Source organism: Streptococcus sp. VT 162 (assembly GCA_000688775.2).
GTDB lineage: Bacteria > Bacillota > Bacilli > Lactobacillales > Streptococcaceae > Streptococcus.
Map to the genome: position 1 here is coordinate 1,960,831 of CP007628.2, position 57,671 is coordinate 2,018,501.

Sequence of the window (57,671 nt, forward strand, 5' to 3'; positions counted from 1 at the left end):
ATACATATGCAGCTTCAAGAGTTTCACCTGAAGGCATTGTCAAAGCAAGAGCTTCTTCGTTGTTAGCTGGTTTTCCTTCAGCGATTACTTTAGCTGTTGCGTTTACCAAGTCAACGAATTGAGCGTTTTTCGCAACGAAGTCAGTTTCGGCATTTACTTCAACTACTGCTGCAACGTTACCGTTAACAAATACACCAGTCAAACCTTCAGCTGCAACACGGTCAGCTTTCTTAGCTGCCTTCGCCATACCTTTTTCACGAAGCAATTCAATCGCTTTTTCGATGTCACCGTCTGTTTCTACAAGCGCTTTTTTAGCGTCCATAACACCGGCACCAGATTTTTCACGCAACTCTTTTACAAGTTTAGCTGTAATTTCTGCCATTTTGATTCTCCTATATTTTTTAAAAATAGGAGAGCTGGGCTAGGCCCCGCCCTCCTAGGTAATTACTATTTATATGAATTAAGCGTTGTCGCCTTCTACAACTTCAACGATTTCTTCGATTGAGTCAGCTTGAGCTTCTGAAGCTGCAAATTCTGCTTCAACTGCTGCTGCGTCTTCACCTTGACGTCCTTCGATGATAGCGTCAGCCAATTTAGCTGTGATCAATTTAACAGCGCGGATAGCGTCATCGTTAGCTGGGATGATTACATCGATATCGTCTGGGTCAGTATTTGTGTCAACCATCGCTACAACTGGGATACCCAATTTTTTAGCTTCTTTAACAGCGATTTGTTCTTTATGTGGGTCAACTACGTACATTACATCAGGGATACGAGGCATGTCTTCGATACCACCCAAGAATTTTTCAAGACGTGCACGTTGTTTATTAAGAAGTGCAACTTCTTTCTTAGGAAGAACGTCGAAGATTCCTTCTTCTTCCATACGTTTGATTTCTTTCAAACGAGCAATACGTTTTTGGATAGTTCCCCAGTTAGTAAGAGTTCCACCCAACCAACGGTGGTTGATGTAGTATTGACCTGAACGTTCTGCTTCTTCTTTAACAGCGTCAGCAGCTTGTTTTTTAGTACCAACAAACAATACAACTGCATCGTTAGCTGCTGCATCACGCATAAAGTCGTAAGCTTGGTCAGCGTATTTTACAGTTTGTTGCAAGTCGATAACGTGGATTCCGTTACGCTCAGTGAAGATGTACTTAGCCATCTTAGGGTTCCAGCGACGAGTTTGGTGACCAAAGTGTACACCAGCCTCAAGAAGTTGTTTCATTGAAATTACTGCCATGAGTATTTCTCCTTTTTGTTTTTTCCTCTCCTTGATTTCAACTTGCAAAACGACCCGAGGGCAACAGTTTCACAATTCATCAAGAATGAGTATTATCGTTTACACGACAAGTTTCATTCTACCACATTTTATCAATATTTTCAAGTGTTTTTGCTAATTTTTGGTCTAACTAAAAACTAAAAAAAGAAAAGAGACTCAAATCGAGCCTCTTTATTTGGTTCATTAGTTTGGATAGATGTATGTTACGTAACCTTCAGAAGTTGTAGTTGGGTTGAACCATCCACGTTTGTTTCCGATTGTACGATCTCCACCGTAGTTTGATTCTGATACTTGGATACGAGATGATGATGAAACTGCTGTAACAACCGCTACGTGTCCATAACCACCATCATTCCAACATGCAATCGCACCAACTTGTGGAGTTGATCCTGTACGGAATCCTGCTGCAGCTGCACTTGTTGCCCACTGAGCTCCGTTACCCCAGTAGTCTCCAGCCCAAGGTGCCAATGTTTTAGCTCCCCAAGTACATTCACCAGTTGGGTAACTTGATGCATTTGAGCTATATGTTGGACGTTGTCTAGCAGGAGTTGGAGCAGGTGCTGGAGTGTAGCTTGAATCCTCATCATCAGATGTTGATGTTGATGTCGCTTGTACTTGAGCAGAGAAGCTTGTATTTCCTGAAGCAACTACTGATTGTTGTTGGCTTGCTTGACGAGCTTTGTAAGCTGCTTCTGCTTCAGCCGCTGCTTTTGCTTCTGCTTCTGCAGTTGCTTTTTGTTCTAGTAAAGTAGCTTTTTCGCCTTCTGCAGTAGCTTTCTCAGCAGCAAGGTTCAACTCAGCAACTTTCAACTCAGCTTGCTTTGTTGTCAATGTTTGTGCATCGTCAGCAAGAGTTTGTTGGTTGGCAATTACGGTATTGATAGCTTCGTTATTCGCAACTTGTTTTTCAGCAATTGATTTTTTATCAGCCTTTTGTTGTTCCAACATTTTGTTGTTAGCTGATACAATCTCGCTCATAGCTGCAACACGTGAAATAGCCTCAGTAATTGATTTTGAGTTTACAATTGTGTTGATGTAGCTAGTTGCAGCACCGTTTGTTTGTGCGCTACGTGCTTGTTTTTCCAAAGATTCATTACGAGCAACAATGTTCTTAGAGAGCTCTGTAATTTCTCCTTCAAGTTTTTTAGATTCAGCTTGTAGAGTTTCGTTCTCAGCTTCCAAGTTCGTTTGTTGAGTTTGGATAGCTGTAACTTGCGTTTGGATTTCATCTACTTGTTTTTGAGCTTCTTTTTGTTGAGCTGTCAAATTACTAATCTTACTATCTTGAGCAGCAATCTTTTCATCAGTTGTTTCAGCGTGGACAGTTGTCAATACTGCCGCTTGAGACACTAATACTGTACTTAATAAAAGTGACGCTAAGATTTTTTTCTTCATATTGTGTAGATACTCCTTCTATTTAAGACATTACTAGTATACCAAAAAAAGACATAATAAATATTACGCCTTTGTTACATTTTTATTTCTTTCTTATAGATAACATTTTTCAAAAATATATTGGAAAATAAGCATCCATAAAAAGTTTAAAATCATTGATGGGACAAGACTGTAGACGATGAAAACTGGCATCGATTCTACTGTCAATCCCATAGCAAGGGCAAGAAGATAACTCCCCATATCAAATAGGAAACTCATCACAACTATTGTTAACATTCTTGTCCAACGGTTTAGCAAAATTACACTATTAAATTTATGGAGCGAAGCACCTATCAAGATAAATAGAAGTGTTGCAATTCCTATCAAGTGGAAAAAATAGATATCGTACACCAAACCCACTATACCGCAATAAGCTAGATAGAGATATTCTGAAACCTCAATTGTCTCAAACAAGAGAAATAAAAACAGAAAATGACTTGCTAAATGAAAGTGAGGGAAGAAGGATCCCGCTAATTGTCCAATATGTGCATCAATTAGTACAACAAAAGGGAGTAAAAAGAAAATACCAATTTGTTTTAACAGTCTCATTGCTAATTCCCCACTAACTCAACCACATGAAGATTTTTGGTGTCAGCACTTAACTTTACTGTTACCTCCTTTGTTAGATAATCACTGCTGTGTGTTGTAGCAACAACCTCTCCAACAGGGATATCCTTAACATTAAAGTTTCCGAGCCCCCCTGTAGTCACCTTGTCTCCCGCGCTAATGTCGCTGTTGCTGTTTAATTGACTAATTTTAAGCAGTTCAGATTCCTTATCATAACCAACGATAATCCCGTAAATTTCAGTAGAGCCATGCAGGATTTTAACAGAAATTTTGTCTGAATTTTCGGTGTTTGTCAATAGGTTGATCGTTGTTGAATGATCCTCCACCTTTGAAACACTACCAATCAAACCCCCGTTTGCAATGGCCAACATATTTTCAGAAGCTCCTTTTGAACTTCCCACATCAATTGTTAACTCTTGTTTCCAAGATACTGGAGCCCGCATAATCACATCTGCTGAAATGGTTTTTGTAGCCTGCAATTTTGACTTCATATCCAGCAACTGACGTAATTGTTCATTTTCATTTTTTAAACTTTCTGATTGATTAGACTCCACCTCTAGTTGATAAAGCTGTTTTTTTAGACTTTCGTTTTCATTGTAAGTCTGCGTCAAATGTCCCAAATCTGATTTAAAAGTATCAAACCACTGAAAGGGTTTTTGAACAATTCTATCTACTAAAGAAATCCCATCTCCTAGTTTCGTCACAATAGCGCTTGAATAGGTTGTCACTAATAGAACAGAAACTGCCAGAACTGTGACAAAAACGATGATTAGATATTTTGATTTTTTAAAACGGTTCATATTCCTACCTTTATACTAAAAACCTGCTACTGTGAGCTTCTTACCAATCCTACAAACCTGCTAAGATTTTAAGAAAAATAAGAAACATCCCAGTACCAAAATCACAAGAATTGCCAGTGTATCCTTTTGACTCCATCTCAACTGTCTATACTGGCTTCTACCCTTTCCTCCCTGATAACCACGCGCTTCCATGGCTATTGCCAATGAATCTGCACGCTTTAAGCTCGTCGCAAAAAGAGGAATTAAAATTGGAATCATAGCCTTTACTTTTTGAACGATGCTACCTTCGCCAAAGTCAACTCCACGAGCTTTTTGAGCATTCATAATTCTCGTCGTGTCATCCATCAAGGTTGGAACAAAACGCAAACTCATTGATAACATGAGACCAATTTCATGAACGGGAACTTTCACGCGTTTCAGCGGTGCTAAAAGAGCTTCAACTGCAGCTGCCAGACTCAAAGGCATGGTCGTTAAGGTTAGCAAGGTTGAAAAGAAAATAATCAACACAAAACGACAGAAAATGATTCCTGCTTGTTGCAAAGCATAATCCGTTATTCTTATAAAAGAAAACTCAAATAGGACATTTCCACTTGAAATGAAAAAGAGCTGAAAAAGAGTCGTAAAAGCAATCAAGAAGAACATGGATTTTAATCCCTGAACGAAAAATGAGAGGGAAACGCCTGACAAAGCGATAAATATACCTGTCGCTATAAACAAAATGAGATTGGTGAGGGGATTATTAGCCCAAAATACAATCAAAATCAACAGGATCATGGCAAGCAATTTACTACGTGGATCCAAGCGATGAATAATGGAATCCCCCGGTATATAACGCCCTAAAATCATACTATCCATTTAGTGACTCCTTAAACTCCTCTATCTTGATTGGCAATTTTTTAAAAGCTACACCTCTATCTGCCAAACGTTTACAAAAGGCTGTTATTTTAGGCACACCTAACTGCACCTTTTCCATAGAGGCTACATCTTGGAAAACTTCGCTCGGTTTACCACTTTTGACCAAACGCCCCTTTTCCATAACATAGACCTGATCAGCATATGCAGCTACGTCATCCATCAAATGTGTTACCAGGACGATTGTCATTCCAGCAAGGTGAAGTTTTTTAAACAGGGTCATCAGTTCTTTTCTGCCCAGAGGATCTAGTCCAGCTGTAGGCTCATCCAAAACCAAGACAGTTGGCTCCATGGCTAGCATACCTGCTATAGCCACACGTCTCATCTGACCACCCGAAAGTTCAAAAGGACTGCGCTCAAAGAGTGACTCATCGATGCCTACCAAGGCTAACTTTTCACGCGCAATTTTCTTGGCCTCTTCCTCAGAAACTCCAAAATTTTGCGGTCCAAATGCAACATCTTTCAAAACAGTCTCTTCGAAAATCTGATTTTCAGCAAATTGAAACACTAGACCAACTTGCTTTCGAATCTGACGAATTTCTTTATTGGTTGATGTAGGGGTAATGACGGTATCGAAAACTCGAACAGAACCCTTACTTGGTACCAATAGGCCATTTAAAAGCTGTAAAATCGTTGATTTCCCACTGCCTGTGTGCCCTACTAAAGCTGTATAGGAACCATCCTCAATCGTCAAAGAAACATCAGTCAAGGCTGATGAAGATAGGGGAGTTCCCTCTTGATAGGTAAAGCTCACATTTTCTAGAGTAATTCCCATAACTTGTCCTCTAGCTCTCCTTCTGTCAAATAGCCATCCGGCAACTGATAACCAGTCTCTCTCAAAGATTCTCTCAATTGATTAGTAAAAGGCTCATCCAACCCTATCTGGTCAAGATCATCCCGAGAAAAAAGTTCTCTTGGGCTGCTGGTTGACTCCACTTGGCCTTTTTTCATGACCAAGACACGGTCACTCATCGCAACTTCTTCCAAGTCATGTGTAATGGAGACGACTGTCATCTGGTTGTCTTTTCGAATCTCTTGAACTGTCTGAATCAGTTCTCGTCGTCCCTCGGGGTCCAACATACTTGTAGCCTCATCTAGAATTAAAATAGCTGGCCTCAGGGCAACAACTCCTGCAATGGCCACACGTTGTTTTTGGCCACCAGATAAACGAGCTGGTTCTCTCTTCTTAAAGTCCAGCATCCCTACCAACTCCAAAGAATCAGCCACTCTCTTCTTCATTTCTTCACGAGGAAGTCCCTGATTTTCTAAACCAAAGGCGACATCATCTTCAACAGTTGCCCCCACAAATTGGTTATCTGGATTTTGAAAAACCATACCAATTTGACGGCGTAAGTCCCAAACGTTCTCAGAGGACAGCAATTGCCCATCTATCCAGATTTCCCCAGACTCTGCTTCAAGCAAGCCATCAATCAAACGGATAGTTGTCGATTTCCCACTCCCATTATGACCTACAATCGAAAGCCATTCTCCCCGTTTCAAGTGAAACGAGACATTATTAACGTCATAATGTTCCTGGTCTTCTTTGTAACGAAAAGACAGATTTTTTACTTCAATAATCGATTTCATTTCGAACCAAATGTCCCTTTGAATACATGAGCGCTACCCTTGAAATAATCATAACCAGAGTAGATAGTGAAAAACAAAGCGATATAAAGCAACAGCTGACCAATTAAATTCCAATGTAAGAGCAAAAAGATAATGGCAAACATCTGACTAAAGGTCTTGATTTTCCCTGGCATCGCTGCTGCTAGAACTGTCCCTCCCGTCTCAACAAGCAACAAACGCAAGCCTGTCACCGCAAGTTCACGACAGATGATAATAGCAACAACCCAAGCTGGAGCCATACCCAACTCAATCAACATGATAAAAGCTGACATAACCAACAACTTATCCGCCATCGGATCCGCAAACTTTCCAAAGTTGCTGACTACATTCCATTTACGAGCAAGGTAGCCATCAAGATAATCCGTTATACTAGCAACTGCAAAGATGATCGCTGCCAGCAAATGACTGCCTTGTGAATGGCCCAAAGTCAAAATAAGAATAAAGAGAGGTATAAAGAGAATTCTACCAATAGTTAATACATTAGGAATTTGTTCTTTTTTCATTGATTTTTCCTTAATCTGTAGTAAATGTAAGTGTTACAGTTCCAGTCTGAGTTGTCAGCTTCGAAGTATCAATCGTTTGATTGTCCACAGTCACAGTAACTCCCTTCACTACACCTAAAGTAATGGTAACGGGATTCTTAGTTGAAACTGTTGTTTTTGCATTCTTATTGTCTGCGGACAGTGTCACACCACCCTCCAGCTCACTTCCTGAAACACTAACCCAACTAGCTTCATCTGAAACTGCCAGTTGAACAGTAGCCGTTTCCTTACTCGTTTTATAGCGAGCCACAATGCGGTTTCCTTCACCTGACACTGTAATAGTTGATTCCGTAGTAGACGACGAACTAGACGTCTGACTACTAGAAGATGAACTAGATGAGGTTGTGGAACTAGTCGAGTTCACAATGCTATAATTAGCTGAAGAAGGACTTGGCTGAGTTTGGATGTAGTTCCAAACATAGTAAGTAACAAAAATTAAAATTGACAAAGCAAATAGGACGAAATAAAACAAGGGGAGATAAGACGTTTTTTTCTTATTTGATCGTCTGCGACCAGACAAGTCTTCTTCATCAACATCTACCTCTTCATAGGTGATCATACTGCCTGAATCGTAGGCATCCAAAACAATTCCTTCATCTAACTCTACTGCCCAGGCATATTTTCTTAAAAAAGAACGAGCGTAGAAGGTGCTAGGAAGTAAATCAAAATCATCTGCCTCCATGGCTTCTAGAAAATGCAACTGAATTTCAGTTTTTTCCTGCAATTCTTCCAGACTCAATCCCTGGTTAATTCTAGCTAAACGTAGAACCTCGCCAATTGTTTTTTTTCTCATACGTACCATTCCTTCTTTCTAGTATTAGTCATCTTTTAAGCTGGAAAGATTGTAAAATCAACTAGATCACCATCATCAATCAAACGATGCCCAGCTTCTAGAACATCCTCCAAAGTAATTTCCTGTAAAATTTTCGGAAAATCAAAAATTGTTTCTCCGCGATCCATCGGATCGTATTGAGTGGCAATAAACTCCAAGGAGTTCATACTGCTGAAAAACTCCCCAAACATCTCACTCTTAACAAGATCTAAATGTTCCTCTGTAATATCCGTATCACTACTAAACTGACGAATCGCTTTCCGAAATTGATGCGACAGAGAAACAGGCTCTTTGGTATCCATCGTCAATATCACAAAATGAAAGCGACTGTTGACTTCAACCTCAAGTGACAATGACGCGTCTAACTTCCCAGACTCATATAACCTTTGAAAACGATCAGAAGTCCAACCAAACATCATCGTAAATAGTAATTTCAATAAAATATTGTAACGATAAGACTCAGCTTCTGTTATTTGCCCATTACCTCTAATCGCAACAGCAAGTTTGGGTGAAGAAACTTCCATCCGAAGGCTATCTGTTTTCTTCACAGGCTGCAAAAGGAGTTGCTCTTTTGAAACCATAAACTGGTTTGAAACTTCCTTTCCCTTTTTCGAAAAGTATTCCTCAACAACTCTTACATCAATATTTCCAACTAAAAACAGTGACATATTGACAGGTTTGTAAAACTCTGTAAAGTTCTCTTTTAAATTTGAAACTTGAATCTCAGAAATTGATTTTTCACTTCCAACAATGTCTATTGCTAAAGGAGTATCAGGATAAAGGTTGGCTAATGTTGCAAAAAACAAGCGTGAGTCTGGATCATCTTGGTACATTTCTCGTTCTTGCTGGATAATATCCTGTTCCCTCAAAATAGACTCTTCTGTAAAATGAACACCTCCGACTAACTCATCTAGCAAATCTAAATTCTCTAATAGATGGTCAATTGTTGAAAAAAGATAGCTGGTCTTAGTAAAGCTTGTAAAGGCATTACTGTCCGCACCTAATCGAGTAAAAGCAGCCATTATATCCTCCGAATTTTCTCTTTCAAACAATTTATGTTCAAGAAAATGTGCAATTCCTGCTGGATGATGACGTAAACCTTTTCCCAAGCTTGTATAAGTTGCATCTACAGAACCAAATTGAACTGTTACAATCCCATAAACCTCATTGAAATCTTGCTTAGGGAGTAAAGAAACTGTCAACCCATTTGACAATTTTGTTTTGTAGACTGTTTCCTTTACAGCAGGATAGTATTTTTCTTCAAAAGTAACCTTTGTCATTCTACTCCTTCCATAAAGTAAATCGCTTGTAACTTCAAACTATTGGCAGCTTTACATACAGCTTCTTTATCAACACTCTCTAATTTTGCCACCAATCGATCAATGTCAAAGCTTGATTTCCCCAATAGAGCATTCAAATAGACTCTTTCAACTAGGGCCTGTTGATTATCTTGAGCCATCAACAAAGATCGTCGAATCATCTCCTTGGTTTGTTCAAGCTCAAAATCTGTAAAGTTGCCCTTTTTCAAATCTAGCAACTGATGATTCATCAATTTTCTAGCCTGATTTCGATTTTCTCTATCAATACCCGCATACATCCTTAACAGACCACTAAACAAATCCAATTGACTAGAGACTGTATAGGCTATTCCAGCATTTTCACGAACATTTGTAAAAAGTTTCGAATGTGCAAATTCACCCAACAAACCATTCATAACAAGCATGGGCAAATGCTCATCATCACCATATTTTACAGGAGAATGATAGCCTAATTCCAAAATAGATTGCCCAACATTCCTCTGAAACATTCCTTCTCGTAGAACATTCAAATAAGATTGATGGTACTGGATAGTGACGCCGTTCTCTCTAGCTGTAAAGGGTAATGACTTCAGTGATTCTGTAATTTCTACTTCATTAAAATCACCTAAGAAAAAGAAATCAATACGATCATTTTTCAGAGTATTTTGAAAGCACATGTAGCCACTTTCCGGAGACTCATTTAAAATGCTATTTCGTAAATCACTGTATCTCAATTGAAGACGCTCATCATGGAAGAACAAGCTATCCAACTCCTTATGAGCAAAATAAAATGAATCATCCATATCAGTAGCTAGACTAGCCAATAACTGTTTTCTTTCAATTTCAAATAAAGCTGGCTCAAAAGCACCATCTTGAGCTAAGGGAGCAAATAAAGTCTGTCTCACCAATTCCAAAATTCGAGAAGTCAAGACATTCTTTTTGCTTAAAAAATCATCCCTCACATAAGTAAATGTTAAGTCAAGAATATGTGCCTGTCCCCTACGATAAGCACTTGTGGAAATATCTGTTCCATATAAACTTGCCAAGTATCTGCGAAATGCTTGTGATGTGGGATAAGCTTGATTTGCCGTCTCCAACATACTAGCACTTAACATGCGTCCTGCTATTGTCTCAAGAGATAAGGGAGCAGTAAAACGAATAGTGATTTTATTTGTTTTAAACTTTTTGGATTGAACAAAATGTGCTGAAATTCCAGGCACTAATTCCATACCTTACCTCCTTACATATAGAGTTCTATTATACCACGAAAATCAAAATTTTTCTTGTTCTCTTTATAGCTTTAAAGAGTAAAACCGTTTTCATTTCAACTAACTTTCCTTCAGCTATTTCAAGGAAAATATGGTATAATACCAAAGATTGAGGTGAATTATGGAATACAAATTATTTGAAGAATTTATTACGCTCCAAGCCCTCCTAAAAGAACTTGGAATTATACAAAGCGGTGGTGCTATCAAATCCTTTTTAATGGATCATCAAGTTTACTTTAATGGTGAGTTAGAAAGTAGACGTGGGAAAAAAATTCGTGTTGGAGATACGATTGACATTCCTGATTTAAAGATTGACATCACCTTGACACAACCAAGTTTAAAAGAGCAAGAAGAGTATCAAGCAGATAAGATTGAGAAAGAGCGAATTGCTAAACTTGTCAAAGAGATGAATAAAGGTGTCAAGAAAGAAAAACAAAAAACTTCTTCATCACCTAAAACCAAACAAGTTCCACGTTTTCCAGGAAGATAACCATGTGGCTCCAACATTTAACAATTAAAACCTTTCGAAACTACAAAGAGGCAAAAATTGATTTCAATCCAAAATTAAATGTCTTTCTAGGTCAAAATGCACAAGGAAAAACCAATATTCTAGAGGCAATCTATTTCTTAGCCTTGACACGTAGTCATCGGACTCGTACAGATAAAAATCTCATTCATTTTGATAACGAGCAACTCCATCTTTCTGGCTTGCTACAGAAAAAAACAAGCTCTATCCCTCTAGAAATTGATTTAACACCAAAAGGGCGTGTGACTAAGGTCAATCACTTAAAACAAGCGCGCCTATCAGACTACATTGGACATATGAATGTTGTCCTCTTCGCGCCTGAAGATCTCCAGCTAATTAAGGGAGCACCTTCTGTCCGTCGAAAGTTTATAGACATCGAACTGGGACAAATTAAACCAATCTACTTGTCAGACTTGTCAAACTATAACCATATACTCAAGCAGAGAAATACTTACCTAAAATCCAGCCAAAAGATTGATGAAACATTTCTGTCAGTCTTAGATGATCAGTTAATAGATTATGGTTGTCGTGTTATAAAGCATCGGATAAAATTCATTAAAGACTTAGAGAAATTTGGCCAAAAAAAACACTTAGAAATTTCAAATAAATTAGAAGAACTGTCAATATCTTATCAATCATCTGTCAACTTCACTAATGAAGAACAGCTAACAAGTTCCTTTAAAATTGCTTTAGATAAAAGCAGATCCAGAGATTTATTTAAAAAGAATACTGGAGTTGGCCCTCATCGAGATGATATTTCTTTTTATATCAATGGTATGGATGCTAGTTTTGGAAGCCAAGGTCAACATCGTAGCCTTGTTCTTTCTATAAAACTGGCGGAAATTGAGCTAATGGAAAGTATTACCAATGAGTCTCCGATACTACTGCTTGATGATGTTATGAGCGAACTTGACAATACACGGCAACTAAAATTACTAGAAACCATTTCTCAATCTATCCAAACCTTTATTACAACAACAAGTTTAGACCACTTACAAAACTTGCCAGAAAACCTTAGTATTTTCAACATTCAAAATGGTAAAATTTCTGTAAATCAACATTGACAACTTTGTAAACAAAAAGGACTCCTGAAAATCAGGAGTTCTTTTTTACTACTTACATAGAGTAGTTTGGTGCCTCATTAGTGATTTGTACATCATGAGGATGGCTTTCTTTTAGACCAGCTCCAGACATTTCAATAAATTGAGCGTTGTCATGTAATTCTTTAAGGTTAGCTGCACCACAGTAACCCATACCAGAGCGAATACCACCAATCATTTGGAAGACAATATCAGCTGCTGCTCCTTTATAGGCAACACGACCTTCAATTCCTTCTGGAACAAGTTTGTTTGCTTCATTAACAGAACCTTGGAAGTAACGGTCACTTGAACCTTTCTTCATTGCAGCGATTGATCCCATACCACGGTAAGTCTTAAACTTACGTCCTTGGAAGATTTCCGTTTCACCTGGCGCTTCGTCTGTTCCAGCAAACATTGATCCAAGCATAACTGCATTACCACCTGCAGCAAGGGCTTTTACAATATCTCCAGAGTACTTGATTCCACCATCAGCAATGATTGTTTTACCATATTCACGCGCAACTGCTGCTGCATCATAGATTGCTGTCACTTGTGGGACACCAACCCCTGCAATCACACGAGTGGTACAGATAGAACCTGGTCCAATACCAACTTTGACAACATCTACACCTGCTTCGTAAAGAGCACGCGCTCCCTCAGCAGTAGCAATATTTCCAGCAATCAAAGTACGATCTGGGAAGTGAGCACGAATCTCAGCAATTTTACGCAAGACACCTGCAGAATGACCATGTGCAGTATCAATAACAATTGCATCCGCTCCTGCTTCAAAAAGGGCTTCGGCACGTTCAAATGTATCTGAAGTAACACCTACCGCACCGGCAACTAGAAGACGACCAAACTCATCTTTAGCAGCATTTGGAAACTCAATCACTTTTTCAATATCTTTAATAGTAATCAAGCCAGAAAGACGACCTTCTTCATCAACCAAAGGAAGTTTTTCAATACGGTGTTCTTGAAGAATGCTTTCAGCTGTTGCAAGGTCTGTACCAACAGGAGCAGTAACAAGATTTTCACTGGTCATATGGTTTGAGATTGGCTGATTGTAATCTGAAATAAAGCGAAGATCTCGGTTTGTTAGAATACCAACCAATTTACGATTTTCAAGTGTCTCCACAACTGGAACACCACTGATACGGTAACGTCCCATCAGTTCATCTGCTTCAGCAATCGTGTGTTCTGGAGTCAAAAAGAATGGATCAATAATAACACCATTTTCAGAACGTTTTACCTTGCGAACTTCATCTGCCTGTTGCGCAATAGACATGTTTTTATGGATTACTCCAAGACCACCTGCACGAGCAATGGCAATAGCCATTTGACTTTCTGTGACTGTATCCATGGCGGCTGTTATAATTGGGATATTTAAAGTCAGATTATCTGCCAATTTTGTTGTTAAATCTGCATCATTAGGCAACACATGACTTTCTGCTGGAATGAGCAATACATCATCAAAGGTAAAACCTTTTTTTAAAAATTTAGTATCCCAATTAGACATTCAAGTTTCCTCTTTTCTTTCTTTTTGAGCTTGACTCTTTTTGTATTGTATCTATCATACCATTCTATGAAAATTTGTCAATTATATTTATGGTAGAAATCATAAAAAAACTATCCCTGTGATCCTATGGAAGAGATAGTTTTACGATTCATATTTTATCTATTATTTAAAATAATTTAGTCCCATTGCTCCCTTAACTTCAGATAGAGTTTGCCCCGCAACCTCACGCGCTTTCTCACTACCTTTTTGAAGCATATTGTACACTTCTCCCATATCCTTAGCAAATTCGATACGGCGCTCACGAATAGGACCAAGTTCGCGTTCTAATATTTCAAGTAGATAACGTTTCGTCTTCACATCACCAAGACCACCACGTTGATAATGTTCTTTCATATCCGCAATTTCTTGAGCATCTTCTGGACGACCAAACACATCTAGATAATGGAAAACCATGTTTCCTTCAATCTTACCTGGATCCTCCACTCGAATATGATCCGAATCAGTATACATGCTCATGACTTTTTTACGCAACGTATCCGCATCATCTGCTAGATAAATACCATTATTAAGGGATTTAGACATTTTAGCATTTCCATCTAGACCTGGCAAACGCCCTGCTCTCTCATTTTCTGGATAAATACCTTCCGGCTCCACCAAGACCTCACAATTATAAGCATGATTAAAGGAACGAACAATCTCACGAGTTTGCTCAATCATTGGTTTCTGATCTGTCCCAACAGGAACATAATTAGCCTTGAAGGCAGTAATATCTGCTGCTTGCGCAATCGGATAAACCAGAAATCCTGTCGGAATACTTTCTCCAAACCCTTTCTGAGCGATCTCTGTTTTCACTGTAGGATTGCGCTCTAAACGTGCTAGTGACACCAAATTCATATAGTACATAGACAGTTCAGCTAACTCTGGAATCTGACTTTGAATAAAGATGGTTGATTTACTTGGATCTAATCCAACTGCTAGGTAATCTAAGGCAACATTCCCAATCGATTCTACAATCGTTTGAGGATCTTTGGCGTGATCTGTCAATGCTTGTTGGTCCGCCAAAAAAACAAACATCTCATACTTGTCTTCTTCCTGCAGTAATACTCTATTTTTAAGACTCCCAACATAATGTCCAATATGCAGTTTTCCTGTTGGGCGATCTCCTGTTAAAATAATGGGTTTCGTCATTTTTTTCTCCTTCGAAATGGTCTCTTCAATTATAGCATTTTTTTGTTAAAATAACAGAAAATTATTTAAATCAAACGACTAACTCTTTGTAAATAAACCTGTAAATTTAATTGACATAAAATTGACAAACAAAAATTTGAATATTTCTCTCTTTTCTAGTAGAATAAATATATTACATATTATAGGAGAAAAACATTGCTTACAGTATCTGATGTTTCACTACGTTTTAGTGATCGCAAACTTTTTGATGATGTCAATATCAAATTTACAGAAGGAAATACATACGGATTGATTGGTGCTAATGGTGCTGGAAAGTCTACATTCTTAAAAATCTTAGCTGGTGATATCGAGCCAACAACTGGTCACATCTCTCTTGGTCCAGATGAACGTCTCTCTGTTCTCCGTCAAAATCATTTTGACTATGAAGATGAACGAGTTATTGATGTTGTCATTATGGGAAATGAAAAACTTTACAACATCATGAAAGAAAAAGATGCCATTTACATGAAGGAAGATTTTTCCGATGAAGATGGTGTTCGTGCAGCCGAACTCGAAGGTGAATTTGCTGAACTTGGAGGTTGGGAAGCAGAAAGTGAAGCGTCTCAACTACTTCAAAACCTAAACATTCCAGAAGAATTGCACTATCAAAACATGAGTGAATTGGCCAATGGTGAAAAAGTGAAGGTTCTCCTTGCTAAAGCCTTATTTGGTAAACCTGATGTTCTTCTTTTGGACGAGCCAACCAATGGTTTAGATATCCAATCGATTACTTGGCTAGAAGACTTCTTGATTGATTTTGATAACACCGTTATCGTAGTATCCCACGACCGTCACTTCTTAAACAAAGTGTGTACTCATATGGCCGACCTTGACTTTGGGAAAATCAAACTCTATGTCGGAAACTATGACTTCTGGAAAGAATCTTCTGAGCTCGCTGCTAAATTACTAGCAGACCGTAATGCCAAGGCAGAAGAAAAAATTAAGCAATTACAAGAATTCGTTGCTCGATTCTCTGCCAATGCTTCTAAGTCAAGACAGGCAACGTCTCGTAAAAAAATGCTTGACAAGATTGAATTAGAAGAGATTGTGCCATCTAGTCGTAAATATCCATTTATCAACTTTAAAGCAGAACGTGAGATTGGCAATGATCTCTTGACAGTAGAAAATCTAACTGTAAAGATTGATGGTGAAACCATCCTAGACAATATTAGTTTCATCTTGCGTCCAGGTGATAAGACAGCTCTTATTGGACAAAATGACATCCAAACAACTGCATTAATTCGTGCAATTATGGGTGACATTGACTATGAAGGAACTGTCAAGTGGGGAGTTACTACTAGCCGTTCTTACTTGCCAAAAGACAACTCGGCTGATTTTGCAGGAGGAGAGTCAATCCTTGACTGGTTGCGTCAATTTGCAAGTAAAGAAGAAGATGACAATACCTTCCTACGTGGTTTCCTTGGTCGTATGCTCTTCTCTGGTGATGAGGTTAACAAACCTGTAAACGTCTTGTCAGGGGGAGAAAAAGTACGTGTCATGCTTTCAAAACTCATGCTCTTGAAATCAAATGTCCTTGTACTTGATGATCCAACAAATCACTTGGACTTGGAATCTATCTCAAGCTTGAACGATGGATTGAAAAACTTTAAAGAATCAATCATCTTTGCCAGTCATGACCACGAGTTTATCCAAACTTTGGCAAACCATATCATTGTTTTGTCTAAGAATGGCGTCATTGATCGTATTGATGAAACCTATGATGAATTCCTAGAAAATGCAGAAGTACAAGCAAAAGTTAAAGAACTTTGGAAAGACTAAAAGACTTCAAAACTCAGTTGGGGTAACCAACTGAGTTTTCTATCATTCTATGAGGTAACATGAAATCATTTTTTAAAACATATTGGACCTATTTTGTTTCTTTTATCATTCCTGTAGTAATTATGACCGGAGTATACCTAACTCAAGGTATCTACTGGAATAGCGATACATCTCCACTATTAGGAGACGGTTTCCATCAATACGTTATTTTTGATGTGGCTTTACGAAATATTTTACATGGAAATGGTAGTTTGTTTTACACCTTTACAAGTGGCCTCGGACTGAATTTCTATGCTCTATCTAGTTATTACTTGGGTAGTTTTCTCTCACCTCTGGTTTACTTTTTTAATCTGTCGAATATGCCAGATGCTGTTTATCTGACCACTCTCTTAAAATTTGGATTGATTGGTCTGTCAACCTTCTTTAGTTTGACTAGATTATTTAAAGATATCCCAAAATTTTTAAAACTTGCCTTATCTACTTCCTATGCTCTAATGAGCTTTACCATTAGTCAGTTAGAGATAAAAACCTGGCTAGATGTTTTTATCTTGATTCCTTTAATTATAACTGGTTTATACCTACTTATAACACAAAAGAAGCGCCTACTATACTTTACAAGTTTGTCAATCTTATTTATTCAAAATTATTATTTTGGGTATATGACAGCATTGTTTCTTATTTTCTGGTATCTCTGCCAAATTTCTTGGGACTTTAAAACTCGAAAATCATCTTTTCTTGATTTTGTTGTTACCTCCTTTTTAGCTGGAATGGCTAGTTTGATTATGACTCTTCCTACACTGTTTGATTTACAAACTCATGGAGAGAAGTTGACTGCCATCACAAAATTAAAGACAGATAGTAGCTGGTATTTGGATATTTTTGCAAAACAATTCATTGGATCTTTTGATACAACTAAATATGGATCTATACCAATGATTTTTGTTGGATTGCTTCCTTTTATTTTGACTATTCTATTTTTCACAATAAAATCCATAAGGTTTCACGTGAAACTTGCCTATGCAATTTTCTTTACTTTTTTAATAACAAGCTTTTACATAGAAGCACTTGATTTATTTTGGCAAGGGATGCATACCCCAAATATGTTTTTGCATCGCTATGCTTGGATTTTTTCCACTCTGTTAATTTATACTGCAGCAGAAGTCTTAAATCGTCTGAAAGAACTGAAGCTATGGAATCTATTTATCTCACTTTCTCTTGTACTAACAGGATTTTTGGCTACTGTCTATTTTAAATCACACTATTCTTTTTTAACTGATTTGAATATCCTGCTCACTCTTGAATTTCTACTAGTTTATGCTCTTTTACTTCTTGCAGTCATTAGAAAATTTATCTCTATAAATCTATTTGCAATTCTTTTGTCTTTATTTATAACAGTTGAGATAAGCTTAAATGCTTCATCTCAAATGGAAGGAATAGCTAAAGAATGGGCCTTTGCTTCTCGTAATGCCTATAATAGAGATATCACCGCTATGGAATCCATTCTAAACCAAATTGACAATCCATTTACACGTACTGAAAAACTACAAATTCAGACGGGAAATGACAGTATGAAATTTAACTACAATGGAATCTCTCAATTTTCGTCTGTACGAAATCGTTCAGCTAGCACTAGTTTGGATAAACTGGGATTCAAATCCTCTGGAACCAACCTCAATCTCCGTTATGCAAATAATAGTCTTTTAGCAGATAGTTTATTTGGAATCCAGTACAATATTTCTGAAACTTCACTTGATAAGTATGGCTTTCAAGAGATTTATCAAAAGGATCATTTAACCTTATATAAAAATCAACTCTCTTTACCCATTGCCTTTACCACTCAATCTATTTACACCGATGTAAACTTTAATAATCACACTCTAGATAATCAGGCTTTATTTATAAACCAGCTTGCTAATCTCAACTTAGATTACTTCTCCCAAATAGCATATGATAAAACAGATACTTCAGATGGTTTAACGAGCATCACAGGTTCTGTGAATGAAGATGCAAAGATTGATTATCAAATTGAGGTTCCTCAAAATAGTCAAGTCTATCTCTCTTTTTCAAATCTTCATTTTACGAATGATAAACAAAAGAAAGTTGACATCATTGTCAACGGTGAAAAAAAGACTTTTACAACTGACAATGCATTTAATTTCTTTAATTTAGGTTATACTGAAGAACAAAAAACTTTCAATATCAGTATTAGTTTTCCTGGAAATTCTCAAGTATCATTTGAATCACCGACCTTCTATCGTTTAGATACTCAGGCTCTTACTGAAGCAATCCAAAAAATTAAAGAACAACCTGTAGAAGTATCCACCTCTAAAAATAAAGTCTTTGCTACATATGAAGTAAAACAAGATACCTCTATTTTCTTCACTATTCCTTATGACAAAGGTTGGTCTGCATACCAAGATGGGAAAAAACTTGAAATCAAGCAGGCTCAGACTGGTTTTATGAAAGTTGATGTTCCAAAAGGAAAAGGCACCATTACACTTTCCTTTATCCCCAATGGTTTTGTTATTGGAGCAGCCTGCTCACTAACTGCCCTTCTTCTTTTTGGGATCTATAATCACAGACGAAATTTATCTAAGACAGAAAAAGATTGACCAATTCCTTGGTCAATCTTTTTAATCTTCTTCCATTTTCTTAGGTTGATAAGCTAGCATACCTAAAGCAGTAAAGAAAGCTAGAGTTATAATAAGGAAAATCACTTGATGATGAATATTTCCTGTCATAGAGATTGTTTGTCGTAAACCTGATACAGAGTAACTCATTGGTAACCAAGGATTGACACCTTTGAAGAAATCATTTGTCAAAGCAAGTGGATAGGTCCCTGCACTTGATGCTAACTGTAATAAAAGTAAAATAAGAGAGAAGAAAGCTCCTATACGGCTATTCCAAGTTGTTAAAGCTGTCACCATAGACATGAAAGCTAAACTTGTGATTATAATTAGAATCAAGGTCCTCATCTCATGGTTCGCAGTCAATCCAATAAGATGGACACCTCCATAAACTAAAACACCTGCTAAGACAGCTATAATCCCATTTATTTCAGAGCGAGACTTCAACCAAGCCCAACGACTCTCTGGATGACGTCCAGAAGGCAACTTAGCAAAAATCATATTGGTAGATATAGCAGCAACAAAAAGAGCAACTGATATCATATAAGGAGCCATAGCAATCCCATTTACAGGGACTTGGTCATTATCTGTTTTTGCGAGAACTAGAGGTTCAGATAATGTTTCTGCATTTTTAGATTCTGTCGAAGCTGATTTAAGTTGATTGTTAGCATTGCCTAATCCTTGTCCTAATGAATCAACTCCTGTCTGTAAATCTTCAAGACTAGAGGTTAAGGTTGTTCCACCAGCTGATAGTTTTCCAGCACCATCTGCTATCTTCATAGCGCCACTTCCTAGTTGGGATGCTGCAGAAAGTAACTGTGTTGATTTGTCTGTTAATTGACCAGAGCCAAATTGTAATTTAGTAATACCTGCTATCAGCTCTGGACTCTTATTATTCAATTGAGCAGAACCAGATGACAAACTTTCTATACCTGATACTAATTCTGGAGCTTTTCCAGCTAACGCATCTACTCCAGCTGTCAAGGTTGATGTATTTTCTGTCAACTTACTTGATCCAGAAACTAATTGATCCAGACTAGTTGTTAAACTTGCATTCTTTTCACTTAGTTGATTAGCACCTATAGAAATAGTATCCAATCCTTTAGTGTAGTTTACAACTCCTTTTTCAATTGACTGACTTCCAGGAACTAACTTATTATTTACAGAAGTTTGTAATGTTGTAAATCCATTTGACAAGGTTGTCAAGGAGCTAGATGCTGCAGGTAAGAGTTGATTTGCTTTCGTCTGCACATCAGATAGATTAGAGACTTGTTGTTCTGAATTCTCTATACTTTCTTTTAATCCCCCTACTGTCGTTAAAATTGTTTTTGCTGACTCAATAGTAGAATTAGAATTTTTAGAAATAGCTTCTGTCAATTCTTTCTTTTGTTCCTCTGTAAGAGATTGATAAGTAGCTGTTGATTGAAGGTTTGCAAGAGTTTTCTCTTGTTCTGTCTGACTTTTGGTCACAATATCCTGAGCAAGAGTTGTTAGATTTGGCAAAGCTTCTGACAATGTACTTTTCAGTTGAGTATTATCTGATATTGTAAGAGCTTGTAGTGTTTTATTTAGTTCTCCTAAGCTTGTTGCCAATTGCGCTATTTCTTCATTTTGTTGAGATGAGGACTCTAATTGGCTTGAAATTTCTTTAATACCAGTATTTAATTGCTCCATTCCATCTCTTAGTGTATCTGATTGATTGGATAATTGACTTGTTCCGTTAGAAAGTTCTTTCACACTACTTGTATAAGCATTTACACCAACTGAAAATTGATTGAGACCTGTATCCAATTGTGAAACCCCACTTGTGTAGGACTTTATACCTGTATTTAGCTGATTTACACCTGTCACCAACTCAGGAGTTTTTGAAGCTAATTGACCAAGTCCAGTGTCAACTTGTGAGACAGCATTTGTATAACTTTGTAAACCACTATTAAAAGTTCCTAAACCAATATGTAATTGCTCTATAGCAGACACATAGCTAGATAAGCCTTTTGTAAATTGATCCGCTCCATTTGAAAAAGTTACAGTTGAATTAGCTAGAGTATTAAGATTTGTCGTCAATGTTTGACTTCCCGTCACCAACTGATCGGCTCCATTAGCCAATTGTTCACTTCCTTCAGCTGCCTTATTTATTCCAGACTTCAAATCATTCATTTTTTGAAATAAAGCCTTAGTGTACGTTTCAGTAACATTAGTAGAGACGGTTTGTTTTAATTGTGTCATTGCAGAATCACTCATCTTACTTGCAATAAAGCTATGCCCACTTGACGTCTGATAATCAATCTGCATCTGTTCAGGATGATTTGTTAGGATAGAAGTAGCTTTTTCAGATAAGTCACTTGGTAAAGTCACTACCATGTAGTAGTCACCATCTTCTAGCCCTTTTTCCCCTTCCTCTTCATTAACAAAGTGAAAATCTAAAGCCTTATTTTCTTTTAAATTAGACACCATGTCTTCACCAATTGTCATTGTCTGTCCATTATAAGAAGCTTCCTTATCTTTATTGACAACTGCCACAGGTAACTCCGATACTTGACCATATGGATCCCACATGGACGATAAAAATATAATGTTGTATAAAGCTGGAATGAGAGAAATCCCTATCATTACAATGATAAAGGTCGGTTTTTTAAATATTGCTTTCCATTCTTTAAACATGTTTCCTCCTTTTTTACACATATTGTCTAAAATTTTGATATAATAGATTATACATCAAAAAATCTAAATTACAAGGTGAAAAATATTTTTTTAGACATATAGTCTATTTTTGTTTACAAGGAGGAATTATGAAAGAAAGTAACAAACGTTTAAAAACAAAACGAATTATCGAAAATGCTATGGTTCAATTATTGATGGACCAGCCCTTTGATCAAATTTCTACTGTCAAGTTAGCAGAAAAAGCCGGAATTAGTCGTTCCAGCTTTTACACTCACTACAAGGATAAGTATGATATGATTGAACTCTACCAAAGTAAGCTATTTCATACCTTTGAGTATATTTTCCAAAAACATGCTCATCACAAAAGAGATGCTATTTTAGAAGTATTTGAATATTTAGAGTCTGAGCCACTCTTGGCTGCACTCTTATCTGAAAATGGGACAAAAGAAATCCAAAATTTCTTGAGAAATAAGCTTCACATTATGCTTAGCACCGACCTTCAGAAACGCTTTATGAAATTACAACTCACTCCAATAGAATTAGAATACAGCAGTATTTATCTAACAAATGCCCTATTTGGTGTTTGCCAGACTTGGATTGCTCACGGAAAAAAAGAAAGTCCGCAAGAAATGACAGACTTCCTTATGAAAATGTTAGGTGATGTTAACTAAAAAAGAACACCAATGGTGTTCTTTTTTTATCTTACTCCGCCAGTAGGACTCGAACCTACGACATCATGATTATGAAATCCTAAACTTTTCTTTTTCATAATAATCTCCCTAATGAAGCCACCCAATCAGGTGGCTTTTTTGTTTGAAAAAACTCCTTAGAAAAGACTAAGGAGAAAGAATCATGTTTTCTTTTTAAGTTGTTGATTTCGATACTGTCTAGGTGTTAAATGATAGTGTTGCTTAAATTGACGGTTGAAGTTTGAAAGGTTGGTGAAACCGACTTGGCTTGCAATTTCTTGAATGCTGAGGTTGGTTTGGACGAGTTTCTCACAGGATTTCTCAAGACGTAACTGGAGCAGGTAGTCCATACAACTGGCTCCAGTATGTTGCTTGAAAATACTCATAAAGTGATTTTTACTATATCCAAATGTTGCAGCTAGTTGCTCGATATGAATGGGTTCTGAGTAATGCTGTTCAAGGTAGCAAATCACTTCTTTTAGTTTTTGGTATTTTTGGTAGGTATCATCTGTATAGTGTCGATTGACATATCGATACTTAAAGAGAAGATGAAGCAATTCGTATAGTTTAGATTTTATGAGTAGGTCGTAGTATATGCCTTTTTCTTCAAGGATAGAAAAGAGGGAAAGAAGGCAGGATTGAATTTGATCATAGGCCTTATCGCCTGGTGATATTTGAGGAGTGAGGCAAAAGTGACCAGAGTGGAGGGGTTGGATATAGCGTTGGCTAAAGCTGTCAATTTGACTTCTACCAAGATAATCTAGATGAATCCGAAAGCTGGTAGAAAATAGTTCTTGATCTTTGTGAGAATAGATAGCATGGAGAGAGGTCGGTTGGATAAGAAAAATATCTCCTTCACGACTTTCAAAGTGTTCTGAGTTGATATGAACGATAGCAGAACCCTTTGTAACGTAAATAATCTCTAGCTCAGGATGACAATGATAGATTGTGTCAGGAGACGTTTTGGATAGGATTTGTTTTTCAAAATCATATGGGAAGTCAGATGGGTTATCTCGTAAGAAACGTGAACGGTCTGCCATGGTAAATCCTCCCAATATTCTATTACTACTTTTATTATACCAAAAAAACTTCCTTATCTAGGAAGTTTTCGAGTTTTAAGCTTTCTTTTTCATATAAAAAATAGTAAGCATAAGTCCAATGAAGGCCAAAGCGATAGCAACATAAAAAGCTACACTATAATTTCCATTATTAGCCATTGCCATTTGAACTGCGACTTTTGGAGCGAAAAATGCTGCTAAAGAATATCCAGTGAAGACGATACCGTAGTTGACTCCTTGATTTACAGGACCGTAATTTTCCATGACGATAGATGGGAAGACCCCCATAACACCACCAAAGCAGATACCAAGTCCTATAATTCCTAAGGTAAACCCAAATTGACCAGGAACGATTGTTAGGGAGAATAAAGCTAGGACAATGACAGAATAGATAATCAATAAGGTCTTTGAACGACCGATTTTATCAGAAAGGGATCCCCATATAAAACGACCACTAGAGTTTGCGATTGAATAAAGAGAGACATAGAGAGCTGCAGTGCCTGCAGAGAGTCCAAACATTGATTGACCGATTGGTGATGCTTGAGAGGCAATCATCAAACCAGAAAAGGCACCAACAAAGAACATGCTAATGATAATGTAAAACAGAGGACTTTGTAGCATTTGTTTCCAGTTTTTATTAGTAGGTCCTTGCTTAGTTTGTACTGGAGCTTTCCAGCCTGCTGGTTGGTAGCCACTTGGAGCTGCCTTGATAAAGAAAATGGCACAGATGATAACAACAATATAGACTAGCCCAATTGTACGAAAAGCAAAGAAGGCATCTTGTTGTTGAATGAGATTGCTTGCGACTGGAGAAGCGATGACTGCGGCAAATCCCATTCCGCCTGTCAGAATTCCAGAGGCTAAGCCACGTTTATCAGGGAAGAGGCGAAGTGAATTGGAGAGGGCACCTGAATAGGCAAAACCTTGACCAAGCCCGGCCATTAATCCATAGGTCAAATAAAGCATGGCTGGTGAATTGGCATAGCCGGTTAAGTAAAATCCGCTAGCAAATAGGAGAGCGCCGAGGGCGATGGTCCATTTTACATAACCTTTGTCAACTAAATAACCTCCAAGAATCATGGGGATAGGGCCGATTGCAGAGTTGATAGCAAATGCTAACATAATATCAGACATGGACCAGCCTGTTGAACTGCTAAGTGGTCCGGCAAAAACAGAAAAGGAATAGACGGCACCTGTGCAAAGAAGAATGGCTGTAGACGCGACTAAAATCCTCCAACGATTGAATGTCTCTTTCATAAAAACATCCTCCTTAAATGTATATTTTTTCACCAAGACTATATCATAGTTAAGGAAGTCGGTCAATAGTTTAAGAAGATATTTTGTTAATTTTTTCACGAACTTGTACTAAAGTACGATAATCTGATAGAATAACACGGTCTTTATTATCAAGGATTTACAAGATTTTCTAAAGTAGTATAATGAAAGTAGATTAAATAAATGAAAGGGGTACCAAGATGAAACTAGTTGCTATCGTTGGAACCAATTCAGATCGCTCAACCAATCGGAAACTCTTGAAATTTATGCAAAAGCACTTTTCGGATAAAGCTGACATTGAGGTATTGGAAATCAAACAATTGCCAGCATTTAACGAACCTGAGGACAAGCAAGCGCCAGCTGAAGTTCAAGCTTTTTCAGAAAAAATTCTTGCCGCAGATGGTGTGATTATTTCAACACCTGAGTACGACCACACGATACCAGCACCTTTGGCCTCTGCTTTGGAGTGGATTGCTTATACCAGTCGTGCCTTAATCAATAAACCAACTATGATTGTAGGTGCTTCTCTCGGTTTGCTAGGAACATCTAGAGCGCAGGCACATTTACGTCAGATTTTAGATGCGCCGGAGCTTAAAGCGAGAGTTATGCCTGGTACGGAGTTCTTTCTAGGTCATTCTGAGCAAGTACTGGATGATGAGTGTCATTTGAACAATCCTGAAAAGGTTGCAGAACTGGAAGAACATTTTTCAGAGTTTCAAAATTTTGTTGAACTAACAAAGGCTTTGGTCAAACCAGAAGATACAAATCGTAAGAAATCTTTCATTTGGGAAGAATGGTTGAAAGCATGAGTATTTCAAGAAAGGAGAACAATCTATGAAATTAGTAGCTATTGTTGGGACTAATGCAAAAAAATCCTATAATCGCAACCTCTTGCAATTTATAAAAAGACATTTTGCTCAGAAAGCGGATATTGAGATTTTAGAGATAACAGATGTACCAATGTTCAATGAAACAGATGATCAAACAGATACACCTATTATTCAGAAGTTTAATCAAGCTATTTCAGAAGCTGATGGTGTCATTATCTCGACACCCGAGCACAATCATACGATTCCATCAAGTTTGAATAGCTTGCTCGAGTGGTTGTCTTTTAACATTCATCCACTAGACGGAAAGCCGACCATGATTGTCGGAGCTTCCTACGATATTCAAGGTTCTTCGCGTGCCCAACTTCATCTTCGTCAGATTCTGGATGCTCCTGGGGTAAATGCAACAGTTATGCCAGGTAGTGAGTTTTTACTTGGTCGAGCGCATCGAGCATTTGATGATAATGGAGATTTGATTGATGAGCGAACCGTTGATTTCCTAGATAGTTGTTTTTATCGCTTCCTTCGCTTTGTATCTGTTGCAAACCAACTAAACCTTCCTGAAGAAGTCCGCTTTGAACCGGGGACTTACCATGTTACAACTGAAGGCCATAATGGGAAATTACCGATGGATGTCACGGTTTCTGAGGACCGTATTGAAAAAATTGAAATCGATTCTTCTGGAGAATCTTCAGGAATCGCAGATGTCGTCTTTACCCGTATCCCAGCGGAAATCATTGAGGGACAGACCTTAAACGTTGATGCGGTGTCAGGAGCTTCTGTGACTTCAAATGGTGTCTTGGACGGAGTTGCGCGTGCAGTCAAACAAGCCGGTGCAAATCCAGATGTTTTACGGAAACGTTCAAAAGCACTATCTGCTCTAGATAAAGAAGATAAAACCTATCAGGCAGACGTTGTCGTCGTCGGAGGTGGAGGAGCTGGTTTAGCTGCAGCTGCTGTAGTCTTACAAGCTGGTAAGAAGCCGATTATTGTTGAGAAATTCCCAGCAATTGGAGGAAATACTGTTCGTGCTGGTGGTCCAATGAATGCACCAGATCCAGCATGGCAAGGAACCTTCGCAGCTCATCCAGGTGAGGCTCATACGCTTCAAGAATTGATTGCGACAGATGAATCAACGATTGATCCAGAATATTTAGAGGACTTTAGAGCCTTGAAAGTTGAGGTTGAGCAGTATTTGCAGGACCCAAGCTATTTGTTCGATTCTACCTTGCTCTATCGTATCCAAACCTATATCGGTGGGAAACGAAAAGATTTACAAGGAAATGAAATTCATGGCCAATATGATTTAGTATCTGTCCTAACTGAGCGCGCTCTAGAGTCTGTTCGTTGGTTGGAAGACATCGGCGTTGAATTTGTTCGTAGTGAAGTGACAATGCCAGTTGGAGCCCTTTGGCGTCGTGGACATAAGCCGGTTCAACCAATGGGGTATGCCTTTATATCCGTCCTACAAAAATATGTTCTAGAAAATGGTGGCAAGATTTTGACAGATTCTCCAGTTAAAGAATTGCTTGTAAAAGAAGGGGCTGTCAAGGGTGTCAGAGCAGAAGGTCGAAACGGTCAAACCATCATTGTCAATACAGATGCTGTTGTTCTAGCTTCTGGAGGATTTGGTGCCAATACAAAGATGCTACAAAAATACAATACCTACTGGACTGAAATTGCAGATGATATTGCTACATCTAATACACCAGCTGTAACAGGAGATGGTATTCTTTTAGGGCAAAGTGTAGGTGCAGATTTAGTGGGTATGGGCTTTAGTCAAATGATGCCAGTATCCGATCCAGTGACAGGAGCTCTTTTCTCAGGACTTCAAGTTCCTCCAGCAAACTTCATCATGGTAAATACTCAAGGGAAGCGCTTTGTAGATGAGTACGGTAGCCGAGACAAGCTATCTCAAGCGGCGATTGATAATGGAGGCTTGTTCTATCTAATCGCAGATGAACGTATCAAGGAAACTGCCTACAATACTAGCCAAGAAAAAATCGATGCCCAAGTCAAAGCAGGTACTCTTTATCGTGCAGATACGATAGAAGAGTTGGCGGTTCAGATTGGTGTGGATCCACAAGTTCTAGTGGAAACGATTAAGAATTACAATTCCTATGTAGATGCAGGTTTTGATCCTGAATTTAATAAAGGTAGTTTTGATCTCAAGTGTGAGGTTGCGCCATTTTACGCAACACCGAGAAAACCAGCTGTTCACCATACAATGGGTGGGCTCAAGATTGATACTTCAACACACGTTTTGAATGAAAACGGTCAGATTATCCCTGGTTTGTATGCTGCCGGAGAAGTCGCAGGTGGACTCCATGCAGGTAACCGTCTAGGAGGAAATTCGCTTACGGATATCTTTACTTTTGGACGTATTGCAGGTCAAACAGCTGTTAAAGAAAATTGTTAGTGATCGATTTGAAAATTAAGGGAATTTTAAGTCTCCTTGTGTATTATATAGATATTAAATAAAGACCTCCTAATACTCTTCGAAAATCTCATTAATGGTTTATAGCTTTTTCTTAATCTGTCTTTACTCATTGTTATCTCCACTCCTCTCAGCATATTCAGAATTTACACTATAAACATTTTTTCCGTGATTTAACTCATTGAGTTGTTTATCAGTATAAGTGTATACCATTAATATTCTCCTTCTGAACCATCTGAATAAATAATTTTTGTGAGTTTACTAGTCTTACCCAAGTGACTATTTAAAAATTCTCGGTCCTCTTTTCTATTCTCTCTTTCTAAGGATACATCAGAAATACGTTTATCATTTTTTGAATAATTAATTTTATATTTTATGCTTCTCTCATTAAAAAATAGTTCAACTACGCAAGTCCAGCTTCCTGGAGGATTTGTGTAGTTTGCATTAGAAAATCTAATTTCTTCAATACCCTCATAACTATCTTTTAAAGTTTCAACCAAACTAACTTCATACTCTCTATTCCGACGCGCTTCTTGAGATTTCCCTAACATACTAAACATAAAAATACCACCTGCTGTGATAATTGCGATTGACAAAACGATTAGTAGCTTTTTACGGCTTTTTTTCATTCCAGAAATATTCATTTAAGCTTTTCTCCTTTTCTCTATTCTACTATGATTTAAAGATAAATAACAGTAGAATAGAGAAAATCAAGCCCTGAATCGCCTGATATTGCTTTGCAGTATGCTATGATTTTATTCAATTTATCAACCAAGCAGACTGAATTGAAAGAGCTGGAAACTACTGCTGAGATCTCTTCTAAACTAATATCGACTGCTTCGTCGTAGGTCAAATTCAATAGATCTATGTTTCGTTTTGAATTCTTCAATATTCAGCCATGTTTCTAGGAGAAGTCTATTCCAGGTCAAGGAACTTACACGATTGCCCCAGACGGCACAGTGACCTTCACTCCAGACAAGCAGTTTGTCGGCAAACCAGATCCAGTCACCGTGAAACGTGTGGATAAGAATGGTACCCCAGTCACTGCAACCTACAGTCCAGAGTTTACTAAGGTGACTCCTACAGGAACTAGCGCAACCAGCACAGGTCCTCAAGGTGTCCCACAAACAGGCCTTTTAAGAACTCATCGGGAATACGTAATTCAATCTCTGCCATGATTTCTTTTAAGTAGTTATCCCAATCCTTTGTTCCCATATATAGAGAAAATCAAGCCAATTGTCACAGATACTGCATCAAACATCAAATCCCGTTACTGGGTCAGACTTAGTGGCAACAACACGGAATTCTTGACCATCTGAGGTAGTTAAGGTGTTGGTTTTTTCTAAATCATCAGGAGATATATTTTCAATGAGATTTGAATTGACATAAGTCCTACCGTTACGCTTAGCGAATTCAAGATTTACACTATATACAGCATAATCCCGATTCAAATTGTTTAACTGCTCATCTGTATAGGAAAATGTCATCATTGTTCTCCCATGCTATTATCTGAATATGTAACAATTACTTTTAAGTCGGTCACTCCTTTGTAATTGTTAAGGAATTGCCTTTTCTCATTGGTCAATGATCCTTGATAATTCTTTTTATCATGGAGTCCATGGCCTATCCTATACTTAGTTTTTCTTTCATCATTAAATTTGATTTCTACATCACAAGACCACGAACCTGGAGGAGTTGTATATTCTGGATTGGAAATCTTAATCTCCTCAATCCCTTCATATGAATTCTTTAAGGCATTTACCAAACTAACTTCATACTCTCTATTTCGACATGGGAGTTAACGGGATCGAACCGCTGACCCTCTGCTTGTAAGGCAGATGCTCTCCCAGCTGAGCTAAACTCCCAAAAAGGAAGTCTCTAAACTTCCTATTCTGCTAAGCGACTTCCATATCTCACAGGGGGCAACCCCCAACTACTTCCGGCGTTCTAGGGCTTAACTACTGTGTTCGGCATGGGTACAGGTGTATCTCCTAGGCTATCGTCACTTAACTCTGAGTAATACCTACTCAAAATTGAATATCTATCAAATACTAAGAAAACCTCACACTTCGTATTCTCAGTTACTTTGGATAAGTCCTCGAGCTATTAGTATTAGTCCGCTACATGTGTCGCCACACTTCCACTTCTAACCTATCTACCTGATCATCTCTCAGGGCTCTTACTGATATAAAATCATGGGAAATCTCATCTTGAGGTGGGTTTCACACTTAGATGCTTTCAGCGTTTATCCCTTCCCTACATAGCTACCCAGCGATGCCTTTGGCAAGACAACTGGTACACCAGCGGTAAGTCCACTCTGGTCCTCTCGTACTAGGAGCAGATCCTCTCAAATTTCCTACGCCCGCGACGGATAGGGACCGAACTGTCTCACGACGTTCTGAACCCAGCTCGCGTGCCGCTTTAATGGGCGAACAGCCCAACCCTTGGGACCGACTACAGCCCCAGGATGCGACGAGCCGACATCGAGGTGCCAAACCTCCCCGTCGATGTGAACTCTTGGGGGAGATAAGCCTGTTATCCCCAGGGTAGCTTTTATCCGTTGAGCGATGGCCCTTCCATACGGAACCACCGGATCACTAAGCCCGACTTTCGTCCCTGCTCGAGTTGTAGCTCTCGCAGTCAAGCTCCCTTATACCTTTACACTCTGCGAATGATTTCCAACCATTCTGAGGGAACCTTTGGGCGCCTCCGTTACCTTTTAGGAGGCGACCGCCCCAGTCAAACTGCCCGTCAGACACTGTCTCCGATAGGGATAACCTATCCGGGTTAGAGTGGCCATAACACAAGGGTAGTATCCCAACAACGTCTCCTTCGAAACTGGCGTCCCGATCTCATAGACTCCTACCTATCCTGTACATGTGGTACAGACACTCAATATCAAACTGCAGTAAAGCTCCATGGGGTCTTTCCGTCCTGTCGCGGGTAACCTGCATCTTCACAGGTACTAAAATTTCACCGAGTCTCTCGTTGAGACAGTGCCCAAATCATTACGCCTTTCGTGCGGGTCGGAACTTACCCGACAAGGAATTTCGCTACCTTAGGACCGTTATAGTTACGGCCGCCGTTTACTGGGGCTTCAATTCATACCTTCGGATTACTCCTAAGCACTCCTCTTAACCTTCCAGCACCGGGCAGGCGTCACCCCCTATACATCATCTTACGATTTAGCAGAGAGCTGTGTTTTTGATAAACAGTTGCTTGGGCCTATTCACTGCGGCTGACATAAAATCAGCACCCCTTCTCCCGAAGTTACGGGGTCATTTTGCCGAGTTCCTTAACGAGAGTTCTCTCGCTCACCTGAGGCTACTCGCCTCGACTACCTGTGTCGGTTTGCGGTACGGGTAGAGTATGTTTAAACGCTAGAAGCTTTTCTTGGCAGTGTGACGTCACTAACTTCGCTACTAAACTTCGCTCCCCATCACAGCTCAATGTTATAGAACTAAGCATTTGACTCAATTCACACCTCACTGCTTAGACAGACACTTCCATTCGTCTGCTTTAGTTAGCCTACTGCGTCCCTCCATCACTACATACTCTAGTACAGGAATATCAACCTGTTGTCCATCGGATACACCTTTCGGTCTCTCCTTAGGTCCCGACTAACCCAGGGCGGACGAGCCTTCCCCTGGAAACCTTAGTCTTACGGTGGACAGGATTCTCACCTGTCTTTCGCTACTCATACCGGCATTCTCACTTCTATGCGTTCCAGCACTCCTCACGGTATACCTTCTTCACACATAGAACGCTCTCCTACCATACCTATAAAGGTATCCACAGCTTCGGTAAATTGTTTTAGCCCCGGTACATTTTCGGCGCAGGGTCACTCGACTAGTGAGCTATTACGCACTCTTTGAATGAATAGCTGCTTCTAAGCTAACATCCTAGTTGTCTGTGCAACCCCACATCCTTTTCCACTTAACAATTATTTTGGGACCTTAGCTGGTGGTCTGGGCTGTTTCCCTTTCGACTACGGATCTTAGCACTCGCAGTCTGACTGCCGACCATAATTCATTGGCATTCGGAGTTTATCTGAGATTGGTAATCCGGGATGGACCCCTCACCCAAACAGTGCTCTACCTCCAAGAATCTTGATGTCGACGCTAGCCCTAAAGCTATTTCGGAGAGAACCAGCTATCTCCAAGTTCGTTTGGAATTTCTCCGCTACCCACAAGTCATCCAAGCACTTTTCAACGTGCCCTGGTTCGGTCCTCCAGTGCGTCTTACCGCACCTTCAACCTGCTCATGGGTAGGTCACATGGTTTCGGGTCTACGACATGATACTAAAGCGCCCTATTCAGACTCGGTTTCCCTGCGGCTCCGTCTCTTCAACTTAACCTCGCATCATATCGTAACTCGCCGGTTCATTCTACAAAAGGCACGCTCTCACCCATTAACGGGCTCGAACTTGTTGTAGGCACACGGTTTCAGGTTCTATTTCACTCCCCTCCCGGGGTGCTTTTCACCTTTCCCTCACGGTACTGGTTCACTATCGGTCACTAGGGAGTATTTAGGGTTGGGAGATGGTCCTCCCAGATTCCGACGGGATTTCACGTGTCCCGCCGTACTCAGGATACTGCTAGGTACAAAGACTATTTTAAATACGAGGCTATTACTCTCTTTGGCTGATCTTCCCAAATCATTCTTCTATAATCTTTGAGTCCACATTGCAGTCCTACAACCCCGAAGAGTAAACTCTTCGGTTTGCCCTCCTGCCGTTTCGCTCGCCGCTACTAAGGCAATCGCTTTTGCTTTCTCTTCCTGCAGCTACTTAGATGTTTCAGTTCACTGCGTCTTCCTCCTCACATCCTTAACAGATGCGGGTAACAGGTAGTACCTGTTGGGTTCCCCCATTCGGAAATCCCTGGATCATCGCTTACTTACAGCTACCCAAGGCATATCGTCGTTTGTCACGTCCTTCTTCGGCTCCTAGTGCCAAGGCATCCACCGTGCGCCCTTATTAACTTAACCTTATTTTCTGACCTTTCAGTCATAAACTCTTTTAATACTACAGCGTTTCGGTTTATTTTCTTGTTACTATTTGATATAGATATTCAATTTTCAATGTGCATTACTTGGTGATCTCTCACCAATGGAGCCTAGCGGGATCGAACCGCTGACCTCCTGCGTGCAAAGCAGGCGCTCTCCCAGCTGAGCTAAGGCCCCACAAGACCTCTCAAGACTAAACAAGACCAATGTGCAGTTCCTTATCCTTAGAAAGGAGGTGATCCAGCCGCACCTTCCGATACGGCTACCTTGTTACGACTTCACCCCAATCATCTATCCCACCTTAGGCGGCTGGCTCCTAAAAGGTTACCTCACCGACTTCGGGTGTTACAAACTCTCGTGGTGTGACGGGCGGTGTGTACAAGGCCCGGGAACGTATTCACCGCGGCGTGCTGATCCGCGATTACTAGCGATTCCGACTTCATGTAGGCGAGTTGCAGCCTACAATCCGAACTGAGACTGGCTTTAAGAGATTAGCTTGCCGTCACCGGCTTGCGACTCGTTGTACCAGCCATTGTAGCACGTGTGTAGCCCAGGTCATAAGGGGCATGATGATTTGACGTCATCCCCACCTTCCTCCGGTTTATTACCGGCAGTCTCGCTAGAGTGCCCAACTGAATGATGGCAACTAACAATAGGGGTTGCGCTCGTTGCGGGACTTAACCCAACATCTCACGACACGAGCTGACGACAACCATGCACCACCTGTCACCTCTGTCCCGAAGGAAAACTCTATCTCTAGAGCGGTCAGAGGGATGTCAAGACCTGGTAAGGTTCTTCGCGTTGCTTCGAATTAAACCACATGCTCCACCGCTTGTGCGGGCCCCCGTCAATTCCTTTGAGTTTCAACCTTGCGGTCGTACTCCCCAGGCGGAGTGCTTAATGCGTTAGCTGCGGCACTAAACCCCGGAAAGGGTCTAACACCTAGCACTCATCGTTTACGGCGTGGACTACCAGGGTATCTAATCCTGTTTGCTCCCCACGCTTTCGAGCCTCAGCGTCAGTTACAAGCCAGAGAGCCGCTTTCGCCACCGGTGTTCCTCCATATATCTACGCATTTCACCGCTACACATGGAAATTCCACTCTCCCCTCTTGCACTCAAGTTAAACAGTTTCCAAAGCGTACTATGGTTAAGCCACAGCCTTTAACTTCAGACTTATCTAACCGCCTGCGCTCGCTTTACGCCCAATAAATCCGGACAACGCTCGGGACCTACGTATTACCGCGGCTGCTGGCACGTAGTTAGCCGTCCCTTTCTGGTAAGATACCGTCACAGTGTGAACTTTCCACTCTCACACTCGTTCTTCTCTTACAACAGAGCTTTACGATCCGAAAACCTTCTTCACTCACGCGGCGTTGCTCGGTCAGACTTCCGTCCATTGCCGAAGATTCCCTACTGCTGCCTCCCGTAGGAGTCTGGGCCGTGTCTCAGTCCCAGTGTGGCCGATCACCCTCTCAGGTCGGCTATGTATCGTTGCCTTGGTGAGCCGTTACCTCACCAACTAGCTAATACAACGCAGGTCCATCTGGTAGTGATGCAATTGCACCTTTTAAGCAAATGTCATGCGACATCTACTATTATGCGGTATTAGCTATCGTTTCCAATAGTTATCCCCCGCTACCAGGCAGGTTACCTACGCGTTACTCACCCGTTCGCAACTCATCCAGAGAAGCAAGCTCCTCCTTCAGCGTTCTACTGCATGTATAGCAGCACGCCGCCAGCGTTCGTCCTGAGCCAGGATCAAACTCTCATTAAAAGTTTGAGTTCTCACTCATTTCTGTCACTGACAGATTTATTGTTTTTTTCATTGTTCAGTACTATAACCTTAGTTATAGTGCCCTGCACATTGGTTCGTCTTGTTCAGTTTTCAAAGGTCTTTGTCAATCGGGAAGACAGGATTCGAACCTGCGACACCTTGGTCCCAAACCAAGTACTCTACCAAGCTGAGCTACTTCCCGCGTTAAATAAAAAAATGCACCCTAGAGGAGTCGAACCTCTAACCGCCTGATTCGTAGTCAGGTACTCTATCCAGTTGAGCTAAGGGTGCTCATCATTATATGCCGAGGACCGGAATCGAACCGGTACGATCGTTACCAATCGCAGGATTTTAAGTCCTGTGCGTCTGCCAGTTCCGCCACCCCGGCCTCTCTAAGCGAACGACGGGATTCGAACCCGCGACCCCCACCTTGGCAAGGTGGTGTTCTACCACTGAACTACGTTCGCATCGACCTCTTATTCTATATAAAAAAATGCCGGCTACATGACTTGAACACGCGACCCTCTGATTACAAATCAGATGCTCTACCAACTGAGCTAAGCCGGCTGATTTCTATTATGCGGGTTAAGGGACTTGAACCCCCACGCCGTTAAGCGCCAGATCCTAAATCTGGTGCGTCTGCCAATTCCGCCAAACCCGCAAATATGACCCGTACTGGGCTCGAACCAGTGACCCATTGATTAAAAGTCAATTGCTCTACCAACTGAGCTAACGAGTCTAAAATAACTTCCGTTATCTTAAACGGTCCCGACGGGAATCGAACCCGCGATCTTCGCCGTGACAGGGCGACGTGATAACCGCTACACTACGGGACCTATGGGAGTTAACGGGATCGAACCGCTGACCCTCTGCTTGTCTACCATCTTTCAAGTCTGTTTGATCTGCTGGAAGCAAGGATTTCACTTCTTGTGGAAGCTCTTTACCTGGAGTTCCGCTGACAAACTCATGAACCGCTTTATGAGTCACTGTTGGAACTGGAGTTGCTGTAAATTCCCATGTACCTACAAACTTAACATCTGCTCCATTGATGGTTTCAGATGTCTTGTCATAAGACTTGAAGCTCCAGGTACCTTCTGCTGTCTTAACTTCTGTTTGACTTGGTTGCGTCGGAGTCGCTTGGCTACCATCTTTCAAGTCTGTTTGATCTGCTGGAAGCAAGGGGCGTTACTGGGACTTCGTTCGAATCCTTGTGCACACCTGGTTTGTGTGGGAAGCTTGCGTCATAAGAAGCCTTATTCGGAATCTGTGTACGGCCGTCTTCCTTCACATATGCAGACAAGTTACTTGAGTTTGGCGAAATCTCCTGACTGATAAGTCCCTACAGTCCGTGTCTTACCAGCATGCTCTGCGATCAAGGCCTTAGTCGCAGCCAGAAGTTCCTTAAAGGCGACCAAATCTTGACTCGCATGGTTACTCTCATACTGAGTGATGGAGGTATCCAAGTTCTTGAGCTGATTCATGAGGAAGTTATAGTCCATGACCGTGCTGGTATGACTGCTCCCTTCATAGCTCACCAAATCTGAAATGTTGTCCTTGGTCGTGTTCAAGATCTCAATCTCACTCTTTAGATTATCCCGTGAGCTCTTTAAAGCACTATGAAGGTTTGTAAATACCTGACCAGGTAGCTTTGTATGAAGATCACCGTCAATCTGGTAGTAACCGTCCTTGTACAGTAGGAGATTGGTCACCTTATTGAGACTAAACTTGCTGGCTGCTGAGGAGGTCACATAGCCTCCTACGATATTCCCGATAAAGTTTGCGATTTGGGCATCCTCCTCGCTTCCACCTACAAGCTTGGTCCCATGATAGGCAACCTTTCCTTCTGCTGTTAGATAATAATAGGATCCATAGTTTTTATCATAAATCCAGTCACTTTTAACCATCTTTCCATCAGAATCAACATAATAACGACCACCATCTACCCATTCATTTTTGGCCATCTTACCATCTGATTTTAGATAGTAATTACCTACCCATTTGTTGCGAGCGTAGCTTCCTTCTGCTGTTAGATAACTTCACGAATGCTAAAGTTGATTTTTTCAACGCGCGTTTCATCTGTATAAGTCAGTGGATACTCTGGCAAAGCGTCTGCTTTTGGCGCATCGCTTGGTACCATGGTTGGCTTAGCCGTGCCGACTTTGACAATTTGCGTTACGGGAGCCAGAGTTTCTTCGTTAGACAATTCTTGGCGATCAATTTCCTGACCGTTAGAACTGTAGACACGAGTCTTGATAGTCCGTTCGCCCTCAACACCTGGAGTTGCAATCTGACGAGCATCTCGAACAAGTTCATCGGTATATTGCTCCTCGATGTTGAAGGCTATTTTCTCAACGCGAATTTCGTCGGTGTAAGTTAGCGGATACTCTGGCAGAGCGTCTGCTTTCGGTGCTTCGCTCGGTACCATAGTTGGCTTAGCAGTTCCGACTTTGACGATCTGTGTTACGGGCGCCAAAGTTTCCTCATTAGACAACTCTTGGCGGTCAACCTCTTGCCCGTTGGAACTGTATACACGAGTCTTAATCGTGCGCTCACCCTCAACACCCGGAGTCGCGATTTGACGACTTCCTTCTGGAATTTCATCTGTATATTGCTCGTCAATAGAAAAATCAATCTTTTCTATTCTAACCTCATCATTTGTAGTCAATTCCAACTCAGAATTCTCATGAATAGCAGCTGTATCAGGAGTTGTGCCATATTCCGTCAATTCTGGAATCTCTTGAACTGGAGTTGTCTCGGGACTAGTGCCATACTCTGCCAATTCTGGAACTTCATGAACTGGTGCTGTTTCTGGAGTTGTCCCATATTCCGTCAATTCTGGAACTTCATGAACTGGGGCTGTATCAGGATTTGTACCATATTCTTTCAATTCTGAAACTTCGTGAACTGGCGTTGTTTCTGGACTGGTGCCATATTCTGTCAATTCTGGAACTTCGTGAACTGGCGCTATTTCAGGAGTTGTACCGTATTCCGTCAGTTCTGGAACTTCGTGAACTGGTGCTGTTTCTGGAGTTGTGGCTTGGAAGGCTGTAGTTTTACCACTAAACTACACCCGCTTAATAAAATAAGATATGGCGCGAGACGGAATCGAACCGCCGACACATGGAGCTTCAATCCATTGCTCTACCAACTGAGCTACCGAGCCAAATTGCGGGAGCAGGATTTGAACCTACGACCTTCGGGTTATGAGCCCGACGAGCTACCGAGCTGCTCCATCCCGCGTTAATATAAAAAGGAGGATGTGGGATTCGAACCCACGCACGCTTTTACACGCCTGACGGTTTTCAAGACCGTTCCCTTCAGCCGGACTTGGGTAATCCTCCATTAAGAAATATATTCAAGAACAGGAAAAGCATGATATAGCGTTGGATAAATTGAGTGTAAAAGAATATGAGAATCCCTTTAGGGATAGTGGCAAGTAATGCACACACCTCTTTGAGAGGTTTGTGACGAGTCAAGAGCAATGAGGCTTGAACAAAGTGAAAGCCAGCGTCTTTAGGCGCTGGCTGGTGATGTGGGCTTATAGCCCTGGGACAAACCACCCGTTAGACGGGTGGTATGACGATTGGGTTCATCAACTATATCATCAAACACTATATCATCAATCTTATCCCCAAATACTCTTTCAACTATATCATAGAATTCATCTGATAAAATATCCATATTATTTAGTTCCATACCAAAAATCACCTTTCTTATATACATCTACGTATCCATGATGTTCTTTTAAATAATCTCATTCCCATCTGAGGGCAGATTTCTCATACTGAGGAAGTTCCGGGTCATGAGAAAATCGAATGGTCTTGCCTTGCGTAACCGCATCATCCAATGCTGGTTTATTAAATGCTTCAAACATTTGTTCTCCACGGCTATCTAAATGATAAGCCTCCGTCAATTTATTCCAATCATCTCCTAAACTAAAGTAAGTGGTATCTCCAGCCTTGCTGATGTATGAAGATCACCATCAATCTGGTAGTAACCGTCCTGATAAAGTAAGAGTTTACCAATGGTTTATCGGTAAACTCTTGTTTCATTTATTCTATCATAGAAAGGCGAACTTGCCTGTTATAAAACTATAGTTTAAACAGATTTTACAACCAACCCTTAGCTTTTAAGAATTCATCAGGAATACGTAGTTCAATCTCTGCCATGATTTCTTTTAAGTAGCTGTCCCAATCTGTTATACTACCAAAATCATATTTTTCTTTAGGAAGTGAGATTCCAATCCCTTTACTAATCACAATATAAAAATCTGTAAAACTTAATTCATAACCAAAATGAGCTTCATAATAATCATAGGCTTTAAATTTAATACTAAACATGTGATGATTTGGCACATCTACCACATCGTAAATGGTCATATCTGAAGCTCTATCTCCAAATGCTCTTTGAATACGTTCGCTCACTTCTATTGCTAGCTCTTGCATACTTTTTTTCACCATATTAACATCTCCTAATTCTTTCATCGCCAACCCTTGGCTTTTAAAAATTTCTCTGGGATATAGGACTCGATTTCTAATATGATTTCTGACAAATTCATGTGTTGCCTTGTAAGTTGGAGCTGGAGTGAATTCCCAGGTGCCTACGAAGTGGGCATCTGCTCCATTGATGGTTTCTGATGCCTTGTCGTAGGCCTTGAAGCTCCAAGTACCTTCTGCTGTCTTCACTTCCGTTTGACAAATTCATGTGTTGCCTTGTAAGTTGGTGCTGGGGTAAATTCCCAAGTACCGACGAAGTGGGCATCCGCTCCATTGATGGTTTCTGATGCCTTGTCAGGTTGGCTCTACTGTTTCATCGATTGGAACCAGTGGATCACCACCTTGGAAGGTTGGAGTGCCTGTTTGTGGAAGTCCTTGAGGACCTGTACTTGTTGCACCGGTTCCTGTTGGGGTCACTTTCGTAAACTCTGGACTGTAGGTCGCAGTGACTGGAGTGCCATTCTTATCAACACGTTTGACTGTGACTGGATCTGGGTTTCCAACAAACTGTTTTGGAACCAATGGATTACCTTCTGTGAAGGTTGGGGTACCTTTTTGCGGTTGACCTTGGATACCATTTGAAGTGGCGTCTGTTGAAGTTGGAACTACTTCTTTCACCACCGCTTGGTACTTGACAGTAACAGGAGTTCCGTTGGCATCCACACGAGTCAATTCAAGCTCTGGCGTTTCACCCTTGAACTGTTTGTCAGGAGTAAAGGTCACCTTACCGTCCGCGTCCACTTCGAATTTACCAACATTTGGCACTTCTTTCACAGCTGTACCATTGTCAAATAGTGGAGTCGAATCAGCTGGGAATGGAACTGAGGCATGGCCAGGAGTGAAGGTCACTTTACCTTCTTGGACCTGACCTTGCAGACCCTCTGTCTTATCACCTGTTCCAGTTGGTGTCACTTTCGTAAACTCTGGACTGTAGGTCGCAGTGACTGGAGTACCGTTCTTATCCACACGCTTCACTGTGACTGGATCTGGGTTTCCAACAAACTGTTTGTCTGGTGTGAAAGTTACAGTTCCATCTGGCGCAATTGTGTAAGTTCCTTGACCTGGAATAGTTCACGGCGGTAACACGGGTTCGAATCCCGTACGGACTATGGTGTATTGCGGTTAAAAAAACTTGAAAAAAGTTTAAAAAATCTGTTGACAGAGACAGGTAGCTGTGATATACTAATATAGTTGTCGCTCGGATCAACTGAAAAAGTGATTCCAGGTGAAGGAACTTATGCAATCTCACTAGATGGCATCGTCACCTTCACTCCAGAAGCTAATTTTGTAGGAAAAGGAACAGAGAGACAGGTAGCTGTGATATACTAATATAGTTGTCGCTCGAGAGAGAATGAGTGACAAAGACCTTTGAAAACTGAACAAGACGAACCAATGTGCCGTAGAAAGCTGGACATCTGAAGCTGGTAAGTCTAAAGACCTTAACTTGGCCCCAGGCACTTACACCTTCCATGAGGAAGCAGCCCCTACTGGATACCTCAAAGTAACCGAGATAATTGAATCGTTCCATACATGACCTTACCCCTCCTTCTAATGCAATAGCTTCTCGATGAAATTTCCCAGATTGTTCATCTGACTTTGACACCAGCCAATAATACCATTTTCTTCATTCTTTTGGTTCTCTAACCTAGTGATTTCATCACAGATGGCATCATAGAAGGTATCCATCTCTGTTTGGAAACTCGTGTAGTCACTGGAGAAGGTTTCCCACTGCTTGGTGAAGGCATCTTTTTGTTTGCCTTGCCAATTACTTATATTCGTTAGAAATAAGAAATTTTAAATACTCGTAATCTAAATTAGTAATCATTGGATATAAATTCAAATTTTTGCTTTTTCAAGTTCCCCATTAATTATTTTCTTCAATATTTTTATTTATTGTTTATTTAGTAGATAATTAGAAATAAACTCGTATTCGTGCCATTTGATTAAAAATTATTTTAATCATCAAGAATTGAAAAATTATATTTATCTTTATAACGCTGATTGAAACGAACAACTACTTTCATAGGTTCTTTTTTGGTTAATCCATTATTAAAAGTTATACTTTTCATTAATTCTTCCCGAAATTTTTGTATTCCAGATGCTATTTCAGCTACTAATTTTGAAGTATCAATTTTAAAAGTGGCAATACCCTTATCTTCCATAAAGAGTATTGAATCGAAAAATAATATTGAAATATACAAATCCGTAGCCGAACTCTTTGTCAATTTAATTAAAGAGTTCTCTAACAATAATTCAATGTTTTTGATATCACTTTGATTATAAAAATATTCAAACAGCACCTGGTTAATATCTGTAGGGAAAACATCTGGAACAAAAGTAGGGGGTTCAACCCGATACTTTTGCCTTCCACGAAGTATATCTTCAACGTTTCCTTCTTTTATAGCTTCTAAAATTTTAGTTCTAAAACTCATTGCTTCTCCCCTCAATTTATTTTATTCCTATCCTACTAACTCTAGTCTTATCTAATGGAACTGTATTTAAAATAGCTTCAGGAACTCCACCTGAAGTTTCTCCCCCAGGTATCCATAGTGGGTTTGCTCCTGTCTCATTCCCGCTAGGGAGTCTTAAATCTAAATCACTCAAATCTTCTATATCAATTCTAACTAAACCACCCCCATATTTAAAATAACCTTTAGGAAACCCTAATTTTTCCTCAATATAGTTGATGTTTCCGTTAGAATTTTTAATAACCTTATCAGCGTACTTTGTTGGCATAACAAAAAGTGTATTGTCATCAGGTACACCAACAAAACCGTTAGCTTCTGAATAGTGTGTATAAGCCGACTCGGTCTGAATAACTGTTGCTCCCTCATCGAATTCTGCAAAATGTTTTGTAAGATATTCCGAATTCACATATGTTTTTGGATCTGGTCTACTCCCTTTAGGTATTTTTAATATTGGCTCATTCCAATAATTTTTATACCTAATTTCTTCAGCTAAGGCATATTCCTTCGCCACATACTGTTTAAACTTCGACCTCTCCCTCGTAAGCCTGCTTTCTTCTATATTTTTCAGAATTTGTTCTCTGTTATACTTCGGTGCTTCGACATCTACTTTCACCTTATTCAAACTAAACTTGCTGGCTGCTGAGGAGGCCGCATAGCCTCCTACCAGGTTCCCGATAAAGTTTGCGGTTTGGGCATCCTCTTCGCTTCCACCTACAAGCTTGGTCCCATGATAGGCAACCTAAAATGAGCCAACTCCACCGGTAAAAACTCCAGATCAACCGGAGCCATCAAAACCAGAAGAGCCAACATATGAGACAGAGAAACCATTGGAACCAGCTCCAGTAGCACCAAGCTATGAAAATGAGCCAACTCCACCGGTAAAAACTTAAATATCACATTGTGTTCACCCCTAAGTATAGACGAAAAGTCATTTATAATCAATATCGGAGCAGTTTGGGAGAAATATTTCGCCGATTATGTAGTTATAAAGGTGTTGAGATTATCGAAGGCCACTTAATGCCTGATCATGTACATATGTTAGTAAGTATTCCACCAAGGATAAGTGTTTCAAGTTTTATGGGGTATTTAAAAGGCAAAAGTGCACTCATGATGTTTGACAAACACGCCAACCTCAAGTATAAGTTTGGCAACCGGCATTTCTGGGCGGAAGGTTACTACGTGAGTACAGTAGGACTTAATGAAGCCACAATTAAGAAATATATTCAAGAACAGGCTCACCGCTGTTAAGACTAGTATCAAAACAGCGGTGAAGGAAGGCGTCGAACAAGGCGCTAAGAATTTCGATACCTTTAAAGGGCTCTTGAAGAAGACCAAGGGTAACTTCTTCAATAAAACTATCACTTTGAATAGCATAGTAGAGAAAATTCATGTCTAATTCTGAAGATTGAAACACAAGAAATTCTGAACTAGCTGTTGAAGGGAAGGTAGCTCGCCAAAATTTTCTCAAATATGGTCTTAGCTTTCCAAATAAAACATCTCCAATTTCGACTACAATATTTTCACATGAAACAGTCGAGCCAACCTTCGAAGATGGAAGCAAGGAAAAGAATATTCCAGGCCAAGGAACCTACACGATTGCACCAGACGGAACTGTAACCTTCACTCCAGACAAGCAGTTTGTAGGGAATCCAGATCCAGTTACAGTGAAACGTGTGGATAAGAATGGCACTCCAGTTACTGCGACTTACAGCCCAGAGTTCACTAAGGTAACTCCTACAGGAACTAACGCAACCAGCACAGGTCCTCAGGGTGTTCCACAAACGGGTACTCCAACCTTCCAAGGTGGCGACCCATTGGTTCCAATTGATGAAATGGTTGAACCAACCTTCGCAGATGGAAGCAAAGAGAAGAACATTCCAGGTCAAGGAACTTACACAATTGCGCCAGACGGTACAGTAACCTTCACTCCAGACAAGCAGTTTGTAGGTAAACCAGATCCAGTTACAGTGAAACGTGTGGATAAGAACGGTACCCCAGTCACTGTTGGCTATAAGCGAATCGAGTCTGTGAAAGATCCTTATGGTCATCCTGTCGGTACCAAGGAAGTCACCCCATCTGAGATAGGGATTGACGAGCTCTACAAGGTTGATAGCCCTTATAAGGCATCACTGAAGAAAAGCTATGAGAAGTATAAGAAGAGTAAGGACTATAAGGATCATAGGCTGACCGAGACGGAATATGTCCAAGTTATGCACCAAACCCGATCTTTCGAGTAGAATGATTTCTTCGAGATTTATGTTTTTTTCAATGGTGACGAGGGTTTACTGCTGTCTAAGGAAAATAGTCGGTACAGCGAAATAAGGGATTGGGATGCATATTTAAAAGAAATCATGGCAAAAATCGAGTCATATATCCCAGAGAAATATCTAAAAGCCAAGGGTTGGCGATAAAAATTGTAGGAATTGTTTTAGCTAGTTTGTTGGTTATCATTGGACTAAGCATAGGAGGATATAAAGTAATGAAACAAGTAGAACACGATGAGATGGGACTGGTCTTAACCTTCTCATAAACGTGTTCTGTGTCGCCATTTGGAAGTTTCTTGGTCTCTACGAAACGGTAACCTGGAATATCTTTCTTGGGTTGTTGGCCGTCTTCGGTTGGGTGGCCTGGAATGTCGTTCCCTTCCTTATCCTTATGACTAGTCTTAACCTTCTCATAAACTCCAAAAAAGAAATCATCTTGTAGCATCTCATCATCACCGACGTTTGAGTATGTAATAGGATGACCATGCCACTCCTTAAACCACATTTTCCAGAGCAACTCTCTCGTTGTAAAGGTTATTTTTTGCTTAAAATCACTTTTGATATATAATCTCACTCGTCTTCCTCGTCGTCCAACTCTACCTCTCCATGGATTCGGAAGACTGAATTGAAAGAGCTGGAAACTACTGCTGAGAAATTGCAAGTCGTACAGCAACAATTCCCTGAATCGCCTGATATAGCAAGTCGTACAGCAACAATTCCCTGAATCGCCTGATATAGCTTTACCGTATGCTATGATTTTGTTTTCTTTATCAAGCAAGCAGACTGAATTGAAAGAGCTGGAAACTACTGCTGAGAATGACTTCCATTTTAATCCAAATAATTTTAGAATTGAAAAGCCTTCTGTTAATAGAAGTCATAAGTTTGAATAGGAGAAAAGTAGGTAAAAAATGATTAAAGCAAAATATGGTGAAAATATTGTTGTCGCTTTTAAATACAAAAATCAGTATTTTTGGTATATTTCTGATTTGGAGTTATGGTATATTAATTACGAAGAAGCGGGATACGATTTAGATGAGATTTATAAGGATAGATTACGCTCTCCGATTTTACTGCCTGAGAATATTCTCTATTTTTTAGAAGATATGCAAAAATATAGTTGCGATCTGTCAGAGTTAAGGAAAGTCTTTGCTAATGAGTATAAAATGGATAAACTGAATGCTATTTATGATTTTGCCCCATCTTTATTAGTTGATATGGATAATTTGTTATTGTATTCTTATTACCCAGAATATATTTCTTTTGAGGAATATATCTCGGCTCCATGGATAGGGAAATATCAACATTTCCTTGATTTAATTCCAAGAGAATATAGGTTTTGGACAGACATTGGTGATAATGTGTTTGACAAAAATAAAAAAAGTGGATAAATAAAGAAAATAGAAGGAGTAAACAAATGAATGACGACAAGATGACTGTAATTCAAGAGATGTTTAAAAAGGTGAAACAGATGAATTAGTTCCTACAGTTCCTGTGATACTGGACGGAAAAATTAAAGATGTGGTTGATATCTTGATGGAAAAAAAGGTTATGAGGGATATCCAGAAGCCATATCTGATATTATCTTTAAAGGCATTTCAACAATAATTGATCACGAATAAATTAGGCTAATCTTACCGTCAAAAGTATGAAAAGTTGATTCCTGAAAATGAACGTTATTGGTTTGTAAAGGAAGGTAAATATTATGTCAGATAATAAATTAATTATTTTAAACGAGACATTTGGCAAGGAAGGCTCAGATGAGAAAGTCGAAGGCCTGACTTTAATTGTAGATGGACAGATTAAGACGGCATTTGATGCGATTAAAACTAGAAAAAACTATAGTAATTACAGCGAAGTCTTAAGAGATATTGTTTTTATCGGTTTAGAAAGTATTTTGAGAGAAAAATAGTTAATAATGATGAGTATGAGAGAATCAAACTGGTTCTCTCTTTTTTCTGTTCTTTTGAACTCCATATCTAGTATGGTATAATTAGATTTGACAATAAAATGACTTCCATTTTAAAAACTAGATAAACAGGATTATGATGAACGTTGGTTGCATGTTCCGATACAAGAAGGGATAAAATATCGCTTTTTTTCACAAATTGATGAAGAACTAAATTTAGATTATGAAGATGCTTATGTAACAGATTTTCGCGAAAATGGAGACTGTTTACGTTTGGCCTCTACCCATCTTGAACTTCTCACACTTGATAAAAGAGCGTTCTATATCATGGCCATTGAGATTGCCACAATCTTTAATGGACAAATTAGTGAAGATGATAAGAAAAAATGGTTAACAGTCGATGAATTCAAGGAAAAGCACCAAGATATCTTATCTCTAACTTTTGATGAAGCAAATGAGATAAGTTTGGAAGAAATTCAGACGATTGACGCTATTGACGATCCCATCTGGGAAGAATTGGATAGGAAACGCGAGGAATACATCAAAATCCACGGCGAACGTGTTTATGATGATGAGGAAGATGAGTGAGACTATATCTTAAAGGTGATTACACCAAGACTGATTTTTATGAAGAATTTAAAGAAATAGCTCAAAAGATGTGGTTCAAAGAGCGAAAAGGAATTCTACTCGATTTTTCCTATGCTTGGGATGAAGATTTACATTTGAATTTCTACGAAAAAGTGAAGACCAGTCATAAGGATAAGGAAGGAAACGACATTCCAGGTTATCCAACCGAGGACGGTGAACAACCGAAGAAAGATATCCCAGGCTACCGCTTCGTAGAGACTAAGAAACTTCCAAACGAAAACTAGATAAACAGGATTATGATGAACGTTGGTTGCATATTCCGATACAAGAAGGAATAAAATACCGTTTTTATTCACAAATTGATGAAGATCTAAATTTGGAATTTGAGAATGCTTATGTAACTGATTTTCGCGAAAATGGAGACTTTTTGCGTTTGTCTTCTACCCATCTTGAATTGCTCACTCTTGATAAAAGAGCGTTCTATATCATGGCTATTGAGATTGCTACAATCTTTAATGGACAAATTAGCGAAGATGACAAGAAAACATGGCTAACAATCGAGGAATTCAAGGAAAAGCACGAAGATATCTTATCTTTAACCTTTGATGAAGCAAATGAGATGAGTTTGGAAGAAATTCAAACGATTGATGCTATTGACGATCCCATCTGGGAAGAATTGGATAGGCTTCGTGAAGAATACAACTCGAAAGATCGGGTTTGGTGCATAACTTGGACATATTCTGTCTCCGTCAGCCTATGATCCTTATAATCCTTACTCCTCTTATACTCCTCATAGCTTTTCTTCAGTGATGCCTTATAAGGACTATCAACCTTGTAGAGCTCGTCAATCCCTATCTCAGGTGGGGTGACTTCCTTGGTACCGACAGGATGGCCATAAGGATCTTTCACAGACTCGATTCGCTTATAGCCAATTTCTAATTTCTGGCGCAGGGCTAAAAACATCCACTGGATATTCCAACTCTTCCAATTTTTAGGAGTTGGGCTGATACAGTCTCCCAGACTTACCAGTTCTCTCTTATTTTAAGGAACTGGGCTAAAAACGTTCCTCGAACGTTCCTGCGTTTCTAATTTCTGGCGCAGGGCTAAAAACAACTTGGGCGCGTAGCTCAGGTGGTTAGAGCGCACGCCTGATAAGCGTGAGGTCGGTGGTTCGAGTCCACTCGTGCCCATTTAATGAAACAAGTAGAACACGATGAGATGGTTAGGATTGTAGAGAGTGAGGAAGCGAATCAAATTTTTATAAATAGATTAAAACGAATAGATCCGAAAGCGTTTGAACCAGATGGAGTTATTAAAAATTATGCGATTAATTATGAATCTATTGCTTCCAATCCAATGGGAGGTATTATGGTTTCCATATATGTCAATGACAATAAGGATTATATTTTTAGTTTCACTCTAAATAAAAACTTTAATACGAAGAAGCTTACTAGTGAAGGTGGAGTAAATGATCCTACGATAATGAAAAAAGTAGAAGAGAGAGAGAAAAATGACTGATACATATACGGACTATGAGAGATTTCAAATAGCAAAAAAAGAGTATGATAAAGAGCTTGCAGTTGATAAGCCTGTTGAAATTGGTGATAATGATAACGCTAAACCCATCGGCACAGTTCGTCGAGTTATAGAAAACGAGACTGGATTGAAGGTTTACGTAGTTGAGAGTTTAGACCAATCTGAAGTGTCTGTTCTCTACGAAAGTTCAAAAGCGCCAAGTCAAGTGAGGATGGAAAATCCAATCTTTATGGTATGCTATAAGTAAATCAGCGTATGACATATTTGTAAAATAACATAAGGAGACGTCATGAATCCGAATCCATGGAGAGGTAGAGTTGGACGACGAGGAAGAATGAAATTATATTTAAAAGGTGATTACACCAAGACTGATTTTTATGAAGAGTTTAAAGAAATAGCTCAAAAAATGTGGTTCAAAGAGCGAAAAGGAATTCCACTTGATTTTTCCTATGCTTGGGATGAAGATTTACATTTGAATTTAGCTAACTGCTCTTCCCTCAATTTTTTCAGTTCCTTGAGCTGGTCCTGTCAGCTCACCTGAGTCTAATATAACAAACTATCCATACAAAGTCTGATACATCTTTTTCATGAAAGACTCAAGCTCTTTTTGAACAATCTTTAATAGGCGCTCTTCTTCGGATTGAGAGATTTTCACTCTCTCATTTATATTTTTTTCATTTGTTTGAAAATAGACGCTAGAAGTTATATCAAAGTTCTTATCCAATTCATATAGTACACTAGTTATTTTACCATCTATCTCTATTTCAAAATATGCAGTAACCCCTTTCCGTCCAGGATGCGATATTTTCAAATCGATGTCTCCTTTTATCTCTATGGAGTCAATTCCTCCATCCACCTCCTCAGCAGCCAGCAAGTTTAGTCTCAATAAGGTGAGCAATATCGAACGGATTAAAGAGAATATTAAAGAAAGCAGGCTTGCGAGGGAGAGTTCGAATTTTAAACAGTATGTAGCGAAGGAAAAATCTATAATTGATAGTTGGAATCGGAATACTTCCAAATCTCCAATAAAAAATATGCCACTGGAAGAGTATGAAATGTATCGGACGAAGAGTGTAATCAACCCTGACTCGGATACAATGACATTAGGTAAATATGAACCTACAATTAGACCTGATGGCACTCCGGATTGGAGTACACCTGGTCCAAATTCATACATCAGCAAGGCTGGCGATACCACTTACTTTAGCTTAGGAGATGATTGGAATAAAATTACAGTTGAATATGGTTTGGATGCAGAAGGTAGAGACATGTTCAAATATTTCAATAAACCTGCGCTGGATGATGCAGTTGCGCAAGACAAGACTATTCGATTTTCTCATGATCCGACGTTGAAGATGTATGAAAAATCTGCAATAAGATGGGAGTGGGATTATTTGATGGAACAACATGGATATAAGCGATTAAAACCAAAAGGGGACTACTGGTATGGAATTAAATAATATGGATATTTTATCGGACGAAATCTGTGATGTAGTTGAAAGAGTATTTAAAGATAAGATTGATGGTATAGTGATTTATGATATGATTGATGAATCAAATCATCATACTTTCAAACTGAAGTTCCGCGTTTATAATTTTGCCGGAGTAAAATTTCAGTACGAGAATGATTTCTTCGAGATTTATGCCTTGTGCAACTCCTTAAAAGTCTCTACATCCATCCAGGTCTCCTTGTCATCCTCGCTAATCCGACCATCAATTGCAGAAGCTACCTCGACTGCCATGATATACATAGCTCGTTTATCAACCGTTAAAATATCCGTATGTGTCGTAGCAATCCTAAGGTTTTCTCCACGTTCTTTCCCATCAGTAATAAAATCATTTTCAAATTCCAATTGAATATTTTCATCAGAAAACGAAGTCCAAGGATTGCTCTTATCGTATGGTATATGATTCCATCGTTTATCCTTAAATCGCCATTTATCAAATTGAACTCCAAAAAAGAAATTTCCAATTGATGATACGAAACCAATGACTTTCGAAGATGGTAGCAAAGAGAAGACTATTCCAGGTCAAGGAACTTACACGATTGCACCAGACGGAACTGTAACTTTCACTCCAGATAAACAGTTTGTTGGAAAACCAACTCCAGTCACAGTCAAACGCGTAGATAAGAATGGCACTCCGGTCACTGCAACCTACAGTCCAGAGTTTACTAAGGTAACGCCGACTGGTAAAGTGAATTGAAAGAGCTGGAAACTACTGCTGAGAAATTACAAATCGTGCAACAACAATTCTATGATTCACATGATATAGCTTTGCTGTATGCCATGATTTTGGTTAACTTATCAAGCAAGCAGACTGAATTGAAAGAATTGGAGACTACTGCTGAGAAATTACAAGTCGTGCAGCAACAATTCCATCTCTTCTAAACTAATATCGACTGCTTCGTCGTAGGTCATATTCAGTAGGTCTTTATGTTTCGTTTTGAATTCTTCAACACTCAGCCAAGTTTCTTTGTCGTCTTCGCTGATTTGACCGTCAATGACAGATGCTACCTCAATCGCCATGATATAGAGCGCTCGCTTGTCAACCGTTAGAATATCCTTATGAGTCGTGATTATTCGAAGATAGTCTCCTTTTTCTCGCCCATCACTTTCATAAGAATCTTCAAAATTTAAATTTAAATTTTCACGCTTAAAAGTCGCCCAAGAGTCTTTTCCTATTCTAAAATCAGCCATTCCCCAACGCTCATCATTTGAAGAAAATTTATCTAGAGTTAAACTCAAATAAAAATTATCATCAAATGCATAAGAAAAACCAACTTTCACTCCCTTACGTTCTTTGAACCACATTTTCCAAGGATATTCCATACAGTTTTGGTATATACTAGTTTCGTAGTTTCCTTTAAGATATAGTCTCACTCGTCTTCCTCGTCGTCATACACACGTTCACCATCAACCAGCACAGGTCCTCAAGGTGTCCCACAAACAGGCACTCCAAGCTTCCAAGGTGGTGATCCACTTGTTCCAATTGATGAAACACCAATCTCCTACTGTACAAGGACGGTTACTACCAGATTGATAGTCACCTGCATACAAAGTTGCCAAGTCAGGTATTTACAAACCTTCATAGTGCTTTAAAGAGTTCACGGGATAGTCTAAAGAGTGAGATTGAGCTCTTGAATACGACCAAGGACAAGATTTCTGATTTGGTGAGCTATGATGGAAGCAGTCATACCAGCACGGTCATGGACTATAACTTTCTGCTCAATCAGATCAAGAACTTGGATAGCTCCATCACTCAGTATGAAAGCAACCATGCGAGTCAGGATTTGGTCGCCTTTAAGGAACTTCTAGCTGCGACCAAGGCCTTGATAACAGAACATGCAGGTAAGACACGTACGGTAGGGACTTATCAGTCAGGAGATTTCGCCAAACTCAAGTCCTTCACCGCTGTTTTGATACTAGTCTTAACAGCGGTGAGCCCTGCAGTCTTTCCTGTCTTGGCCAAGCCACTTAGATATTTACCTGCTGGGATCAAGTCAAGCAGGGCAAAGGCTCCCCTCATAGCTCTCTCGTTCCCGTCTAGCTCGCGGCCAGTACCCCAGTCCTTACCAGAAGCGGCAGAGTACATATCCGCTGCTGCTACGACCGTTGATAGAACCGCACCGGCAGGAGGGCAGAAGACATACAAGACAACTGTAGCCGCGCTCAGAGTCAAATCCCGCCACATCTCTGTAGTGGACTTTTCGACTAGTCTTAACCTTCTCATAAACATGTTCTGTGTCGCCATTTGGAAGTTTCTTAGTCTCTACGAAGCGGTAACCTGGAAGCAGAGATTGAATTACGTATTCCCGATGAGTTCTTAAAAGATAAGGGTTGGTTGTAAGATTTGTTTAAACCATGACTTTACAAAGAAATCAGTATTTTCTTTTATGATAGAATAAGTGAAGCAAGAGTTTACTAATATTTTATTGGTAAGCTCTTGCTTTAATTCGCACCGCCAAGAATGGTTGGAAAGAGTTGGGTTTGGGTGTGTTGACCGTTGCGTTTGGGATTCTCGCAATTATAGGAACCTTGGGAACTGCGACTCCTTTAGTTGTTGCAGGCGGTATCGTGGGTTTTGGGACAACAGCCTATGGGTTATCTAATGCAGCAGAAGGGATTCATAACATTCAATTTGGAAATGCAGGGGATGCCCATACGAAATCCTATAATCTCATCCGAGATACGCTTTTCATGGGGAATGATAAGCTGTATCATGATGTTGGAAATGTCTTTGTGACGGCGAGTGCCATCATGATTCCCATAGGGCAGACGCAGAGCGTTGTCAAAGGGTTGACCCAGTTTGCGATAGGGGAGCCGGTGCCTATACAGCCGGTCAGGTTGCCTATCATGGGCCTTCACCGCTGTTTTGATACTAGTCTTAACAGCGGTGAGGCCTGCAGTCTTTCCTGTCTTGGCCAAGCCACTGAGGTATTTACCTGCTGGGATCAAGTCAAGCAGGGCAAAGAAGCCCCTCGTAGCTCTCTCGTTCCCATCCAGCTCGCGGCCAGTACCCCAGTCCTTACCAGAAGCGGCAGAGTACATTTCCGCTGCTGCTACGACCGTGGATAGAACCGCACCAGCAGGAGGGCAGAAGACATACAAGACAACTGTAGCCGCGGTCAGAGTCAAATCCCGCCACATCTCTGTAGTGGACTTTTCGCTCCGACAGTAGAGAAACCTGAGTTCAAGGGCGGTGTCAATGCAGTGATGGCTCTAGTGCATGAATTGCCAGAATACACAGGTCCATTATCGACAGTAGGAGACCAAGCCGCTCCGACAGTAGAGAAACCTGAGTTCTCCAAAAAAGAAATCATCTTGTAGCATCTCATCATCACCAACGTTTGAGTATGTAATAGGATGACCATGCCATTCCTTAAACCACATTTCCCAGAGCAACTCTCTTGTCGTAAAGGTTATTTTTTTCTTAAAATCACTTTTGATATATAGTCTCATAAATCTGAGATATCGCCTCCATGTGCTAGTATATATTCTTTTCGACGAGTGGCTTCTTCCTCCCAAAGAGGATCGTCTACCACATCCATCGTTTGAATTTCAGTCAAACTTAGTTCATTTGCTTCTTCAAAAGTTAGAGATAGAATAGCCTCGTGCTTTTTCCTAAACTCCTCGACTGTTAGCCATGTCTTCTTATTATCCTCGCTAATTTGCCCATCAATCACCTTTGCAATCTCAAGCGCCATAATGTACATAGCTCGTTTATCAACTGTCAAAACTTCTAGATGGGTGGTTAAAATACGGAGATAGTCTCCCTTTTCATTATAATCCGTAGCAAATGCATCTTCAAAATTAATTTCAATACTTTCCTAAATATGTGAAAAGAGTCTTCGTACCCCTTCCTTTAGGGGGACACTAGACCATCTCTTATCGGCAGTGCCTTTCCTCAAGGATAAATTTGAGAAAAAATCTTCTTGTAATGCATCATTGTTCCCAGCATTTGAGTAAGAAATTTGCTCATCTTCTGGAAACCACATTTTACCAGCTAGTTCTAAATAACCATAAGGTACTCTTTTTGTATAATCACCTTTTATATATAGTCTCACTCGTCTTCCTCATCGTCATAAACACGTTTGCCGTGGATTTTAATGTATTCTTCCCATCCTCTGTGTAATTCATCCCAAAGTGGTTCATCAACCGCCTCCATAACCTCCAGTTCCTCCAAACTAATATTGACCGCTTCATCGTAGGTCAAGTTCAGCAAGTCTGCATGTTTCGTTTTGAATTCTTCAATATTCAGCCATGTTTCTGTCAAGGTAATGGTTTGACCTTCTACCTTGATTTGGCTAGCGTCAAGAGCTTGACCATTCAATTTAGCACTTGAAGTTCCTGACCCTTGGAAGACATTTGAATATGAAAACTTGACATTGGATCTAGAAAATTCTTATGAAAGCGATGGACGTGAGAAAGGTGATTGTTTGCGGATTATTTCCACTCATCTAGATATTCTAACGGTTGATAAGCAAGCGCTCTATATCATGGCGATTGAGGTAGCATCTGCCATTGACGGTCAAATCAGCGAAGACGACAAAGAAACATGGCTGAGTATTGAAGAATTTAAAACGAAACATGCAGACCTGCTGAATTTGACCTACGACGAAGCAGTCGATATTAGTTTGGAAGAACTAGAGGTTATGGAGGCGATTGATGAACCCCTTTGGGATGAATTACACAGAGGATGGGAAGAATACATCAAAATCCATGGTGAACGAGTTTATGACGATGAGGAAGACGAGTGAGAATTTACATCAAAGGCGATTACACCAAAGAAATTCCATTTGATTACTTAGAATTAGCGAAGAGAATGTGGTTTGAAAATTATCAAGGAGAAGGCCCAACTAGCACTAACGTAACCAGCACAGGTCCTCAAGGTCAAGTCCAAGAAGGTAAAGTGATCTTCACACCAGGCCATGACTCGGTTCCATTCCCAGCTGATTCAACTCCACTATTTGACAATGGTACAACTGTGAAAGAACTACCAAATGTTGGTAAGTTCGAAGTGGACGCAGACGGCAAGGTAACTTTCACTCCAGACAAACAGTTCAAGGGTGAAACACCAGAACTTGAATTGACTCGAGTGGATGCCAACGGAACTCCTGTTACCGTTAAGTACCAAGCGGTGGTGAAAGAAGTAGTTCCAACCAGCACTAACGCAACCAGCACAGGTCCTCAAGGTGTCCCACAAACAGGAGCCCCAACTTTCCAAGGTGGCGACCCACTGGTTCCAATCGATGAAACAGTCGAGCCAACCTCAGTCACTGCGACTTACAGTCCAGAGTTTACGAAAGTAACCCCAACTGGAACTAGCGCAACTAGCACGGGTATCCAAGGTCAACCGCAAAAAGGTACCCCAACCTTCCAAGGTGGTGACCCACTGGTTCCAATCGATGAAACAGTCGAGCCAACCTCCAAACTAACTTCATACTCTCTATTTCGACGTTCTTCTTGAGATTTTCCTAACAACCTAAACATAAAAACACCTCCTGCTGTTCATGACGTCTCCTTATGTTATTTTACAAATATGTCATATTTTATTACCTGACGGACTGTACCGATATCTTCTATTTCTCCTTTATCATTTATGATTTTCAAAGGATCTGTTTCAGAATACTTTGTATACTCTTAATTAGCAATTTTTTGACGTTCATGATCACTATACTGTCTATTCACTTTTCCCCTCCGTTATCATTTTCTCAAATTTAGCTGAGTTTCCTCCGCCATCATTAACTAACTTTCCGCTACTTCTATCTTTATTAATAGTGAAAAATACATATAATTCTTCGTCATTATTTATATAAATTTTAAATTTGATTCCTCCCATTGGACTTTGTTTGATTGATTTATCATCAATTTGATAAGACTTTATTTTTCCTTTATTTGCTAAAGGAAATTGGTCCATTTCTTTCAAATCATCTTCTATAATTTTTTTGACTTCCTCACCCTTGACAATCCTAACCATCTCATCGTGTTCTACTTGTTTCATTAACCCAACCTTCACCAACACTTATAAAGCAGCTAAAACAAGCGAAACTATTAAGGCTAAGAAAGTCTTGGAAGGTAAGGCCCTTGAAGCTGATAAATACGAATTCGAGCTTAAAGAAGGTGACAAAGTCGTTGCGACAGCTAAAAACGCTGCAGACGGTACTGTTACTTTCAAAGAAATCGAATACAATGAAGCAGGCGGACTGAATTGAAAGAACGAGAGGCTACTGTTGAGAAATTACAGAAATTGCAACAACAATTCCATGATTCACATGATATTGCTTTACCGTATACTAGGACTTTGGTTAATCTATCAAGCAAGCAGACTGAATTGGAAGAATTGGAGACTACTGCTAAGAAATTACAAGTCGTGCAGCAATACTTTCCAGACTCACCTGATATGGCAGAAGCATTGGCTAAGCAGAGGCGGATTGGCTAGCGCTCGCTGAGGCTGATTGACTCGAACTCACCGATGCGGACTGGCTTGCGCTGGCTGAAGCTGATTGACTTGCACTTGCCGATACAGACTCACTTGCGCTTACTGAGGCTGACTGGCTAGCACTCGCTGAAGCGGATTGACTGGAGCTTACTGACGCAGACTCACTCGAACTTACCGATGCTGACTCACTAGCACTTACTGATGCGGATTGACTCGCACTCAATGATGCGGATTGACTCGAACTTACTGAAGCAGACTGGCTAGCACTTGCTGAGGCTGACTCACTTGCGCTTACAGATGCAGACTGACTTGCACTTACTGAAGCGGATTGACTCGAGCTCACTGACGCTGATTGGCTGGCGCTTACTGAGACTGATTGACTCGAACTTACTGAAACAGATTCACTAGCACTTACCGATGCTGACTCACTTGCGCTTACTGAAGCGGATTCACTTGCACTTGCAGATGCTGACTGGCTGGAGCTTACTGAAGCGGATTGACTCGAGCTTACAGATACTGATTGGCTGACACTTGCTGAGGCTGATTGACTCGAACTTGCCGAAGCAGACTGGCTAGCGCTCACTGACTCAGACTGGCTAGCACTTGCAGATGCTGATCGGCTAGCACTCGCTGAAGCCGATTGACTTGAGCTCACCGATACAGATTGGCTTGGCTTGAATCTTTATTTTCAGTATCAAAACCACCAAGAACATATGCAATTAAAAACCTCCTTTGAAGAGAGGGATAATATAGTCGCCTTACAACGTTTGATGGCATCAGAAAAATATGCGTCTGACATCCGTAAAGCGGGCTATGTCGTTCCTCCCGATGGAGCTATTCGTTTGGATGGAGGAATTGACTCCATAGAGATAAGAATATGTCCAAGTTATGCACCAAACCCGATCTTTCGAGTATGTATCGATTGATGATGAAAAGTCCACTACAGAGATGTGGCGGGATTTGACTCTGAAACCTAAGAAGGATATTCCAGGTTACCGCTTCGTAGAGACCAAGAAACAACCAAACGGCGACACAGAACATGTCTACGAAAAAGTGAAGACTAGCCAAATCAAGGTAGAAGGTCAAACCATTACCTTGACGCTTACAGAAGAACAAGCTAAAACAAGTGCTGGTCAAGCTGTTGAATTAACTTTCGACGCTAAGATCAAAGCGGGTGCTAACTTGTCTGATTATGTAACAGAAGATAAGACTGTGAAAGTTCCTAACAAGGCAGCTTACAAGGCAGATCTTCCAAACAAACCAGGCTTTACGAAAGACTCTAATGAAGTCCCAGTAACGCCACCAACACCAGAAGAACCAGAAATCAAGAAAGATGTGAACGGCAAAGAAGCTGAAAACTTTGCTGGGGTAAGATTTATATACGAAAACGATTTATTTGAAATTCACCTACTTCTTAATCTTAACAAAGA

The 57,671-nt window shown here is 40.0% G+C and carries 49 protein-coding genes, 14 tRNA genes, 3 rRNA genes and 14 pseudogenes (2 of these 80 only partly in view); 25 read left to right on the top strand and 55 right to left on the bottom strand.

The annotated features are described in order from the left end of the window. The 12 genes from V470_09690 to V470_09745 form a co-directional block, all read right to left on the bottom strand. Window positions 1-382, bottom strand: the 5' portion of a protein-coding gene (locus V470_09690) for an elongation factor Ts (GenBank protein AHZ48676.1). Its footprint begins 659 nt before the window's first position; 382 of the gene's 1,041 nt are visible here — the first part of the coding sequence; its start codon is at window positions 380-382; its stop codon lies beyond the left edge, outside the window. 78 nt (window positions 383-460) lie between these two features. Further along, window positions 461-1,240, bottom strand: a complete 780-nt coding sequence (locus tag V470_09695; GenBank protein AHZ48677.1) for a 30S ribosomal protein S2 — start codon at window positions 1,238-1,240, stop codon at window positions 461-463. Window positions 1,241-1,462: 222 nt separating this feature from the next. Beyond that, the gene (locus V470_09700) at window positions 1,463-2,674 is read right to left on the bottom strand and encodes an amidase (protein ID AHZ48678.1); all 1,212 of its coding nucleotides are present in this window, start codon (window positions 2,672-2,674) and stop codon (window positions 1,463-1,465) included. A gap of 93 nt (window positions 2,675-2,767) precedes the next feature. Beyond that, the gene (locus tag V470_09705) at window positions 2,768-3,262 is read right to left on the bottom strand and encodes a rod shape-determining protein MreD (protein ID AHZ48679.1); all 495 of its coding nucleotides are present in this window, start codon (window positions 3,260-3,262) and stop codon (window positions 2,768-2,770) included. 2 nt (window positions 3,263-3,264) lie between these two features. Then, the gene (locus V470_09710) at window positions 3,265-4,080 is read right to left on the bottom strand and encodes a rod shape-determining protein MreC (protein ID AHZ48680.1); all 816 of its coding nucleotides are present in this window, start codon (window positions 4,078-4,080) and stop codon (window positions 3,265-3,267) included. Window positions 4,081-4,140: 60 nt separating this feature from the next. Next, window positions 4,141-4,935, bottom strand: a complete 795-nt coding sequence (locus V470_09715; protein AHZ48681.1) for a cobalt ABC transporter permease — start codon at window positions 4,933-4,935, stop codon at window positions 4,141-4,143. Next, entirely contained in the window at window positions 4,928-5,767 is an 840-nt protein-coding gene (cbiO, locus tag V470_09720) for a cobalt transporter ATP-binding subunit (GenBank protein AHZ48682.1), read from the bottom strand. Before cbiO (V470_09720) ends, V470_09715 begins: the two co-directional genes overlap by 8 nt. Continuing rightward, on the bottom strand, window positions 5,752-6,579 hold the full coding sequence (cbiO, locus tag V470_09725; GenBank protein AHZ48683.1) for a cobalt transporter ATP-binding subunit: 828 nt from the start codon (window positions 6,577-6,579) through the stop codon (window positions 5,752-5,754). Before cbiO (V470_09725) ends, cbiO (V470_09720) begins: the two co-directional genes overlap by 16 nt. After that, a complete protein-coding gene (locus V470_09730; protein ID AHZ48684.1) occupies window positions 6,576-7,121 on the bottom strand; it encodes a CDP-diacylglycerol--glycerol-3-phosphate 3-phosphatidyltransferase in 546 nt (181 codons plus the stop codon). Before V470_09730 ends, cbiO (V470_09725) begins: the two co-directional genes overlap by 4 nt. Window positions 7,122-7,131: 10 nt before the next feature. Next, window positions 7,132-7,953 carry a DNA-binding protein gene (locus V470_09735; protein ID AHZ48685.1) on the bottom strand — a complete coding sequence of 274 codons (822 nt, stop codon included), beginning with the start codon at window positions 7,951-7,953 and terminating at the stop codon, window positions 7,132-7,134. Between the two features lie 35 nt (window positions 7,954-7,988). After that, the gene (locus V470_09740; protein ID AHZ48686.1) at window positions 7,989-9,272 is read right to left on the bottom strand and encodes a peptidase M16; all 1,284 of its coding nucleotides are present in this window, start codon (window positions 9,270-9,272) and stop codon (window positions 7,989-7,991) included. Then, window positions 9,269-10,519, bottom strand: coding sequence for a peptidase M16 (locus tag V470_09745; GenBank protein ID AHZ48687.1), 1,251 nt, complete (start codon window positions 10,517-10,519; stop codon window positions 9,269-9,271). Before V470_09745 ends, V470_09740 begins: the two co-directional genes overlap by 4 nt. A 160-nt stretch (window positions 10,520-10,679) precedes the next feature. Between V470_09745 and V470_09750 the strand changes: the two genes are divergently transcribed. Together V470_09750 and V470_09755 are read left to right on the top strand one after the other, a co-directional pair. Continuing rightward, window positions 10,680-11,048, top strand: coding sequence for a S4 domain-containing protein YaaA (locus tag V470_09750; protein ID AHZ48688.1), 369 nt, complete (start codon window positions 10,680-10,682; stop codon window positions 11,046-11,048). Between the two features lie 2 nt (window positions 11,049-11,050). Further along, window positions 11,051-12,148 (top strand): recombinase RecF, encoded by a 1,098-nt coding sequence (locus V470_09755; protein ID AHZ48689.1) that lies wholly within the window; start codon window positions 11,051-11,053, stop codon window positions 12,146-12,148. Window positions 12,149-12,200: 52 nt separating this feature from the next. Here V470_09755 and V470_09760 read toward each other — a convergent pair whose 3' ends face one another. Both V470_09760 and V470_09765 read right to left on the bottom strand, forming a co-directional pair. Continuing rightward, window positions 12,201-13,679 (bottom strand): inosine-5-monophosphate dehydrogenase, encoded by a 1,479-nt coding sequence (locus V470_09760; GenBank protein AHZ48690.1) that lies wholly within the window; start codon window positions 13,677-13,679, stop codon window positions 12,201-12,203. 162 nt (window positions 13,680-13,841) lie between these two features. After that, window positions 13,842-14,867, bottom strand: coding sequence for a tryptophan--tRNA ligase (locus V470_09765; GenBank protein AHZ48691.1), 1,026 nt, complete (start codon window positions 14,865-14,867; stop codon window positions 13,842-13,844). Window positions 14,868-15,062: 195 nt separating this feature from the next. On the opposite strand from V470_09765, the gene V470_09770 reads away from it, so the two are divergent. Both V470_09770 and V470_09775 read left to right on the top strand, forming a co-directional pair. After that, window positions 15,063-16,685: an ABC transporter ATP-binding protein gene (locus tag V470_09770; GenBank protein ID AHZ48692.1), complete on the top strand. Its 1,623-nt coding sequence runs from the start codon at window positions 15,063-15,065 to the stop codon at window positions 16,683-16,685. Window positions 16,686-16,744: 59 nt separating this feature from the next. Beyond that, window positions 16,745-19,297 (top strand): copper ABC transporter permease, encoded by a 2,553-nt coding sequence (locus V470_09775; protein ID AHZ48693.1) that lies wholly within the window; start codon window positions 16,745-16,747, stop codon window positions 19,295-19,297. Between the two features lie 21 nt (window positions 19,298-19,318). On the opposite strand, the gene V470_09780 is transcribed toward V470_09775, so the two are convergent. Further along, window positions 19,319-21,973, bottom strand: a complete 2,655-nt coding sequence (locus tag V470_09780) for a membrane protein (protein ID AHZ48694.1) — start codon at window positions 21,971-21,973, stop codon at window positions 19,319-19,321. A gap of 128 nt (window positions 21,974-22,101) precedes the next feature. On the opposite strand from V470_09780, the gene V470_09785 reads away from it, so the two are divergent. Further along, complete coding sequence (locus tag V470_09785; GenBank protein ID AHZ48695.1) at window positions 22,102-22,644, top strand: TetR family transcriptional regulator; 543 nt, start codon at window positions 22,102-22,104, stop codon at window positions 22,642-22,644. A 179-nt stretch (window positions 22,645-22,823) separates the two neighbouring features. Here the strand turns inward: V470_09785 and V470_10235 are convergent, their stop codons facing one another. Together V470_10235 and V470_10240 are read right to left on the bottom strand one after the other, a co-directional pair. Continuing rightward, the gene (locus tag V470_10235; protein ID AHZ48746.1) at window positions 22,824-23,702 is read right to left on the bottom strand and encodes an AraC family transcriptional regulator; all 879 of its coding nucleotides are present in this window, start codon (window positions 23,700-23,702) and stop codon (window positions 22,824-22,826) included. Window positions 23,703-23,777: 75 nt separating this feature from the next. Continuing rightward, window positions 23,778-24,977 carry an MFS transporter gene (locus V470_10240; GenBank protein AHZ48747.1) on the bottom strand — a complete coding sequence of 400 codons (1,200 nt, stop codon included), beginning with the start codon at window positions 24,975-24,977 and terminating at the stop codon, window positions 23,778-23,780. A gap of 218 nt (window positions 24,978-25,195) precedes the next feature. Between V470_10240 and V470_10245 the strand changes: the two genes are divergently transcribed. Further along, window positions 25,196-25,804, top strand: coding sequence for an NADPH-dependent FMN reductase (locus V470_10245; protein AHZ48748.1), 609 nt, complete (start codon window positions 25,196-25,198; stop codon window positions 25,802-25,804). Between the two features lie 25 nt (window positions 25,805-25,829). After that, on the top strand, window positions 25,830-28,241 hold the full coding sequence (locus V470_10250; GenBank protein ID AHZ48749.1) for an NADPH-dependent FMN reductase: 2,412 nt from the start codon (window positions 25,830-25,832) through the stop codon (window positions 28,239-28,241). A 230-nt stretch (window positions 28,242-28,471) separates the two neighbouring features. Here the strand turns inward: V470_10250 and V470_09795 are convergent, their stop codons facing one another. After that, window positions 28,472-28,903, bottom strand: a complete 432-nt coding sequence (locus V470_09795; protein ID AHZ48696.1) for a hypothetical protein — start codon at window positions 28,901-28,903, stop codon at window positions 28,472-28,474. Between the two features lie 315 nt (window positions 28,904-29,218). Between V470_09795 and V470_10785 the strand changes: the two genes are divergently transcribed. Continuing rightward, window positions 29,219-29,437: a hypothetical protein gene (locus V470_10785; protein AJZ74463.1), complete on the top strand. Its 219-nt coding sequence runs from the start codon at window positions 29,219-29,221 to the stop codon at window positions 29,435-29,437. An 81-nt stretch (window positions 29,438-29,518) separates the two neighbouring features. On the opposite strand, the pseudogene V470_09850 reads toward V470_10785, so the two are convergent. The 27 genes and pseudogenes from V470_09850 to V470_10820 form a co-directional block, all read right to left on the bottom strand. Next, a pseudogene (locus V470_09850) lies at window positions 29,519-29,746 on the bottom strand (hypothetical protein). Next, entirely contained in the window at window positions 29,746-30,024 is a 279-nt protein-coding gene (locus tag V470_09855) for a hypothetical protein (protein ID AHZ48705.1), read from the bottom strand. The pseudogene V470_09850 and the gene V470_09855 overlap by 1 nt, the downstream one beginning before the upstream one ends. Window positions 30,025-30,051: 27 nt before the next feature. Next, window positions 30,052-30,124 (bottom strand) — tRNA-Val (locus tag V470_09860). Window positions 30,125-30,153: 29 nt separating this feature from the next. Then, window positions 30,154-30,269, bottom strand: a 5S ribosomal RNA gene (locus V470_09865). A gap of 75 nt (window positions 30,270-30,344) precedes the next feature. Next, window positions 30,345-33,249, bottom strand: a 23S ribosomal RNA gene (locus V470_09870). A gap of 121 nt (window positions 33,250-33,370) precedes the next feature. Then, window positions 33,371-33,443: transfer RNA gene (locus V470_09875), tRNA-Ala, on the bottom strand. Between the two features lie 44 nt (window positions 33,444-33,487). Then, a 16S ribosomal RNA gene (locus V470_09880) occupies window positions 33,488-35,043 on the bottom strand. Together the 16S, 23S and 5S rRNA genes with 10 tRNA genes alongside form the textbook arrangement of a ribosomal RNA operon. Window positions 35,044-35,170: 127 nt before the next feature. Then, window positions 35,171-35,244 (bottom strand) — tRNA-Pro (locus V470_09885). 15 nt (window positions 35,245-35,259) lie between these two features. Then, a tRNA-Arg gene (locus tag V470_09890) sits at window positions 35,260-35,333 on the bottom strand. An 11-nt stretch (window positions 35,334-35,344) separates the two neighbouring features. Beyond that, window positions 35,345-35,430, bottom strand: a tRNA-Leu gene (locus tag V470_09895). A gap of 7 nt (window positions 35,431-35,437) precedes the next feature. Continuing rightward, a tRNA-Gly gene (locus tag V470_09900) sits at window positions 35,438-35,509 on the bottom strand. Between the two features lie 27 nt (window positions 35,510-35,536). Further along, window positions 35,537-35,609: transfer RNA gene (locus V470_09905), tRNA-Thr, on the bottom strand. Between the two features lie 12 nt (window positions 35,610-35,621). Beyond that, window positions 35,622-35,703 (bottom strand) — tRNA-Leu (locus V470_09910). Window positions 35,704-35,708: 5 nt separating this feature from the next. Further along, window positions 35,709-35,781, bottom strand: a tRNA-Lys gene (locus tag V470_09915). Window positions 35,782-35,805: 24 nt separating this feature from the next. Then, window positions 35,806-35,878 (bottom strand) — tRNA-Asp (locus tag V470_09920). Window positions 35,879-36,343: 465 nt separating this feature from the next. After that, window positions 36,344-37,003 carry a hypothetical protein gene (locus V470_10790; protein ID AJZ74464.1) on the bottom strand — a complete coding sequence of 220 codons (660 nt, stop codon included), beginning with the start codon at window positions 37,001-37,003 and terminating at the stop codon, window positions 36,344-36,346. A 65-nt stretch (window positions 37,004-37,068) separates the two neighbouring features. Next, window positions 37,069-37,983, bottom strand: coding sequence for a hypothetical protein (locus V470_10795; GenBank protein AJZ74465.1), 915 nt, complete (start codon window positions 37,981-37,983; stop codon window positions 37,069-37,071). Window positions 37,984-38,132: 149 nt separating this feature from the next. Further along, window positions 38,133-38,205, bottom strand: a tRNA-Phe gene (locus tag V470_09940). Window positions 38,206-38,208: 3 nt separating this feature from the next. Continuing rightward, window positions 38,209-38,282 (bottom strand) — tRNA-Met (locus V470_09945). Between the two features lie 11 nt (window positions 38,283-38,293). Beyond that, window positions 38,294-38,383, bottom strand: a tRNA-Ser gene (locus V470_09950). 172 nt (window positions 38,384-38,555) lie between these two features. Continuing rightward, window positions 38,556-38,738 (bottom strand): hypothetical protein, encoded by a 183-nt coding sequence (locus V470_10800; protein AJZ74466.1) that lies wholly within the window; start codon window positions 38,736-38,738, stop codon window positions 38,556-38,558. Beyond that, window positions 38,725-38,916: pseudogene (locus V470_10805) on the bottom strand (hypothetical protein). The gene V470_10800 and the pseudogene V470_10805 overlap by 14 nt, the downstream one beginning before the upstream one ends. Window positions 38,917-39,151: 235 nt before the next feature. After that, window positions 39,152-39,502, bottom strand: a complete 351-nt coding sequence (locus V470_09965; protein ID AHZ48708.1) for a hypothetical protein — start codon at window positions 39,500-39,502, stop codon at window positions 39,152-39,154. Between the two features lie 330 nt (window positions 39,503-39,832). Continuing rightward, window positions 39,833-40,513 carry a hypothetical protein gene (locus tag V470_10810; GenBank protein ID AJZ74467.1) on the bottom strand — a complete coding sequence of 227 codons (681 nt, stop codon included), beginning with the start codon at window positions 40,511-40,513 and terminating at the stop codon, window positions 39,833-39,835. 980 nt (window positions 40,514-41,493) lie between these two features. Beyond that, window positions 41,494-41,970 carry a hypothetical protein gene (locus V470_10175; protein AHZ48735.1) on the bottom strand — a complete coding sequence of 159 codons (477 nt, stop codon included), beginning with the start codon at window positions 41,968-41,970 and terminating at the stop codon, window positions 41,494-41,496. Between the two features lie 16 nt (window positions 41,971-41,986). Next, window positions 41,987-42,481 (bottom strand): annotated as a pseudogene (locus tag V470_10815) (hypothetical protein). 735 nt (window positions 42,482-43,216) lie between these two features. Next, on the bottom strand, window positions 43,217-43,567 hold the full coding sequence (locus V470_10820) for a hypothetical protein (GenBank protein ID AJZ74468.1): 351 nt from the start codon (window positions 43,565-43,567) through the stop codon (window positions 43,217-43,219). A gap of 103 nt (window positions 43,568-43,670) precedes the next feature. On the opposite strand from V470_10820, the gene V470_10825 reads away from it, so the two are divergent. Continuing rightward, window positions 43,671-44,243: a hypothetical protein gene (locus tag V470_10825; GenBank protein AJZ74469.1), complete on the top strand. Its 573-nt coding sequence runs from the start codon at window positions 43,671-43,673 to the stop codon at window positions 44,241-44,243. Between the two features lie 268 nt (window positions 44,244-44,511). On the opposite strand, the pseudogene V470_10830 reads toward V470_10825, so the two are convergent. Continuing rightward, window positions 44,512-44,745 (bottom strand): annotated as a pseudogene (locus tag V470_10830) (hypothetical protein). Window positions 44,746-45,178: 433 nt separating this feature from the next. On the opposite strand from V470_10830, the gene V470_10025 reads away from it, so the two are divergent. From V470_10025 to V470_10850, 9 genes and pseudogenes are all read left to right on the top strand, one after another. Beyond that, the gene (locus V470_10025) at window positions 45,179-45,658 is read left to right on the top strand and encodes a hypothetical protein (protein ID AHZ48717.1); all 480 of its coding nucleotides are present in this window, start codon (window positions 45,179-45,181) and stop codon (window positions 45,656-45,658) included. A gap of 311 nt (window positions 45,659-45,969) precedes the next feature. Continuing rightward, window positions 45,970-46,179: a hypothetical protein gene (locus tag V470_10035; protein AHZ48718.1), complete on the top strand. Its 210-nt coding sequence runs from the start codon at window positions 45,970-45,972 to the stop codon at window positions 46,177-46,179. Window positions 46,180-46,293: 114 nt separating this feature from the next. Then, window positions 46,294-46,764, top strand: a pseudogene (locus tag V470_10835) (hypothetical protein). Continuing rightward, complete coding sequence (locus V470_10840) at window positions 46,761-47,048, top strand: hypothetical protein (protein AJZ74470.1); 288 nt, start codon at window positions 46,761-46,763, stop codon at window positions 47,046-47,048. The pseudogene V470_10835 and the gene V470_10840 overlap by 4 nt, the downstream one beginning before the upstream one ends. After that, window positions 47,042-47,524 (top strand): annotated as a pseudogene (locus tag V470_10845) (hypothetical protein). Before V470_10840 ends, V470_10845 begins: the two are co-directional and overlap by 7 nt. Window positions 47,525-47,880: 356 nt before the next feature. Further along, window positions 47,881-47,954, top strand: a tRNA-Ile gene (locus V470_10070). 1 nt (window position 47,955) lies between these two features. Further along, window positions 47,956-48,282 (top strand): annotated as a pseudogene (locus V470_10075) (hypothetical protein). Beyond that, window positions 48,275-48,499: pseudogene (locus V470_10080) on the top strand (triacylglycerol lipase). Before V470_10075 ends, V470_10080 begins: the two co-directional pseudogenes overlap by 8 nt. A gap of 90 nt (window positions 48,500-48,589) precedes the next feature. After that, on the top strand, window positions 48,590-48,841 hold the full coding sequence (locus V470_10850; protein ID AJZ74471.1) for a hypothetical protein: 252 nt from the start codon (window positions 48,590-48,592) through the stop codon (window positions 48,839-48,841). Between the two features lie 15 nt (window positions 48,842-48,856). On the opposite strand, the gene V470_10855 is transcribed toward V470_10850, so the two are convergent. After that, window positions 48,857-49,135, bottom strand: a complete 279-nt coding sequence (locus V470_10855; GenBank protein ID AJZ74512.1) for a hypothetical protein — start codon at window positions 49,133-49,135, stop codon at window positions 48,857-48,859. 433 nt (window positions 49,136-49,568) lie between these two features. Between V470_10855 and V470_10860 the strand changes: the two genes are divergently transcribed. After that, complete coding sequence (locus V470_10860; protein AJZ74513.1) at window positions 49,569-49,760, top strand: hypothetical protein; 192 nt, start codon at window positions 49,569-49,571, stop codon at window positions 49,758-49,760. Window positions 49,761-49,943: 183 nt separating this feature from the next. Here V470_10860 and V470_10865 read toward each other — a convergent pair. Beyond that, a pseudogene (locus V470_10865) lies at window positions 49,944-50,324 on the bottom strand (hypothetical protein). Between V470_10865 and V470_10870 the strand changes: the two are divergent. Beyond that, window positions 50,290-50,505 carry a hypothetical protein gene (locus tag V470_10870; protein ID AJZ74472.1) on the top strand — a complete coding sequence of 72 codons (216 nt, stop codon included), beginning with the start codon at window positions 50,290-50,292 and terminating at the stop codon, window positions 50,503-50,505. The pseudogene V470_10865 and the gene V470_10870 sit on opposite strands and share 35 nt — an antisense overlap. A gap of 164 nt (window positions 50,506-50,669) precedes the next feature. On the opposite strand, the pseudogene V470_10875 reads toward V470_10870, so the two are convergent. Both V470_10875 and V470_10880 read right to left on the bottom strand, forming a co-directional pair. Next, a pseudogene (locus V470_10875) lies at window positions 50,670-51,182 on the bottom strand (hypothetical protein). 493 nt (window positions 51,183-51,675) lie between these two features. After that, window positions 51,676-52,053 (bottom strand): hypothetical protein, encoded by a 378-nt coding sequence (locus tag V470_10880; GenBank protein ID AJZ74473.1) that lies wholly within the window; start codon window positions 52,051-52,053, stop codon window positions 51,676-51,678. A 236-nt stretch (window positions 52,054-52,289) separates the two neighbouring features. On the opposite strand from V470_10880, the gene V470_10885 reads away from it, so the two are divergent. Next, the gene (locus tag V470_10885) at window positions 52,290-52,877 is read left to right on the top strand and encodes a hypothetical protein (GenBank protein ID AJZ74474.1); all 588 of its coding nucleotides are present in this window, start codon (window positions 52,290-52,292) and stop codon (window positions 52,875-52,877) included. 177 nt (window positions 52,878-53,054) lie between these two features. Here the strand turns inward: V470_10885 and V470_10890 are convergent, their stop codons facing one another. The 3 genes and pseudogenes from V470_10890 to V470_10900 all read right to left on the bottom strand — a co-directional run bounded on the left by V470_10890 (window position 53,055) and on the right by V470_10900 (window position 54,132). After that, a complete protein-coding gene (locus V470_10890; protein ID AJZ74475.1) occupies window positions 53,055-53,261 on the bottom strand; it encodes a hypothetical protein in 207 nt (68 codons plus the stop codon). Next, window positions 53,258-53,866 (bottom strand): annotated as a pseudogene (locus V470_10895) (hypothetical protein). The gene V470_10890 and the pseudogene V470_10895 overlap by 4 nt, the downstream one beginning before the upstream one ends. Continuing rightward, window positions 53,863-54,132 (bottom strand): hypothetical protein, encoded by a 270-nt coding sequence (locus tag V470_10900; protein AJZ74476.1) that lies wholly within the window; start codon window positions 54,130-54,132, stop codon window positions 53,863-53,865. The pseudogene V470_10895 and the gene V470_10900 overlap by 4 nt, the downstream one beginning before the upstream one ends. 10 nt (window positions 54,133-54,142) lie before the next feature. On the opposite strand from V470_10900, the pseudogene V470_10140 reads away from it, so the two are divergent. Then, window positions 54,143-54,559, top strand: a pseudogene (locus V470_10140) (hypothetical protein). Continuing rightward, window positions 54,556-55,269: a hypothetical protein gene (locus V470_10905; protein ID AJZ74477.1), complete on the top strand. Its 714-nt coding sequence runs from the start codon at window positions 54,556-54,558 to the stop codon at window positions 55,267-55,269. The pseudogene V470_10140 and the gene V470_10905 overlap by 4 nt, the downstream one beginning before the upstream one ends. Window positions 55,270-55,482: 213 nt before the next feature. On the opposite strand, the pseudogene V470_10160 reads toward V470_10905, so the two are convergent. After that, window positions 55,483-55,854, bottom strand: a pseudogene (locus V470_10160) (hypothetical protein). Window positions 55,855-56,010: 156 nt separating this feature from the next. Here V470_10160 and V470_10910 point away from each other — a divergent pair. Continuing rightward, window positions 56,011-56,241, top strand: a complete 231-nt coding sequence (locus V470_10910) for a hypothetical protein (protein AJZ74478.1) — start codon at window positions 56,011-56,013, stop codon at window positions 56,239-56,241. Here V470_10910 and V470_10915 read toward each other — a convergent pair. Next, entirely contained in the window at window positions 56,219-56,896 is a 678-nt protein-coding gene (locus V470_10915) for a hypothetical protein (GenBank protein AJZ74479.1), read from the bottom strand. The two genes, V470_10910 and V470_10915, sit on opposite strands and share 23 nt — an antisense overlap. Before the next feature lie 701 nt (window positions 56,897-57,597). Between V470_10915 and V470_10920 the strand changes: the two are divergent. Continuing rightward, window positions 57,598-57,671: pseudogene (locus V470_10920) on the top strand (hypothetical protein); it runs 118 nt beyond the window's last position.

What these genes read in the sequence shown, in the direction of transcription:
- V470_09695 (AHZ48677.1), bottom strand. Translation starts at nt 1,240, where the DNA reads ATGGCAGTAATTTCAATGAAACAACTTCTTGAGGCTGGTGTACACTTT.
- V470_09700 (AHZ48678.1), bottom strand. Translation starts at nt 2,674, where the DNA reads ATGAAGAAAAAAATCTTAGCGTCACTTTTATTAAGTACAGTATTAGTG.
- V470_09705 (AHZ48679.1), bottom strand. Translation starts at nt 3,262, where the DNA reads ATGAGACTGTTAAAACAAATTGGTATTTTCTTTTTACTCCCTTTTGTT.
- V470_09710 (AHZ48680.1), bottom strand. Translation starts at nt 4,080, where the DNA reads ATGAACCGTTTTAAAAAATCAAAATATCTAATCATCGTTTTTGTCACA.
- V470_09715 (AHZ48681.1), bottom strand. Translation starts at nt 4,935, where the DNA reads ATGGATAGTATGATTTTAGGGCGTTATATACCGGGGGATTCCATTATT.
- cbiO (AHZ48682.1), bottom strand. Translation starts at nt 5,767, where the DNA reads ATGGGAATTACTCTAGAAAATGTGAGCTTTACCTATCAAGAGGGAACT.
- cbiO (AHZ48683.1), bottom strand. Translation starts at nt 6,579, where the DNA reads ATGAAATCGATTATTGAAGTAAAAAATCTGTCTTTTCGTTACAAAGAA.
- V470_09730 (AHZ48684.1), bottom strand. Translation starts at nt 7,121, where the DNA reads ATGAAAAAAGAACAAATTCCTAATGTATTAACTATTGGTAGAATTCTC.
- V470_09735 (AHZ48685.1), bottom strand. Translation starts at nt 7,953, where the DNA reads ATGAGAAAAAAAACAATTGGCGAGGTTCTACGTTTAGCTAGAATTAAC.
- V470_09740 (AHZ48686.1), bottom strand. Translation starts at nt 9,272, where the DNA reads ATGACAAAGGTTACTTTTGAAGAAAAATACTATCCTGCTGTAAAGGAA.
- V470_09745 (AHZ48687.1), bottom strand. Translation starts at nt 10,519, where the DNA reads ATGGAATTAGTGCCTGGAATTTCAGCACATTTTGTTCAATCCAAAAAG.
- V470_09750 (AHZ48688.1), top strand. Translation starts at nt 10,680, where the DNA reads ATGGAATACAAATTATTTGAAGAATTTATTACGCTCCAAGCCCTCCTA.
- V470_09755 (AHZ48689.1), top strand. Translation starts at nt 11,051, where the DNA reads ATGTGGCTCCAACATTTAACAATTAAAACCTTTCGAAACTACAAAGAG.
- V470_09760 (AHZ48690.1), bottom strand. Translation starts at nt 13,679, where the DNA reads ATGTCTAATTGGGATACTAAATTTTTAAAAAAAGGTTTTACCTTTGAT.
- V470_09765 (AHZ48691.1), bottom strand. Translation starts at nt 14,867, where the DNA reads ATGACGAAACCCATTATTTTAACAGGAGATCGCCCAACAGGAAAACTG.
- V470_09775 (AHZ48693.1), top strand. Translation starts at nt 16,745, where the DNA reads ATGAAATCATTTTTTAAAACATATTGGACCTATTTTGTTTCTTTTATC.
- V470_09780 (AHZ48694.1), bottom strand. Translation starts at nt 21,973, where the DNA reads ATGTTTAAAGAATGGAAAGCAATATTTAAAAAACCGACCTTTATCATT.
- V470_09785 (AHZ48695.1), top strand. Translation starts at nt 22,102, where the DNA reads ATGAAAGAAAGTAACAAACGTTTAAAAACAAAACGAATTATCGAAAAT.
- V470_10235 (AHZ48746.1), bottom strand. Translation starts at nt 23,702, where the DNA reads ATGGCAGACCGTTCACGTTTCTTACGAGATAACCCATCTGACTTCCCA.
- V470_10240 (AHZ48747.1), bottom strand. Translation starts at nt 24,977, where the DNA reads ATGAAAGAGACATTCAATCGTTGGAGGATTTTAGTCGCGTCTACAGCC.
- V470_10245 (AHZ48748.1), top strand. Translation starts at nt 25,196, where the DNA reads ATGAAACTAGTTGCTATCGTTGGAACCAATTCAGATCGCTCAACCAAT.
- V470_10250 (AHZ48749.1), top strand. Translation starts at nt 25,830, where the DNA reads ATGAAATTAGTAGCTATTGTTGGGACTAATGCAAAAAAATCCTATAAT.
- V470_09795 (AHZ48696.1), bottom strand. Translation starts at nt 28,903, where the DNA reads ATGAATATTTCTGGAATGAAAAAAAGCCGTAAAAAGCTACTAATCGTT.
- V470_10790 (AJZ74464.1), bottom strand. Translation starts at nt 37,003, where the DNA reads ATGGCCAAAAATGAATGGGTAGATGGTGGTCGTTATTATGTTGATTCT.
- V470_10800 (AJZ74466.1), bottom strand. Translation starts at nt 38,738, where the DNA reads ATGGAACTAAATAATATGGATATTTTATCAGATGAATTCTATGATATA.
- V470_09965 (AHZ48708.1), bottom strand. Translation starts at nt 39,502, where the DNA reads ATGGTGAAAAAAAGTATGCAAGAGCTAGCAATAGAAGTGAGCGAACGT.
- V470_10175 (AHZ48735.1), bottom strand. Translation starts at nt 41,970, where the DNA reads ATGAGTTTTAGAACTAAAATTTTAGAAGCTATAAAAGAAGGAAACGTT.
- V470_10025 (AHZ48717.1), top strand. Translation starts at nt 45,179, where the DNA reads ATGATTAAAGCAAAATATGGTGAAAATATTGTTGTCGCTTTTAAATAC.
- V470_10850 (AJZ74471.1), top strand. Translation starts at nt 48,590, where the DNA reads ATGAATCCGAATCCATGGAGAGGTAGAGTTGGACGACGAGGAAGAATG.
- V470_10860 (AJZ74513.1), top strand. Translation starts at nt 49,569, where the DNA reads ATGTTCAAATATTTCAATAAACCTGCGCTGGATGATGCAGTTGCGCAA.
- V470_10870 (AJZ74472.1), top strand. Translation starts at nt 50,290, where the DNA reads ATGACTTTCGAAGATGGTAGCAAAGAGAAGACTATTCCAGGTCAAGGA.
- V470_10880 (AJZ74473.1), bottom strand. Translation starts at nt 52,053, where the DNA reads ATGGCGACACAGAACATGTTTATGAGAAGGTTAAGACTAGTCGAAAAG.
- V470_10890 (AJZ74475.1), bottom strand. Translation starts at nt 53,261, where the DNA reads ATGAGACTATATATCAAAAGTGATTTTAAGAAAAAAATAACCTTTACG.